The sequence below is a fragment of the Adlercreutzia sp. DFI.6.23 genome, from assembly GCF_024462535.1.
Taxonomy (GTDB): Bacteria; Actinomycetota; Coriobacteriia; order Coriobacteriales; family Eggerthellaceae; genus Adlercreutzia; species Adlercreutzia rubneri.
This window is the reverse complement of the sequence record NZ_JANGBP010000007.1, coordinates 114,862-172,532: the sequence shown is the minus strand read 5'-3', so window position 1 is coordinate 172,532 and position 57,671 is coordinate 114,862. Positions and strand designations below refer to the sequence as shown.

The following is a 57,671-nucleotide window of genomic DNA, read 5'->3' as shown; positions in this document are numbered from 1 at the left end:
TGCACCGGATCGTCCCCCGTCAACGTGACGATGTGCGCACCCATCTCCTCCGCAAGGGCGATCGAGCGGGCAAGGGCCGCATCGCCTTTCGATCGCCCCTCCACGCCCTCGCCGCCCGATTCGACCACAAGCGCCGTGCACGAGCCGCCAAACGCCTCGGCCATACCCGCTGCCGCGCGAATAACTCGCGGCGCCGCCGCATCGGCGGTCACCAGCACCAAAACGTCTTCGCCGCCAGCCGCATGCGGCACCGTAGCCGCAGAGGCGCGCGTGAGGCGGTCGGCAGCGCGACGCAGGGCAATTTCGCGCAGCGCCGCCAAATTCGATCGCGAGAAAAAGTGCGAAAGCGCCGACCCGATCCGCTCGGGCGCGTAGATTTTGCCCGAGCGCAGGCGCTTGATGAGGTCAGCAGGCTCCAAATCGACGACTTCGACCGAATCGGCCGCGTCGAAAACGCGGTCGGGGATCCGCTCGGAGGGCGCCACAGCCGTCACGGAGGCAATCTTGTCGTTAAGCCCCTCGAGATGCTGCACATTCACCGTCGTGTACACATCGATACCCGCACGGAGCAGCTCTTCGACATCTTGATAGCGCTTGCGATGGCGGCACCCCGGCGCATTGGTATGCGCCAGCTCGTCTACCAGCACAACTTGGGGACGGCGCTTCAGGGCGGCGTCGAGGTCGAATTCGCGCAAAGCGACGTTTCGGTGCTTCACCGATTTCACGGGCAGCACTTCCAGGCCATCGAGCAAGGCAAGGGTGTCGGCACGCGTGTGCGGCTCAACGTAGCCCACTACCACATCGACGCCCTCATCTTGGACATGATGAGCCTCGGTGAGCATGGCGAAGGTCTTTCCCACGCCGGCGGCGTACCCGAAGAACACTTTGAGCCGGCCGCGCCCCTCGAAGCGCTCCGCCTCACCCGCTTCCTCTTCCTCCCGGATTCGCTGCAGGATGGCATCGGGGTCGCCGCGGCCGCCGCCGATCTCCCATCTCTCTCGAACTTCCGCCACGTCACTTGCCCTTTCGCGTCGTCCCGACAGCGCCCCTGCATCCTAGCACGCCCCACCCCTCAGCCGCATCTCATTCGCTATCCGTTTCCCTCAGGTTTTCTCCAAGCGCGCCAAGCTCCACTTACTCCAGCACGCCGTCGAGCATGAGGTTCACCTTCAGCACATTCACCCGCGCTTCGCCGATAATGCCCAACAGGGGGTACTCGGTGCACTGAGCAATAATGGCACGCACCTCTCTCTCGGGCCGTCCCGTTGCCGCAGCGATACGTTCCACCTGGTAATCGGCAGCGGCCGGCGAGATATGCGGATCGAAGCCCGATCCCGACACCGTCACCAAATCACTTGGAACGGGCTGCGCGGCACGGTCGGGATGGGCCGCCCGCACCTGCTGTATGCGTTCGTCCACTCGCGCGGCAAACTCGTCGCTCGCGGGACTGAGGTTCTCGGGGCTGTACCACAAAAGCGGCTGCCCCTCCGCATCGGAGAAGGAGCCGGCGTCGACCACCGTGGGCCGACCCCACAAATGGGTGTCGCTCTTAAAGGGCTGTCCCACCAACTCGCTGCCGTACTTCACCCCGTCGACCTCGATAATAGAGCCTGTCGCCTGGTACGGGAACGCTATAGCCGACAGCCCCGTCACAGCCCAGGGGTAAACGATCCCGCACAGCACACTTGCCGCGATAAACAACGCCAGGGCACTCGCGAAGCACCGCGTCACCATCTTTCCACTCATAATGCGTTCTTCCTGTTCTCGAAAATTGCCTTCACAACGGTTCAAACGAAGGCCGCCGCCATGTTGCGGCCCGGATGCCTTTACGCAACGCCGACAAACACCATGAGCGCATCGAGCGCCTTGATGGCCGCAAAGGGAACGATCACGCCGCCCAAGCCGTACACTGCCAAATTGCGCGCGAGCAGACGGTGCGGCGACGCCTCGCGACACTTCACCCCGCGCAGCGCAAGCGGAATGAGCGCGACGATGATAAGAGCGTTGTATATGATGGCCGCAAGCATCGCCGAGGCGGGTGTGGCCAGATGCATGATGTTGAGCACCTCCAAACCCGGATAAAGGGGCACGAGCAGCGCCGGGATGACCGCGAAGTACTTTGCCAGGTCGTTGGCGATCGAAAACGTGGTGAGGCTGCCGCGGGTCATGAGCAGCTGCTTGCCGATACGCACGATTTCGATGAGCTTGGTGGGCGAGGAATCCAGGTCCACCATGTTGCCGGCCTCCTTGGCCGCCTGAGTGCCGGAGTTCATGGCCACGGCCACATCGGCTTGGGCCAGCGCCGGAGCGTCGTTGGTGCCGTCGCCTGTCATGGCGACCAGATGCCCCTCGGCCTGGTAGCGACGGATGGCCGCAAGCTTCGCTTCGGGCGTGGCCTCGGCAATAAAGTCGTCAAGCCCCGCCTCAGCGGCGATGGCAGCGGCCGTGAGAGGGTTATCGCCCGTGACCATCACTGTTTTAATGCCCATGGCGCGCAAGTCGGCGAAGTTGTCGCGAATGCCCGACTTGATGATGTCCTTCAAGTGAATGACGCCGAGCACGCGCGCATCGCGCGCCACCACCAAAGGCGTCCCGCCCGATCGAGACACCTCCTCGGCCACGGCGGCCACCTCCGCGCCAAAGACGCCCCCGCGCGCTTCCACGTAAGCCCGCACGGCGTCGGCCGCACCCTTGCGAATCTCGTGACCCTCGAAATCCACACCGCTCATGCGCGTTTGGGCCGTGAAGGGAACCACCGCAAAACCGGACTGCGCCAACTCGCGCTCGCGGATGCCGAAGCGCTCCTTGGCGAGCACCACCACACTGCGTCCCTCGGGCGTCTCGTCGGCCAGGCTTGCCAGCTGAGCCGCATCGGCAAGTTCGCGCTCGCTAACGCCGCCAACGGGCAGAAAGGCCGCAGCCTGACGGTTGCCGAGCGTGATAGTGCCCGTTTTGTCGAGCAGGAGCACATCTACATCACCCGCCGCCTCGACGGCACGTCCGCTGGTGGCCAGCACATTGGCTGCATTCAGTCGGCTCATGCCGGCAATGCCGATAGCGGACAGCAGCGCGCCGATGGTGGTAGGCGCCAGGCACACGAACAACGCCACCAACGAGGTGATTCCCAGAGGATTTCCCGCGCCGTGCTGCGCGGCGGTAAATGCTCCGAACAGGTACAAGGACAGCGACACCGCAAGAAACACCAACGTCAGCGCGATGAGCAGCAGCTCGAGAGCCTGCTCGTTGGGGGTCTTTTTGCGCGCGGCTGACTCGACCATGGCGATCATCTTATCGAGAAAGCTCTGACCCGCCTCAGCGGTCACCCGCGCTACCAGCCAATCGGAGAGCACCGTCGTGCCTCCGGTAATCGACGACCGATCGCCGCCGCTCTCGCGCACGACCGGCGCCGATTCGCCGGTAATCGCGCTTTCGTCCACACTTGCCGCCCCCATGATGACCTCGCCGTCGGCGGGCACCTGCTCGCCCGCGCGAACAAGGTACACCTGCCCCCGCTTCAACGTAGCCGATCCCACCGCGCGGCCTCGATCAGCAAGAAACGCCGACGGGTCTTCCATCGTGGCGGCATCAGCGAGGGCGGCGTTGTCTATGAGGCACGCCTCGACATCGCGTTTGGCGGAGCGCAGCGCATCGGCCTGCGCCTTGCCGCGACCCTCGGCGAGCGACTCGGCAAAGTTTCCGAACAGCACCGTCGCCCACAGCACCACGCAAATTGCCGCAATGTAGCCCCACGGAGCGTCAGATATGCCCGCGAGCGCCAACGCAAGCAGCACGGTGGTCAAACAGGCCGACAGATACACCATGAGCATAACCGGATTTTGAGCCTGGCTGCGAAAGGACAGCTTGGCAAAAGCGTCGCGAATCGCTCGTTTCGTTTCCTTTTTCATAGACCACACACCTTACCTAGAACGCACCCATGAACTGCTCGGCCAGAGGTCCCAGCGCAAAAGCCGGAAGAAGGGAGAGCGCGCCGATGAGCACGATGATGACCAACAGCAGCACGGCGAACAAAGCGCCGGAGGTGGAAAGCCCGACCGCTCCCGTCGCCTGAACCTTGAGCTGCGCCAAATTCCCGGCGAGCACCAGCGCCGCAGCGAGCGGAACCAGGCGGGCAAAGAGCATTTCCACCCCCAGCACCACATTGATCAGCGGCGTGTTCGAGCTCAGACCGGAAAGGCCGCTGCCATTGTTTCCGCCGGCCGAGGTGGCCGCATACAGCAACTCGGTAAAACCGAAGGGAGCCGGAGTTCCCACCGCCGCCGCGCTGGCGGGGCTCATCACAAGCACCGATGCGGCAAGCAGGATGGCTAGCGCCGGCGCCACCACGATAACGACCGCCATGCGCATCTCGGCCGGACCCAGCTTCTTTCCCAGGTATTCAGGAGAGCGTCCTATCATCAAGCTCGCAACGAACACCGCCAGCACCGCGAAGCCTAGCAGGCCCACCAACCCCGTGCCGACACCGCCGCCGACCACCTCGCCAAGTCCGATGAGCGCCAGCGGCACCAGCGTTCCGATAGGAGTCATGGCCTCGATTGATGCGTTGGCCGAACCGTTGGAAGTAGCGCTCGTGAGCGCCGTCCACGCCGCCGATTCTCCGACGCCGATACGACATTCCTTTCCCTCCATATTGCCAGCCGACTGATCCAAGGCGCCCAGATACACTGCCCCATCGGCTGAAAGCTGGGGCGTGGCCGCCGTCTCGGCGGCGATAACGGAAAACAGGCCCGCCGCGAGAATCGCGAGGACAACCGTCATGAGCGCGCGACTCTGCCGACGGTCGCCCACCATGCGCCCGAAAGCAAATACCAGAGCGAAGGGGATGAGCGGCATCGCCGCGCATTGGAGGAGATTCGTAAGCGGCGTGGGGTTCTCCAAAGCCGAGGCGGAATTCGCGCCGTTGAAACCGCCGCCGTTTGTTCCCAGCTGCTTGATAGCCACCTGAGACGATTGCGGACCGAGCGGTACGACCGCCTCGGTCACCTCCTGCACCGCCGTCGGATCATCGGCATCGACGAGAGCCCCCTCGGCATCAACGCTCACCGGCTCCAAAAGCTGCACCATCTCATAGCCCTGAAACGTCTGGGGAGATCCCTGCCATACTCCCACCAAAGCGAGCACCAGCGACAGGGGCAGCAGCACGTAGAGCACCGCGCGCACGACATCGACGAAGAAGTTCCCGAGCTTGCCGCCGTCCGAAGATGCCAGGCCCCTCAGCAACGCGAATGCCACCGCGATGCCGACGGCCGGCGAAAGGAAGTTCTGCACCGCCAGACCAACCGCCTGCGAGAAGTAGCTCAGATTCGTCTCACCGGCGATAGGCTGCCAATTGGTGTTCGTCACAAAGCTCGCCGTCATATTGAAGGCCGTATCGAGCGCAAGCCCCGGAAAGCCCTCGGGGTTCCAAGGCAGTGCGCCTTGGCAGATCAGCAGGGTGAAGAGGCCAATAAAGCTTACCGCCGTAAAGGCGAGCGCACTGGCGAGAAAACGCCTCCAATCCATACCATCATCCTCGCGCGCGCCCACAAGACGGCACGCAGAGCGCTCGAGCGGGCCAAGCGCACGCCGAATGAGAAGGGGCCGACCTTCCATCACGTCAACCAAATACCCCGAAAGCGGGAGGGCGCAGGCCACGACGAGCGCCACCAGCACGCCCGCCTGCAGAAACTCCGACCCCGCGATCGCGCTCATCGCTGCTCACCGCCCCGCAGCAGCAAAACTGCCAAATACGCCATCGCGACGAGCGCCAACACGCCCACGATAGGTGTCACCACGAACATGATCTTGCCCTTGTCTCTCAAGATCCCGCAGGACCGCTTGCCAACATCCGGGAGGCAACGCGCTTCGCGCGCAAGAGCACCACCCGATGAATGTCAGCATAATCAGCAAGGGCTAAAGACGCCGTTAAGGTTCATGCGCCCGCATTAAGACGGTATTAAGATTGCAGTCCGGCAGCTCGTCTCCGCGTCTGCGTCGCATCCGCCCCGCTATTCAGCTTTCAACGGATACAGCGCGAGCGAGCTAGAAGCAACGGCGCCTCGAACGCTGGTGCACCGGACGCCACTTCGGAGGTCGTCGCCGATTTTCAACGCATGTTTGACGCAGTTCAAGCTATAATTCGCCCTGAAAGACACGTATGACTTGCCCGAGCAAAGGGCAAGTCGCAACAGCAAAGGAGCATTCGCATGAAGATCGCCATCCCCAGCGAAACCGACGCCGGCCTCGAGAGCATCCGCAGCGGGCACTTCGGCCACGCCGCGTACATGACCGTCGTCGAGTTCGATGACGACATGAACATCGTGGGCGTCGAGTCGGTGAAGAACGCCGATCACGATGCCGTGGGTTGCGGCGGCGTGATCGACTTCGTCTCCGGCATCGGCGTCGACGGCATTCTCACCGTGGGCATGGGCATGCCGCCGTTCACTCGCTTCACCAACGCCGGCATCAAGGTTTACTCCGACACCACCGAGCCCAACGTCGGTAACGTGGCCCGCCTGTTCGCGGAGGGCAAGGTCGCGCTCATGGATCCCGCCAACGCCTGCCGCCACTAGAGAAGGCCTCGGCCCGCAAAGGCCACGGGGCACCTGCCCCATCGCTCGCCCAGCCCGAAGAGCCGCCGACTCTTCGGGCTTTTGTTTTGGGCTCAACGCTCCGGGCCGCTAAGGGCAATCGGAAACGCCCGAACCCTGACGCCCGGAGCCGCTAGTACGGCACCTCCAAGTCGCCATGGGCCAAAGCGTCGGTGCTAAGCGGCGAGAACGCCCCGGCCCGATAGCGGTCGAGCGCCACTTCGGCGATCATGCCGGCGTTGTCGCCGCAGGAGGCGAGCGGCGGCATCACGAGGCGCACGCCCTCCTCGGCGCACATCTGCTCGTAGGCGGCGCGCAAGGTCGGATTGGCCGCCACGCCGCCGCCGAGGCAGAAGGTGGGCGCCCCCGTCTCGCGCAGGGCCGCGCGGGCTTTGGCCACCTGCACGTCCACAACGGCCGCCGTGAAGCTCGCGCAGATGTCGGGCACATTGAGCTCGCGCCCGGCGGCGCGCTCGTTGTTGATGTAGGTGACCACGGCGGTCTTCAGGCCCGAGAGCGAGAAGCGCAAATCACCCGAATGCAGCATGGCCCGGGGGAACGGAATGGCATCCGGGTCGCCCTCGGCGGCGAACTTCGAGACGACCGGGCCGCCGGGGTAGCCCAGGCCCAGCGCCTTGGCCACCTTGTCGAAGGCCTCGCCCACCGCATCGTCGATCGTCGCGCCGAGCACGCGATAGTCGCCCCAGTCGGCCATATGCACGAGCAGAGTGTTGCCCCCGGACACGAGCGAGACCACCGCCGGCGGCGCGAAATCCTCCAGCCCGATCTTGTTGGCGTACAGGTGCCCTTCCAAATGATTCACCACGATAAAAGGAATGTCGGCGCCCCAGGCCGCGCCCTTGGCGAAGGCCACGCCCACCACGAGTGCGCCCACGAGTCCCGGCGCGTAGGTGACGGCCACGGCATCGAGGTCGCGCCAGCGGAGGCTCGATCGCCCCAGGCTCGCCGCAGCGACGTCGAGCGCCTCGTCGCACACGCCGCAGATGGCCTCGATGTGCTTGCGGCTGGCAATTTCGGGGACGACGCCGCCGAAGCGGGCGTGGAAATCCACCTGGGTCGCCACCACGTCCGAGCGCAAAACTCCCCCGCCGTCGATGACGGCGGCGGCCGTCTCGTCGCAGGAAGACTCGATGGCCAGAATGAGAGGATGATTTGTCGCGATCACATCGCTCTCCCCGTAGGGGGCGACCTCGGTCGCCCCTGGATACGAAGCATGGCCGGGCTGCGCGTTAGCCGCTCCATCCTCGCGGCCGAGGGCGGCGCAAGCGGCGCCCCTGCGGGATTCGTCCGCGACGCTCTCGCCGTTCGGAACCGCTGCCAGGGTGATGGTGGGCAGAGGGCCCTGCATGATGAGGGCGTCCTCGCCGTCGGAGTAGTAGCGCGGGCGGCGGCCCAGCACCTCGTAGCCGAGGGCCGCATACAGCGCTTGGGCCCCGGCGTTTGCGGCACGTACTTCCAGCGAGCTCGTGCGCGCCCCCAGGTTGCGGGCGTCGTCGGCCACGCGGGCGAGCAGCACCCGAGCGATGCCGTGACGGCGCCACGCGGGATCCACCCCCACCTTCAGAATCTGCAGATCGCCATCGACCACCCAGCCGCCGGCATAGCCCACCAGCGGCGCCTCGGCGGAAAGCGGCATCTTCGGGTCCGCGGCGTAGGCGGCCCACCATACCCGGTCGGCGCGGCCCAGCTCGTCGGCCACGAGCGTCTCGTTCCACGCATCGGTTCCCATCACGGCCGCCTCCAGGGCCGCCACATCGGCCACATGACACGCATCGAGCGGCTTGTAGGCGATGCCCTCGCCGTTGGCCCGGGCGTTGGCGATGGCCGTGTCGTTCATGGTCACGTGCTTCGAGCCCCGCTTGCCCGCCAGGGCGCCGTCGGCCCGGGCCAGGCGCTGCCGCTCATTCTCCTCGGCGTCCGACAGGCGCGTGTACACGGGCAGGGCGAAGGCCGGATCGTGGCGCTCGGCGTCGAAGGGATCGCACTCCCCCGCGCGCCATGAGGCCCGAAGCGCCATCAAGAGGCCCGCGCCCGTCGGCGTCCACAGCGCCTCGGGCAGAAGGATGCCCGCGCCTTCGAAAAGCTCCACGTACTTGCGCAGGGCATCGCCCGCGATCAGGCGATCGGAGGCACTTGTCGCGCCGAGCTCTTCGGCGAAGGCATCCGCCTTGATCACGCGGTCGGCGGTCACGCGCTCCGCCCCCGCGTCGCTCAGGCGGTATTCCACGGGATACACCTCGCGGCGCATGGCGTCGGCCACGACGAGCAATGACCCGCGCTCGCTCGCCTTCCACGCGCCCCAGGCCACCGCGTCCAGCGACGAGACGCCCACAAGGCCCACCTCTAACGCGGACGCGATGCCCTTGGCACAGGCCAGGGCGATGCGCACCCCGGTGAACGATCCCGGTCCGCGCCCCACGGCCACGCAGGCGATCTCGCCGCGGCCCACGCCGGCCTGGGCGCACAGCTCATCGATACGCGGCAGTAGCTGGGTGTTCGACGCCCGCCGCGCCTCCACTTCCACGCTCGCCACGCACTCGATCGACTGCGTGGCGGCATCAAGCTTTCCCAGCCCAATGGCAATGACCTCGTTGGCCGTGTCGAAGGCAAGTACGAAAGAACGCTGTGTATTCAAAGGGAGAACCTTCCCGAAAACGACAAATCAGTGCGGCCTATTGTACCCCACTGCCCGCGCGCCGCAAGATAGCGAACCCAAGATAGCGAACTGCCCGAGGTCTCTCTACAGCTGGCACTTTCCCAAGCGCGATTTGGAATCGTTGGCCCAGACGCACAGAAGCTGGCGCGAGCGGGAGCCGAAGGAGTGCGCGACGATGCGCCGTGCGCCGTCGCCGTCGGCTGTGATGGCGATCTCCAGATAGTCGTAGGGCATGTCCTCGGGGAACTTCTCGGCCCATTCCACGAAGGCCGCTCCGTCTCCGTCGCCGTCGATGGCGCTGTAGTAGTCGATGTCCTCCAGCTGCCAGCGCGCATCCAGCCGGTACAGGTCGTAGTGGTACAGCGGCAGGCGCCCGTCGTGGTACTCCAAAAGGATGTTGAAGGTGGGGCTTGTCACCGCCGCCCGCACGCCGAGGGCTGCGGCCACTCCTTGCACGAACTGGGTCTTCCCCGCCCCCAAATCGCCGGTCAGAACGATGGTGTCGCCCGCATGCAGATAGGGCGCGAGCGTCGCCGCCAGCTGCTTGGTAGCCTCGGGGGTCGTAGTGGTGCGCTGATATGTCAGTCCGTTCGCCATGCTCCCATCATAGGCCGTCGGCCGCGCTTCGCAAGAGCACCCGCAGGGAAGCCGCAAAACCTGACCGAATTACCCACATTCCTGAAGAATTCGGCAGATTCTTCTACGCCCTCTTCGTGCCATGGCAGGCGTACATGACCAGCCCCACGGCCACGCCGCCAACGATGTTGCCCAAGGTCACGGGAATGAGGTTCGCGAAGATGAAGTCGCCGAAGGTGAGCAGGGCGGTGTTGATGCCCGCCGCATCGATGAGCCCCGTGTAGGCCGGATTCAGGTAGGCGAAGATGCCCGCGGGCACGTAGTACATGTCAGCGACGCAGTGCTCGAAGCCGGCCAGCACGAAGCCCATGATGGGGAAGAAGATGGCGAGCACCTTGCCGGCGGTGTCCTGGGCGGTGTTGGCCTGGTACACGGCGATGCACACCATGAGGTTGCAGAAGATGCCCAGCACGAAGGCGTTCATCCACGGCAGCGCGTTCTTCGCGGCAGCCACCTTGGCCGTGTACACCGCCAAGTCTCCCCCGCCGATGTTCAGCTGGCCGAAGAACGCCATGCAGGCGGCCAAGGCCACGGCCCCCACGAGGTTGCCGAGAAACACGATGCCCCAGTTGCGGAAGAGCCGCCCCCAGGTGATCTGGCCGTCGATGGCGGCGGTCACCATAAGGGCGTTGCCCGTGAACAGCTCGGTGCCCATGAGGATGACCATCATGAGGCCGACGGGGAAGATGAGCCCCGACATGAGCCGCACGAGCCCGGCGTTCTCCAGGCCGTGGGCGGCCGTGGACGAGGTGACCGCGCCGAGCCCGATGAGCACGCCGGCGGCCACCGCCAGCAGGAACAGCCGCCATGCCGGCGAGGCGGCCTTGCCCACGGAGGCCCTCATGTAGTTGTCGGTGATCTCGGTGGGGCTGAAGATGGCCATGGTTGCTCCTCTTCGGTCAATCGTCGCGCATCGGTACGCCTCCCATCATTCCACGAGAAGCCGCGCCCGACCCCCGCGGGCCCGCCCCAATCGGGCAGCGGCGTCGCGGGCCGCCGAAGGCGGACGGAAGCGACCGGCGGACGGCCGCCGGCGGCCACAGCGGGGATGGCGGCCCAAAAGGTGCCGCTCATACAGTCATATCACCATTTTATGGGAAAGGGCGCGACACATTACCCCCCTTTCCATGGGAAGCGCGAAAGCGGCAAGAGGGGCAGTATGGGCACCGAGGCGGCACAAGCCGCCCCGGGCGCGGAGAAGCGCCCACGTGCAACGACCCCAAGGAGGGAAACATGGAGAACATGGATCGACGGACGTTCCTCAAGGGCGGGGCCGGCCTGGCGGCGGGCGCCGCACTTCTGGGCGCCGCCGGCTGCGCCCCGTCGACTCCGGCAGCCAACGACGCGCTCGCCAGCACGGCGGCCGGCGAGCTGCCGGCCGACCTCAAGGAGAGCGACTTCGAGTTCAGCATCGTGGAACGCGAGCCCATTACGGAATTTGCCGCCGAGGAAACCTACGACATCGTCGTAGTAGGCGCGGGCTGTGCCGGCGTGCCCGCCGTGCTCACCGCCGTGGAGGAGGGCGCGAAGGTGGCCTGCCTCCAGAAGGAGGCCACGGTCTCGGCCAACGGCAACGGCTGCTCCTTCGTCGTAAAGGCCCACTCGAACCCCGCCGGCATCGTGCGGTGGCGCAGCGACTGGGCCCGCCTCAACGACTGGCGCATCAACAACGAGCTGTTCAACTACTATGTGGAATATGCCGAGGAGGCCGTGCCCTGGGTTATCAGCCAGGGACGCTCGGTCGGCATCGAGCCCATCGAGTTCCTCACCGACAGCTCCATCCGCTACGACGATGGCGGCGTCGTCGCCGTGTGCGATGCCACCCAGGCCTCGAACCAGGATCTTATGGTGGCCCTGGCCCAGAAGGCGGCCGAGGGCGGCGCCACGTTCTACTACGAGACCCCCTGCGTGCAGCTGGTCCAGGAGGAGGACGGCACCGTAACGGGCGCCATCGGCAAGCAAAAGGACGGCAGCTACGTCAAGCTCAACGCCACCAAGGGCGTCGTGCTGGCCGCCGGCGACTACATGAACAACGAGTCCATGGTGGACCGCAATTTGCGCGACGCCGCCATGTTCCCCCTGTGCCTGGTGAACCACACCGGCGACGGCCACATCCTCGGTATTCTGGCGGGCGGCCGCATGGCGCCCCTCGGCCATGCGCGGCAGATCCACACCAACTACATCGGCCCCTTTATGTTCTACCCCTTCCTGGCCCTCGATGTCCACGGCAAGCGCTTCTGCAACGAGACCATCCCCATGAGCAGCCTGAACATCTCCATGTCCGCCACTTACAAGCCCGAGGACCGCGGCATCCACTTCCGCATTTTCGACTCTAAGACCGAGGGCGCCGTGGAGGGCATTCCCGGCGTGCCGCCGGTGGCCCTCGTGGGCGAGGGAAGCGCCTGGATGGATCCGGAAACGGTGGTATCGGGCAACACCCTGGAGGAGCTCTGCGAGGCGGCGGGCATTCCCGTGGCCGACGGCGTCGCCAGCATCGAGCGCTACAACGAGCTGTGCGCCAAGGGCTGCGACGACGACTTCGGCGTCGCCGGATCCGATATGGCGGCCATCGACACTCCCCCCTTCTTCTGCATCAAGGGCGATGTGGGCATGTCGGGCATCAACGCCGGCGTCATGGTGGACAACCGCTACCGGGTGATCGACACCGAGGGCGCCCCCATCCCGGGCCTGTACGCCGCCGGCATCCAGGCGGGCAACCCCTGCGGCGGCATCAACTGGAGCATGCCGGGCGGTTTCTCGAACTCGCACATCTTCACCGCCGGGCGCTACACGGTCATCCACGCGCTGACCGGCGACATGACGCCCGCCCACCCGGCGAGCTTCGAGGACCTCGCCGACTCCTTCGTCGGTGAAGACGGCGGCTACGCCTGGGACAGCCCCCTCTGCGCCACGGCTATTACCGTCTGGTAAGCCAAGAACCCCTCGTCCCTCCCTTTGCGACCGGGCCCCTCAGCGGGCCCGGTCGTTTCCATTCGCGGCCTCGTTAACCATGTCGATCAGCTCCTGGCGCGAGTGCACGCCGAGCTTCCGATAGAGGCTCTTCGCGTAGGTCTGCACGCTGCTCACCGAAAGGAACAGGCGCTCGGCGATCTTTTTCTGGGTGTTGCCGCGATAGAGCAGCCCGAGCACCTCCCCCTCCCGCTCGCTCAGCCCATGGGCATCGGCCATGGCGGCGAGAATCTCCGATACATCGGCGGCGCCTGCAGCGCATTCGGAGCTTGCGGGCTCGGCACCGTCAGGGCGCAGGCGCACGAACCAGAGCATCCCCAGCGTCATGGCGAAGGCCGTGACGAGCATGACGGCGTTGACCACCGAGTCCATCTGTCCGGGAGAGAGCCCGATAAGCCCGACGGTATGGATGGCGCAGTCGACGGCCACGATGAGCATGGGCGCAGCGACCGCAGCCAGCCACCAAGGGAGGTCCCGCGCTCCCATGCCCTCTTGAACCGCCACCCACAGCAGCGTGATGGCCATGGGGCGACTTGACAGGATCAAGGCCCGGCACAGCACAGCCAACGGCGAGTAGAGCAGGGCGGTGCAGTAGAGACAGGCGATGCAGAGGATGAAGAAGCCGAGCCACGGAAAGGCCGCGCGCCGCTGCCGCCATGCGGCGAGGGTGAAGAGGCAGAAGGCCGGATAGAGCACGAGGGCGAAGGCACAGTGAATCCATCCATCGGAAAACCAGGTCTCGCCCCGAGCCACCGACGAGAGGCTCATGAACGCCCCGCTTCCCAGTAGGTAGCAAAGCAGAATGGCCGTCGCGGGCACGGCGGCGCGCCCCGAAAGGGACGGCGCGAGGCGGGACGGAAGCGGTGCTTTGGGGGCATCGCAGCCAATGTGGCCGAGAATCACCAGGAAGATACTGCTCAGGGCGAACATGAGAGGGTTTGAGATGTCGCCGGTGGGCAGGGGATCCGTAAGCGCCACGATGGCCTCGCCGATTAGGAACGACAGGAGCAGGGAAAGGGCGAGCACGACGGCGTTGTCCCGAGGGGTCAAGCGCCGCGATGCCGCCGCGAGGGCCAGGGCAATCACTACGCCGTAAAGCGCCATGATGGCGGGGTAGGCAGCCATCATCCAACGCGGGACCGCTCCGGCATCGGCGCTGGCAACGAGCGCGGCCGCGCAGGCGAGCAGCAAGGCGCCGGACCCGACGATGGCCGCCGTGCTGCCGGCCACCCGTTCGGCCAGGCTGTCGCGAAACACCACGAGCACCCCACCCATAAGGGCCATGGTGACGAGCGTGATGAGGTTGCTGGCGAAGACGGGGCCTGCAACGTAGGAGGCATGGGACTCGGGCAGCACGTTCGCCGGGTAGGGGAACAGCACGAACAGCGACCAAAAGCAGGCGTAGGCCAGCGCGAGCAATGCGATGCGGTGCTTCTCCAACCCTCCCCCTCCTTGGAAACGACGCTATTGGCGGAAACGGCCGCGATGGGCCGCCTCCATTATACCCGTTGCCGGACGAGCCCGCGGGGGCGGCCGCGGAATCGATGAGCGGCTAGCGTCGCAGCGCGACCTCGGCGGCGCGCACGACGTGGGCCATGGTGACGCTCGTGGTCACCCCGCCGAGGCCCCGGGGCACCGGTGTGATGGCACCGTCCTCGCCGAGCACGGAAGCGACGGCGTTGAAGTCGACGTCGCCGCACAGGTTCCCTGCTTCGTCGAAGTTGATGCCGACGTCGAGAACCGTCTGGCCCGGCGAGAAGTACTCGGCCCCATACGCCCGCGCACGCCCCGTGGCGCACACGACGATGTCGGCCTCGCGGGTATGGGCGGCCACGTCCGCCGTGCGGGAATGGGCCAGCGTCACCGTGGCGTGGCGCGCGAGCAGCATCATAGCCACCGGTCGGCCGATCACGAGGCTGCGCCCGAGCACCACCACGCGCTTGCCCGCAACGGGAATGTCGTAGAAATCGAGCGTTTCCAGACACGCCTGGGCCGTAGCGGGCGGGAAGCCCTCGCCCGTGTCGGCGAACACGCCGGCGAGAGACGCCGACCCGATGCCGTCGATATCTTTGGCCGGGGACAGGCGATCGCACACGGCGCGCTCGTCCATCTGCGGCGGAAGCGGACGGAACATAAGGCAGCCGTGGATGCGCGGATCGGCGTTCACGGCATCGATGACCGCTTCCAGCTCAGCCTGCGTCGCCTCCGTTGGCAGCACGAAGCGGCGCACGGCAATGCCATGGAGATCGGCTTGGCGGGCGCAGGTGCGCTCGTAGGACAAATCGTCGGGCCGCTCCCCCACGCGCACAATGGCGAGCGTCGGCGCCACGCCGTGCGCCCGCAAGCGGTCGATGCGAGGCAGCAGGCGCTCCCATAGGGCCGAGGATACTTCCTTGCCGTACAGAATCCTCGCCATCAGCTAAGCCTCTTCACGACATCGGCGTACACCTCATCGGCCATGGCGCCCCCTGCGGCGAGAAGGTCCTCCATCTGATTGCGGTAGCCGTCGGCCCGCTCGACATCATCCATGGAGCCGATGTTGATGACCACGTTCAGGCTCGCCGCCATAAGCGCTGCTTTGGCGAGCACGGCGGCCGCCCCGGCATCCGAGAGAGCCAGCACCGAGCCGTGCCGGGCCACGAACACGCAGGACTCGATGACCTGCAGGCAGCAGGCCATGATCTCAAGCGGCACCTCGCAAGCGCCCACAAGCGCCTGCTGCAGCGCCGCGCTCTGGGCCGCGCGCTCAGCATCGGTGTCCTTGGGCATCCCGTAAGCGGCAGCGAGGGGTTCGAAGGCGCGAGCGTCCTCGTCGATGAGCGACAGCAGGTGCGCCCGCGTGTCGTCCAGCTCGACGAGCTCGGCCCGCATCCGCTCCTCGACATCGGCGTACTTCTTCTTGCCCACGGTGAGGTTGCCCACCATGGAAGCCAGCGCCGACGCAAGCGCCCCCGCATAGGCCGAGGCCCCGCCTCCACCGGGAGTCGGGGCCTTTGAAGCCAGCGCCTCCACAAACTCGGTATCGACCACGCAAACCCTTCTTTCCGAAAAAGCAGGGCTCGGACTCGGTGCGGTGGTGCCGCGCGCAGTTCATTGAAGTGCACGAAGCACGTCCGGAGCAGAACTCCGACGGTGCACTTCAATGTTGTTTGAGCACGGCACTTCCGCTCCGAGTCCGAGCCCGGACAACTACGTAAATGCTAGAACAACCCCGTGATCGTGCCGTCTTCCATCACATCGATCTTATGGGCGGCGGGGGCCTTCCCCAAGCCAGGCATGGTCATGATGGAGCCGGTGAGCGCCACGATGAAGCCGGCGCCAGCGGACACCTTCACCTGGCGCACCGTGATCTGGAAATCGCGGGGAGCGCCCAGCTTGGTGGCGTCGTCCGAGAACGAGTACTGGGTCTTGGCCATGCACACGGGCATCTCTCCGAAGCCCAGGGCCTCCAGCTGCGCGATCTCCTTCTGCGCCGCGGGCTCGAACACCACGCCGTCGGCATGGTAGACGCGCTTGGCGATGGCCTCGATCTTCTCAGCGATAGAGAGGTCGTCCTCGTAGGAGAACGTGAAGGTCTCCGCAGAGCGACCGGCCTCATCCCCGTTCTCACACAAGGCCACCACCTCATCGGCCAGGGCCAGGCCGCCCTCGCCACCGCGCGCCCACACCTCGGACAAAGCCACGTTCACGCCCAGCTCGCGGCACTTCGCCTCCACGAGGTCGAGCTCGGCCTTCGTGTCGGTCGGGAAGGCGTTGATGGCCACCACGCAGGGCAGGTTGTACACGTTGGTGATGTTCTCCACGTGCTGCAGCAAATTCGGCAGGCCCGCCTCCAGCGCCTCCAGGTTCTCCTCGTTGAGATCGGCCTTGGCCACGCCGCCGTGGTTCTTCAGCGCGCGCACCGTGGCGACGACCACCACCGCATCGGGCTTAAGGCCGGCGAGGCGGCACTTGATGTCGAGGAACTTCTCCGCGCCCAGATCGGCGCCAAAACCAGCCTCGGTGACGCAGTAGTCGCCGAGCGCCATGGCCATGCGCGTGGCCATGATGGAGTTGCAGCCGTGGGCGATGTTGGCGAAGGGACCGCCGTGGACGAAGGCCGGGGTACCCTCCAGCGTCTGCACGAGGTTCGGCTTCAGGGCGTCCTTCAGCAGCGCGGCCATGGCGCCTTCGGCCTTCAGATCGTGGGCCGTGACCGGTTTGTCGTCGTAGGTGTAGCCCACCACGATGCGGCCCAGGCGCTCCTTCAGGTCGGTGATGGAGGTGGCCAGACAGAAGATGGCCATGACCTCCGAGGCCACGGTGATGTCGAAGCCGTCCTCGCGGGGCACGCCGTGGGCTTTGCCGCCGAGGCCGTCCACGATGTGGCGCAGCTGGCGGTCGTTCATGTCGACCACGCGTTTCCAGGTGATCTTGCGCACATCGATGCCGAGCTCGTTGCCGTTCTGGATGTGCGCGTCGAGAAGCGCCGCGAGAAGGTTGTTGGCTGCGCCGATGGCGTGGAAGTCGCCGGTGAAATGCAGGTTGATGTCTTCCATGGGAATAACCTGGGCGTAGCCGCCACCGGCCGCACCGCCCTTGATACCGAACACCGGGCCGAGCGACGGCTCGCGCAGCGCCACGACCACGTTCTTGCCGCGCAGCGAAAGCGCATCGGCCAGGCCCACCGTCGTGGTGGTCTTGCCCTCTCCGGCCGGCGTGGGATTGATTGCGGTCACCAGGATGAGCTTGCCCGGGGCGTGCTCATCCTCGCGCAGCAGGTTGTAATCGACCTTCGCCTTGTAGTTTCCGTACAGCTCAAGGTACTTTTCGTCGACGCCGGCAATGGCAGCGATCTCGCCAATAGGTTTCGGTTCGGTCGCCTGGGCAATTTCAATGTCGGTCAACACGTCGGGCCCTTCTTTCTCATGTCGCGGCGCGCAGGCGTACCTGGCAGCCTCATCGATAGATGGCGCAGCGCCGGCGGAAGGAATCGTCCTGCCGACCAAACGCTGACGCTCCCATTCTAGCGATGCGGCCGCGCCCCGTCGCCCCTCTATCCCCAAAGGGCGCAACTTCCCCTCATTGCGGGGATTCCCGAAGGCATCCGCGCCCAACAGCCCCTAGCGGTAGGCGCGATCGGCGATAAGGCGCAGGCCTTCCAGCGTCAGCTCGGTGTTCACCTCGTCGATGGTGCTCGAGTAGCGCTCGACGACCGGCGCCAAACCGCCCGTGGCGATGACCTTCGCCGAATAGCCCAGCTGGTCGAAGATGCGGCGCACCAGGCCGTCCACGCGATCGGCCTCCCCCAGCATGATGCCCGACTGGATGGCCTCCACCGTATTGGTGCCGATGACCGCCGGCGGTGCCACCAGCGCGATGTCCGGCAGCTGAGCGCCGTGAGTGAACAGCGCGTTGGCCGAAGTCTGCACGCCCGGCGCGATAACGCCACCGCGGAAGCGGCCGTCGCGATCGACGACCTCGATGTTGGTGGCGGTGCCGAAATCGACCACCACCACCGGCGCCCCGTAAAGCGCCCGGGCCGCCACCGCGTCGGCCACCCGGTCGGCACCGATCTCGCGGGGGTTGGGGTAATCGGCGTCGAAGAGCCCGGCGGCCGTCTCGGCGTTGCACACCAGCGAGAGCGCGCCGGTGGCATCCTTGATCGCCTGCATCCAGGCCTTGGTCAGCTGGGGCACCACCGAGGCGACCGCCGAGGCGCGCACCTGGGAAAGATCGAGGCCCTCGAGGGAAAACAACGTGGAGAAGACGATGCGCAGCTCGTCGGCCGCCGCCTTCCGATTGGTGGCGATTCGCCACATCGCGCGCAGAGAATCCCCCGCGTAGACCCCGATTACGGTATGGGTGTTACCGATGTCAATAGCAAGTAACATAATTATGACAATCTTCCTCAGTTTTCCGGCCCTGCGGGCTTATTTGCGTATAGTTAGCACATGAGAGATTATAGCAATGTCTCAACGATATGCCCCCGACGGGCATTCGTCGATATGACGAGAGAAAGGCAAGACCATGATAGAGACACCGAGCCGCATCCTTGTCGTTGACGACGAGCCTTCCATCACCGAATTCGTCAGCTACGCGTTGAAAAAGGAGGGCTACGAGACCGACGTCGTCGACAACGGCGAGGACGCCTTCGCGTTGGCAAGCGCCAACAACTATGATCTGTTTATCTTGGATATCATGCTGCCGGGCATGGACGGCTACGAGCTGTGCCGTCGGCTGCGTTCGAAGACCACGGCCCCCGTGCTGTTCCTTTCCGCCCGCGACACCGAGCTGGACAAAGTCGTCGGCTTGGAAATCGGCGGCGACGACTATCTCGCCAAGCCCTTCGGCGTGCGCGAGTTGATCGCCCGCGTCCGCGCGCTTCTGCGCCGCGGCCAGGGCGGCGAGTTCCCCGGCGCGAGCAATTCCATCACCGCTTCGGGCATCACGCTGGATGAGGACGCCCACACTGCCGCCGGCGACCACGGCGAGATCGACCTGACGCCCCGCGAGTTCGAGCTTCTGGCCTCGCTCATGAAGAACGCCGGCAAGGTGGTCTCCCGCGAGGATCTGCTTCGCGACGCCTGGGGCTGGGAGTACCTCACCGAGACCAAGACGGTGGACACCCACATCAAGCGTCTGCGTGACAAGATTCACGCCGCCGGCTACGATCCGGCCCTCGTGGAAACGGTACGCGGCTACGGCTACCGCTTCAAGGCGTAAGCCAACTCGCGAGAAATCTGCTCCCATGAAGGGAAGGCTCCCGAGCGGGAGCCTTCCCTTTTAGCGACGGGTTTCTACCGACCGTTTTCTAAGGGTAAATGCCAGTTCGGCCCCGTTATGGCGTGCTGCGATGCCCGTTAAGGGGTGAAATGGCAAGCAAATGCCAGTTCGGCCCCGTTATGGCAACACCCGGACGACCATTTCGGGGCCCAACTGGCATTTGCTCGAGGATTTAGCAGCGACGAGACGCCTACCGCACGGCGACGCGGACGGCGTCGGCGCAGATGACGGCGGCCACGATCTTGCAGAGGTCAACGACCATGAACGGCGCCACCGCCGTGAGGAACGCCGTGGCCAGATCTACGTGCCCCACCACCATGTACTGGGCGCACCCGCACACGTAAGCGATGACCGTGAAGATGATGCCGGCGATAATCTCTACCCCGAAGCTGCGCAGAAACGCACCCGCGCGCTGGAGCGGCGTCATGGCCGTCTTCTCCGCGCGAGTGAGCCGCGGCGCATTCTTGCCGCCGGCCATACCGAGCCTCGTGCGCACTGCGTGCAAAAACAGCGCGGCAGCCGCCACGCCGAAGAGGTATCCCCACAGAAAGCCGCCCGTCGGCCCGGCCAGAACACCGATTCCACCGCGCATGCCCGAGAACACGGGCACCCCCACCGCACCCAGCAGCAAGTAGCCCGTGATGGCCGCAATGGCCTCCTTGGGACTCAGCACCACTATGGCAAACGTGATGGCGAACATCTGCAGCGTGAAGGGAATGGGGCCCAAGGGCACGACCACCCAGGCCGATACCGCCATGATGGCGATGGTCAAGCCGACAAAGACCACCGACCGCGTTCGCTGGGTCGCCTCGCTGCGCGTCTTCGTTGATTCCATGCATCTCTCCTTCCACTCGAAGAATTTCATGGTAGGAGACGAGCGCGCCCCGCAGCCCTCGCGAAGCGCCTCAAGCGGTTAGCGGGCTGCCATGCCAATAAATTTGTGCAAGTGCTCAAAAACTAATCGTACATCGCGGCGAGCTTGCGGAGGCGCACCATTTCCCAGGCCACGAAGATGGCCGTGGTGAAGATGGAGAGGAAGTCAGCCACCGGTGCCGCGAAGTACAATGCGTCCAATCCGGTGAACTGCGGAAACAGCTGCGGCAGCACCACAGGCATCAGGTACAGCAAGGGCACGAGGAACAGAATCTGTCGCGTCAAGGTGAGGAACACCGACTTGGCCGGCTGGCCCGTGGCCTGGAAGTAGTTCGAGCTGACGATCTGGAAGCCCACGAAGGGCAGCATGAGGAACTGCACGCGGATGGCGAAAGCCGTGAAATCAACGAGGCCGTCGTGGGAGATGCCGAAGGCATGGGCGATGGGCACCGCGAACACCTCGACGATGATGAACATGAGCACGGAGATGGAGGATGCCGCCCCGATGCCGTACCACAGCGTCTTGCGAACGCGATTGACGTTGTGAGCGCCGTAGTTGAAGCCGAGCAGCGGCTGCAGGGCGATGGCGATGCCGATGAGCGGCATGACCGAGAACTGCCCGATGCGCTGTACCACGCCAATGGCCGCCAGCGCGTCGTCGGCGCCGATGGGCGTCAGGGCCCCGTATTTCACCAGCTGGAAGTTGATGACGAAGTTCACGATGGCCATGCCCGCCTGCACGCAGAAGCTCGGCAGCCCGAAGGCGAGAATGGTGCGATCCATGGAAAAGCTCAGGCGCATGGCGGGCAAGCGCAGCCGCATGGGAACGTCGCTGCGCAGGCAGAAGTACTGCAGCACCGCCAAACACGAACAGGCCCAGCCGAGCACCGTGGCCAGAGCGCTGCCCATAACCCCCCAGCCGAGCGCCAGAACGAACAGGGCGTTGAAGGCCACCGAGCCCACCAGACCGATGACCATGGTGCCGAGCGCCCGGTTAGGGGCGCCGCAGGTGCGGATGAAGTTGTTCACGCCAAGGCCGATGCACTGCAAGATGAAGCCGGCACAGAGAATCTGGATGAACGTCTGGGCGTAGGGGCGCACCTCCGGCGTGGCGCTCGCCAAATCGAGCACCCAGGAGACCAGCGCCGGATTCCACCCGATGACGAGCACAATGACGGCAGCAACGAGGCTCAAGGACACCACATTGCCCAGGGCGCGCTCGGCATCGTCGCGCTTGCCCTCGCCGAGGCGCAGGGCCGCCAGCGCGTTGCCGCCGTTGCCGATGAGCATGGCGATGGCCATGAACACGATCATGATGGGGTTGGCCACGGTCATGGCCGAAAGGCCGATCTCCCCTACCACGTGCCCCAGAAACACCGAGTCGATGATGGCGTAGGAGCCGTTGATGAGCATGCCCACTACCGAGGGAATAGCGAACTCCGTAATGAGCCGCGGAATGGAGGCCGTCCCCATCCGCAGCACCTTGTCGTCACCCGCCGACGAGGCGCGCAACCGCCCCCCGCGCGGATCTCCGGCTGCTTGGGCGTCCACGCCAAGCTCGCGCTCGCCCTGCGCAGCTGCGCCCTCTTTCAATTCCCCGTCAAGCTTCTTCTCGTCACTCATGCCTTCGCGCCTTTCTTCTCTTCGGCGCTATTGTAGCCCTTACGGCATCACCATGACGTGGGCCTCGCCGGAGGCGACGGGGACGGTGTCGTCGGCGGTGCGGACGAGAAGGCGGCCGCGCTCGTCGACGCCGGTGGCCGTGCCTTCCAAAGTAGCGGTGCCGGCGGCGTCCTCGATGCGCACCGCGCGACCGGTGAGGAAGGACGAGCCCTCGTAGCTGCCCAACGTCGGCATGAAGCCGAGCTCGCGCCAACGACCGTAGTTCACGAGGATGCGGGCGATGACCTCGCGCTGGATGTCGGTGATGACCTCCTCGCGACGAGCAGCCTGCTCGCGCTCCGGCAATGCCGCGATGGCCTGGGCCAGTGACACGAAATGCCCCGGGGCGGATTCAGGGGCCGGCATGATATCCGCCATGTACTCGGGAACGTTGCGACCCTGCACGGGACGGTCGACCTCGGGGCGGAACACGTTGATGCCGATACCCACGCACACGCCGCCCCCGCACGCCTCCAGCGAGATGCCGCAGAGCTTGCGGTACTCGTCGGCGCGCTGGCAGTCGGCGGGCATATAAATCACGTCGTTGGGCCATTTCACTTGGATGCCGTCCTCGAACTGCGGCGCCGCCACCTGGCCTAAGGCGCGCTGGACCGAAAGGCCCACGACCAGGCTCAAAGTGGCCAAGCCGCTACCGGCCACGTCGGGGCGCAGCAGGATGGACATGTACAGGCCGCCCTCGGGACTGTCCCATTCGCGGCCCTGGCGGCCGTAACCGCTCAGCTGGCGCCGAGCGCGCACGATGAGGCCCTCGGCCTTTCCCTCGCGCAACGCGTTCTTCACGACCTCGTTGGTAGAGGTCACCTCGTCAAGCACCGTCAGCTTCATGGCTAGATCCTCCTCGCCTTCCCGACGCGCTCGGCCTCGGGCACGCGCCCCACGGGAGTTCCATCCGCCAGCTCCCAGCCGGGCAGAATCTCCAGCACAGGCTTCACGACGAAATCGCGCTCCGTCACGCGCGGGTGCGGAAGCGTGAGCTCGTCGTCGGACGCAACGTACATCTGGTAGTCGAGAATATCGATATCGAGCGTGCGCGGGCCGTTCTCAATGGCGCGCACGCGGCCGAGGGAGTTCTCGATGCTGTGCAAATACCCCAAAAGCTCTTTGGGCGGAAGGCCGCTGCGCAGGAGCACGACGGCGTTCACGAAGGCATCCTGATCCTCGTAGTAGGCCGGCTCGCTCTCGTAGAACGAGGACATGTCCACGATCTGGGTGTCGGGCAGGCTGCACAGCTGGCCCACGGCGAGGTTCAGCTGGGCGATTTTGGCCTCGGTCTCCTCGCCGGGCTCGGCCACGAGCGCCACGTTCGACCCCAGGCCCAAGAGCACCGCCGGCCGTAAGTCCTTCAGCGCGGCGACCGTCATCTCCACATTGTGGGTGCGCACGACGCTCGCCCCCAGCTCGCAGGCGAGCAGCGCTTCGGCCGCCGAGGCCACGTCGCGGTCGTGAAGCTCCTCCACTTGGTAGGCCTCGCCCACGAAGCGCTTGCGCGAGACCGCCACCATGACCGGATAGCCCAGATGCACGATCTCGTGGAGGTTGCGCATAAGCTCGATGGTCTGCTTGGGAGTCTTGCCGAAGCCGGGGCCCGGATCGACGCAGATGCGGGAGCGATCGACGCCGGCCGCTTCCAAGGCAGCGGCCGCATCGCGCAGGTAGTCGCGCACTTCAGCAACCACGTCCTCGTAGACGGGGTCGTTCTGCATGGTGGCCGGCTCGCCCTTCATGTGCATGACCACACACCCGCAACCGCAGCGACGCACCGCTTCCACCATGGCGGGATCGCGGAAGCCAGACACGTCGTTGACGATGGAAGCGCCGGCATGCAGAGCGCGAGTCGCCACCTCGGCATGACGCGTGTCCACCGACACGCAGATGCCGGCCTCCACGAGGGCCGCGACGACATCCCCAATGCGATTCCACTCCTCTTCAGGCGTGACGGGCGTGGCGCCCGGACGCGTGGACTCGCCGCCTACATCCACGATGGCGGCCCCGGCGCGCACCATGTCAAGCCCGTGCTCCACGGCCGCTTCGGGATCGAGGTACGCCCCGCCGTCGGAGAAGGAATCGGGGGTCACGTTCAAAATACCCATGATGAGGGGCGTGCTGGTGTCGAAGTCGTATTGTCCGCAATGCCAGATCATGAATGCTGAAGCCTCGTCTTTCTCGGCGTTTCCTCCCTTTGATTCTTAGCCGATAAGTGTAACGGCGCAAAAGGCCCGTGTACACTGGTTTCTGATGAGTGTACCGTATTATCTCTTAGAGTGGGCTTCAAGATTGGTCGCGCGCACAAAAAAGAACGCCCGGAGGCGGCGCGCCGCTTTCAAGAACGCCGCGGCAAGGCGACCATGACAAAGCAGCCAAGGCAAGACAGCCATAGCAAGGCGACGCCAAAATAAGAGGCGCGATTTCCTGATTTTCACCTCGCAGCGGGCGCTGGAAGGTGGAAATCGGGAAATCGCGCCAATCTAAGGGCCATTCAGGTGGAAATCGGGAAATCGCGTCTCGCTCTCAGCCCCCCGGAGAAGCCGGCCGCTAATCCCTCTTGTCCGGGTCGGGAGCATCGGCGGAGGAATCCATGTCGTCCTCGCGGTCGATTTCCGCGTTCACCTCGGCCTGGGTGGGCATATCGGAGCGATCGGCATGCTCGGCGGGAGTGCGGAAGGGGGCGTTCGGATCCTGGTCGCCCGGCTCTACCGGCTCGTCTCTCCAATTCGGGTCGGCCAGCGTCTCGCCGGCGTCGGGATCGACCACAGCGCCCGAGCCACCCGCTGCGCCCGGCGTGCCGTTCGCGCCGTCGCCCTCTCCCTGAGCCGCCAGAAGCTCGGCGTCCTTGGCGCGGGCCGCGGCCTCTTCCGCTTCCTTGGCGGCGATGATGTCGTCCTCGCGCGCCAGGTACTCGTCCCACTTGTTGTCGAGCAGCGCCTCGCAGGCCTCGCCTTCCACGGTCTCGCGCTCGAGCAGCACGCTGGCCATGAGATCCATCTGATCGGCGTGGGAGGACAGAATCGCGTGGGCCCTATCGTGGGCCTCCTTCATGATCTTGGCCACCTCTTCATCGATGCGACGGGCCGTCTCCTCGGAGTAATCTTGGGTGTTGCCGTAGTCGCGGCCCAAGAACACCTCGTGGTTGGGCTGGCCGAACACCTGGGTGCCCAAAGGACTCATGCCGTACTGGGTGACGATGGCGCGGGCCATCTTGCTCGCGCGCTCAAGGTCGTTGGAGGCGCCGGTGGTGATGTCGTCGCAGAAGATCTCCTCGGCCACGCGGCCGCCCATGAACACCGCCAGCTCGTCTTTCATCTCGGAAAGCGAGTTTAAAACCTTGTCCTCGTCGGGAATGGAGAGGGTGTAGCCCAGCGCCCGGCCGCGCGAGATGATCGAGATCTTGTGCACCGGATCGGCATGGTCGAGCAAATGCCCCACGAGCGCGTGCCCACTCTCGTGGTAGGCGATAGTGTGCTTGGTCTTCTCGTTCATCACGCGGCCCTTGCGCTCCGGGCCGGCGATAACGCGCTCCATCGACTCGCTCACCTCGCGCATGGTGATGATCTTCTTGCCGCGCCGCGCCGTGAGCAGGGCCGACTCATTCATGAGGTTCGCCAGATCGGCGCCGGTGAAGCCCGGGGTGATCTTCGCGATCTTCGCCAGATCCACATCCGATCCGATGGGCTTGTCCTTGGAATGCACTTCCAGAATGCGCTGGCGGCCCTTCACGTCGGGGGTGTCCACGACGATTTGGCGATCGAAGCGGCCGGGGCGCAAAAGCGCCGGATCGAGCACATCGGCGCGGTTCGTGGCCGCGATGAGCACCACCGAATCATTGGACTCGAAGCCGTCCATTTCCACGAGCAGCTGGTTTAAGGTCTGCTCGCGCTCGTCGTGGCCGCCGCCGAGGCCCGTGCCGCGTTGGCGACCCACCGCATCAATCTCGTCGATGAAGATGATGGCGGGGGAAGCCTCTTTCGCGTCCTTGAACAAATCGCGCACGCGGCTCGCGCCCACGCCCACGAACATCTCGACGAAGTCTGAGCCCGAGATGCTGAAGAACGGCACGCCCGCCTCGCCGGCCACAGCGCGCGCGAGCAGGGTTTTGCCGGTGCCCGGAGGGCCCACGAGCAGGCAGCCTCGCGGAATCTTCGCGCCCATGGACTGGTACTTGGCGGGATTGGCCAGAAAGTCCTTGATCTCCTGCATCTCCTCCACGGCCTCATCGACGCCGGCCACATCGGCAAACGTCACATCGGGGCGCTCCTCCAGAGTCTTCTTCGCCTTGTTCTTCCCGAAGCTCATCTGGGAATTGTTGGCCTGCTGCATCTTGTAGAAGAAGAACATCAGAAGGCCGCCGATGATGAGGATGGGCAGAAGCGTGGCCAGAACCTCCAGGAAGGGGCTCGGCAGCGTCACCTGATAGGAGATGTCGGGATGTGCCGCCAGAAGCTCGCCGAGCGAATCGGAGCCCACGTAGGTGGAGGTGTAGTTGTGCTCTTTGCCCAGCGTGGCCGGATCGAGCGTCGTGGTGGCCACGCCGCCGAGCGCCTTGCCGTCATCGCCGTGCTCGGTCGCCATGAGGGCGTTCAGGGAATCGAAGGCCCCGTTGAAGGCGGCGGCGGCCTCGGAGCCGGCGGTGGCCGCCGGGAAGTAGGTGCCCGACACCGTGTAGTCGCCGGCGGAGTAGGTGACCGACTTCACGCGGCCCTGCTCCACCGCCTGGGTGAACTCGGAGGTGATGAGTTGATCGGTCACAGTGGTGCCCATGGCGCCGGTACGCATGAACTGGCTGCCCACGAAAAACGCCACGGCCAAGAGGATGATGACCATGACCATCGTGGTGCGCTGGGTCGACGCCGGCGGGATTGGTTTCTTGGGATTGTTGTCTGCCATAGTTGATTGCTGCCTTTACTGGTAGATCTCGGGCTTCAGAACGCCGATGTAGGGGAGGTTGCGGTAATGCTCGGCAAAGTCGAGGCCGTAACCGACGATGAACTCGTCGGGGCACTCGAAGCCGATATAGCGGCACGGGATGTCGGCCTGGGCCGGCGTGTTCTTGCGCATGAGCGCCGCCACCGTAAGCGACGCCGGCTCGCGGGACTGCAGGTTCTTCAGGAGGTACTTCAGCGTGAGCCCTGAATCGATGATGTCCTCGGCGATGACGACGTGGCGCCCCCGGATGTCGGTGCTGAGATCCTTCAGGATGCGCACCACACCGGAGCTCTTCGCGCCGTTGCCGTAGGAGGACACGGCCATGAAGTCCACTTCCAGCGGTAGATCGATGGCGCGGATGAGGTCGCAGGTGAACACCGCCCCACCGCGCAGGATGGACACGACCACAATGCCCGCATCCCCGGCAACGTCGGCATAGTCGCGAGTGATGGCCTCGCCCAGCTCGCGCACGCGTATCGCCAGGTCCTGCTCGGAGAAAAGTATCTCTGAGATGTCGTTATGCACGTGAACCACTTTCTCTTTGCCCGCAGCACGCGCTCCTCGCGCAAACGCCGCAGCGCTCTTTAATCGCAGTCCAGTTTACCAAAGACCTTTTCCCGAACAGCCGTAAGACAGCAACGCCACAAATTATGTGCGCTAATTGTCATCGAGCCGCTAAGGGCCGCATCGATACTGGCGGCATGCCAGAGCCCGGCGTCACGCAACCGCAAGACTCAGCCAACATTGATCGCTTAGCATTCTGCGGCCTCGGCGTTCACGAGGTCGGGGAATTCCTTGATGAGGCGTGTCGCAGGCAGGCCGATGATGGTGTCGAGGGAGCCGTCGTAGTGGTCCACCAGCGCGGCGCCCTCGCCCTGGATGGCATAGGCGCCGGCCTTGTCGAAGGACTCGCCCTTCCGCAGGTACTCGGTGATTTCCTCGTCGGTCAGGTCGCGGAAGGTCACATGGCTTATGTCGGCGAAGGTGCGGAAGCCTAGCGACACGTCCTCGGCATTAGGGGCGGCCACCATCCAGACGGACACGGCCGTGATGACCTCGTGGGTGCGGCCGGACAGCTGACGCAGCATGTGCTTGCCGTCGGAGGCGCTGCGGGGCTTGCCGAAGATCTTGCCGTCGAGAACCACCATGGTGTCGGCGCCGATGACGATGAGCATGCCGATGTAGTTCTCGGCCAGCACCTCCTGGATAACCGCGCCGGCCTTGCGCTCGGCGAGCTTCTTGGCGGCCTCTTCGGGGTCGGCGGCCAAATCGGGCTCCAGCGACTCGTCCACCGGGGTCGCCGGCGTGCGCACGGTGAACTTCACGCCGGCCGCATCCAGAAGCTCGCGGCGGCGCGGGCTGCTGGAGGCGAGAATCACCTCGAAGGTGGGCGCAGTCGCAGCTTCCGCTTCCGCTTCCTCTTCCACAGCCTGCTTCAGCTCGTCGGCGACCACCTTCGCGGCAACTTCGTTGGCAAGTTCGTCAGTTCTCTCAGTCATGCTTCTTCCTTCTTGCTCGGAAATAGGCCATGGGCTCCACGAGGACACCCCGCTTGTTCGCGCTCACGGCCAGATCATACTGGATATTGGTCACATACCCGCTGTTGGGCGCGCCGTTCGCGAAGCCAGCGAGCACGGCTTCCACGCTAGCGGCTTCCACCCGCGCATCCGGGCCGAGCATCGCTTCCAAAAGACGCAGCACCGCGCGACGCTGCAGCGGGCGCTCCGCTTTTCCAAAAGCGGGCAGAAGGCGGAAGCCCTCGGAGCGGTCGATGCCGAAGGTGTCGTCCTCGGCCACCCATTCCGCGGACTCCTCGGCCAGCTTCTCGGCCATGTTCTGCAGCATGTCGTCCTCGTCGGCGATGAGGTTCATCGAGCGGGTCAGCACCTCAGGCAGCGCACTGTTCCATTCCTTGGCCACCGGCACGATCTTGTGGCGCACATAGGCGCGGAAGCGGTCGGTGTGGGCGTTGGTGGCATCCTCGCGCCAGAGCGCGCCGGACTCGTCGCGGACCACCGTCTCCCCCGCTGACTCGCGGGCGGAAAGGTAGTCGCGCAACTCGTCGCGGGTGACGTCGAGCAGCGGCCGCACCACGGGCCCGTTGCGGTAGAGCATGCTGCGGAAGCCGCCCGGACCGGTGCCCACGATGGAGCGCATGTAGAAGTTCTCGATGCGGTCGTCGGCGGTATGGGCCGTGAAGATGCGCGCCTCGGAGAGGGGGCGTCCCTCGTGCTGGCACATCGAGCGCAGCGCCTCGTTGGCGGCCAGGTAGCGCTCGCGCCGGGCCACGGCTTCCACGTTCTCGCGGCTGCGCTCGGCTTCGGCAGCGATGTCGATGGAGCAGATGAACAGCGGGATGTCCAGCGCCTCGGCCAAAGCCGCCACGAAGCGCTCGTCGGCATCGGCGTCCTCGCCGCGCAACTGGTGGTTCACGTGCAGCATGGCCACCGGTCCCACATCGCCCGCCTCGCGCAGGGCAGCGCCCAAATACGCCAGCGCCGTGGAATCGGAGCCGCCGGACACCATGAGCAGCACAGCGGCATCGGGCGCCACCAGGTCGTGAGTTGCGATGGCGGCACGGGCCTTTTCGAGGGTTCCTTCAATCAAGTCAGTCATTTTCCCTTCCTTCTTCTTGCAACTCACCGGGGCCGGGGCGCGGGGTAATGCTCAGTCGCTCAAACAGTCCTCGCTCGGTGAGCACCACCCCGTGCCCCTCCGCGCCTGTCTTCCCGTTCCAGCATGACGATGGATTCTACGTGGTCGGTGTGGGGGAACATGTCCACCGGCCGGATGGCGCGCACCTCGTAGCCGCTCTTCACCAGCTGGCGCACGTCGCGGGCCTGGGTTGCGGGGTTGCACGAGATGTAGACGATGCGCTCGGGGGCAAGCGCCGCGGCGCCCGCGAGGAACTCGGGCGTGGAACCGGCCCGCGGCGGATCCATGAGCAGGACGAGGGGCTGCGGACGCTCCTCCGATGCTGCAAGCTCCTTCATGAAAGCGGTGGCGTCCTGCGCCACGAACTCGGCGTTTTCCACACCGTTGTGGCGGGCGTTGTTGGCGGCGTCGCGGATGGCCGCCTCCACGGAATCGACGCCGATAACGCGGGCCGCCCCACGGCTCGCGGCCACCAGCCCAATGGTGCCTGTGCCGCAATAGGCGTCGATAACCGTCTCGACGCCCGTAAGATTCGCCAAGCGGATGGCCTCGTCGTAAAGCACCTCGGTCTGCGTGGCGTTCACCTGGTAGAACGACTGCGACGAGATGCGGAACGTGAGTCCGCACAGCGTGTCCAAGATGAATCCGGGGCCGAAGAGCACGCGCTCCTTGTCGCCCAAGATGACATTGGTCTGGCGCGTGTTCACGTTCTGCACGATGGTGGTCACCTCGGGCACGCGGCGCACCAGCTCGCGGCAGAAAGCCTTCGACGCGGGAAACTCCTCGCCGTTGGTCACCACGGTCACGAGCACTTCTCCGCTCTTATGGCCCACGCGCACCACGGCGTGGCGCACGAAGCCGGCGCCGGTGTCTTCGTTGTAGGGCTCCATGCTCCAGCGGGCCATGATGTCGCGGATGGCGAGCGTCACCTTCTTGGCCGTCTCGTTTTCGATAGCGCACGTATCAGTGGGAATGAGCCGGTGGGTGCCGGTCTCGTACATGCCCGTGAGGATGTCGGCGCGGGCGAGTTTGGCATCCTTTCCCTTGCGCTTTGCGCCCTTGGCTGGGGCGTAAGGGGAGATCACCTTGTTGCGGTAATGGAAGGGATCGTTCATGCCCAGAATGGGCAGCAGGGCGTCGGCGGGGGCGATGCCTTCGAAAAGAGCGGCCACCTGTTGTTCCTTCGCGGACAGTTGGTCTTCGTAGGGCACGTCCAACCGGCTGCAGCCGCCGCAACGTCCGAAGGCGGGACACAGGGCGCACGACAAGCCCTTCCCCGCATCGCCGGTGGTCTGGGACAAGGGGCGACCAAGGTCGCCCCCTACGGGGGGCTTTGACGCTCGTCGCGCCCCCTTCCCCCTACGCGCCTGGGGCAGGGGGCGACCGAGGTTGCCCCCTGCGGGATCGGCCCCGGAGCGTTTAAGGCGCGGCAGGTTGGCCCGGAGCGCTTTGGGTTTGGCGGGGCGGTTACTGGTGCGTTTCGGGTTGTTGTCATGTTTTCTCGTCATGGCCTCATTTTGACATAATGGGGCCACAGGAAAAGGAGGCACTTATGAACTTCATCATTCGCTGGATCGTCACCGCCATCTCCGTCGCCGCCGCCGTGTGGCTCGTGCCGGGCATCGAGATCTTGAGCAACAGCGCATCCTGGGTGGGCATCGTGTTCTTCGCACTCATTCTGTCGCTCATCAACATGTCCATCAAGCCGATTCTGCAGATCCTCTCGCTGCCGGTGACCGTGCTCACCCTGGGCATCTTCTATCTCGTGGTGAACACGCTTCTGCTCTACATCGCCGCGTGGCTCGCCAACGGGCTGTTCGGCGCCGGCTTCTACATCGCCAGCTTCGGCAGCGCCTTTGTGGCCTCCATCGTCATCTCGCTGGTGTCCGCCCTCGTCAACGGCCTCATCGGCAACGACGCGTAGCCTCAGCTGCAGCCCCCAGCGCTTGCGGCAACCCGTAGCCAGAGAGGGCATTTTGCCAGGCACCCCAGCGTGTTCCGACATTTTCAGGCCTCGGGCTACGGGTCTTTTTCTGCGCCAAGCATACCAAAAGACGCTGACCAGGCGTTTCTCTGAGAAAGAAAAAGTTAAATGATGTTTACACCGTAGCCCGGGAGGGGATAATGCCAGACTTGTTGGAGAGAGCTGGCAAAATCCCCTCTCGGGCTACGTTTTCGAGACTCTTACCATCGGCGCAACCCCTTCGCGCGCCGCCTCATCGCATGCGTCGCCCTACTCCGAGCGCAGGGCCTCGACCGGGTCTTTGCGGGCGGCGGCCATGGCGGGGAACAGGCCGGCGACAAACGACAGGAACACGCTGATGGCCACGAGGATCGCTCCCGCCACCGGCGGCAGCATGGCGATGTCGGGCACGTCCAGAAGCCCGTACACAATGGCGTTGACCGGAATGCACACGAGCGCCACGACCCCCACGCCGATAAGGCCCGCCGTCAGGCCCTCGATGATGGTCTCGGCGTTGAACACCCGCGAGATGTCGCCCTTGCTCGCGCCGATGGCGCGCAGGATGCCGATCTCCTTCTTGCGCTCGAGCACCGAGATGTAGGTGATGATGCCGATCATGATGGACGACACCACGAGCGATATGGCCACGAACGCGATGAGCACGTAGCTGATCATGTCCACGATCGTTGTGACCGATTTCATGAGCGTGCCAACGAAATCGGTGTAGGAGACTTTCTTGTCGTCCTGCCCCGAGGCCACCATGCGGTCGTTGTAGTCGTCCAGAATGGCGATGACCTGCTGCTTGTCCTCGAAATTATCCGGATAAATGTCGATCTGCGAGGGCTTCGAGAGCTCCGCGTAGCCCAACTTGCTCAGGTTCGCATCGAAGGACCGCGTCCCATTGCTCATGAGCGACATGATGAGCTCGGTCAGCTCGTCCTCGGTCATCTTCATTTGGAAGGCGTCCTGGAAGGCGTTCGTGTCCACGGACATGGCCAGAGGAATGCTCGCCGCCATGTCGCCCATCACCTTCTGCACCGAGGCCTGGGTCTTGGCGGTGATCGTGGCCATGACCTGCTCCATGTAGGCTTTCATGGAAGATTCCAGGGCTGCGGAGATCTTCGTTGCCATCTCCTTCTGCAGGGCGTTGGCATCGACGATCTGCGCCGCGTACTGCCCCATAATGGCCTGCAGCTCGGGGCTTTGGGCGTAGGACTCCAGCGTCGACTGCGCCAGCGTCTGGAAGTCCGGCGGCGTGCCCGACGCCGCGGCCTGGGCATAGGCGGCGCCGAGGGCCTGGGTGTAGCCGGCCAACGCCGCGCCCATCATCTCGCCCATGGCGTCGCTGTTGAAGGCGGAGGTCACATCCAGGTTCAACGCACTTGCATCGAGCCCGGGCATCGCCGGCAGATCGCTCGCCGACATCCCCTCGCCCAGCGCGCTCGTGTCCATGTTCAGCTTCGACTCATCGAACTTGAAGGCGTTCTGCAGCGCCTCCTCGTCGATGCTGAACAGGTTCTCCATAGAGAAATCCGAGCCCGATTCCTCTTCCTCGGTGAACTCCTTGCCGTTGAACACGTCGATGGTCGGGTAATTCAGCTGCTCCTGCACGATGGCGGTCTCGGAGGCCGGCTCGATCAGATGGCGCGTCAGCTCGGGCGTGTAGTAGATGCCCATAGAAAGCGCCGTGGCCTTCGCGTCCGGTCGCGGCTGCACAATGCCGACGATCTTCAGCTCCTCGCCGGCGTCCACGAGCCCCTTCATGTACTCCTCGTCGCCGGTTTTGTCGACCCAGACCTTGTTCTCCTCGTCATAGGTGTAGAAGTCGGCGGCGGGCACCATCTTCAGCGACACGCCCATGATGTCGTCGTAGGTGAAGGTGAGGTCGTCGTCGGGGCTTTCCACGTCTTCCTCGTTCATAAATTGGTCGATCATATCCTCCAGCACCGCATGGTCGCGCAAGCCCAGCGCGTAGCTCACCAGATCGGGAACCGTGCCGTTCGCCGTCAGCACGACGACGCACTCGTTGTAGGCGGAAGGCCACCGGCCCGCCTTCACGTCGTACTGCTCTTCCACAATGGCGGTGTTGCCCATCATCTCGCTGAACACATCGGTGGAGTACATGGACGACATGAGCGCGTTGGACGAACCGGAGCCCATACCGAAGGCGGAGAACGTCGTGTCCGGATTGATCTGGCGCACCCCGTCCTCGGTGTTGCCGTCGAAGATCTGGGGCACCACGTTGTAGGAGTACTCGATGGAGTTCACGTAGCTGTTGATGTCGCCGCCGTTCTCGTCGAGGAACAGCTTGAGCGAGGCGAGGTCGTTGTTCTCCAGGCTTGCGAACATATCGGTGACCATGCGCGTCTCGGGCACGTTGCCGTCGGCGGCCGGGTCGTTCTCGTCCCCGTTCTTGCCACCTTGAAGGCCCATTTCCGCAAGCGGGTCGTCGCCGGTGCCCTCGCCCGTCGCATCTCCCCCGTCGCCCGTGCTCCCATCGGCGGCCATGCCCATGAGCGCCGTCATGTCGAAGCCCGTGGACATGATCTGCAGCGGGTACACCGACAGCGTCTCCTCCTCGGTGCGCTCGATGTAGTTGTCCACGCCGTTGGCGAGCGCGAGTATGGCCGCAATGCCGATGATGCCGATGGAGCCGGCGAAGGCCGTCATGATGGTGCGGCCCTTCTTGGTCATAAGGTTGTTCGCCGACAGCGCGAGCGCCGTGGGAAAGCTCATCGAGGTCTTGCGGATGGGCTTGCGCGAGGCGTGCATCTCCTCTTCCGTGGGGAAGTAGGGATCGGTATCCGAGCGGATGACGCCGTCGGCGAGGTTCACCGTGCGCGTGGCGTACTCGGCCGCCAGCTCCGGGTTGTGGGTGACCATGATGACCAGGCGATCCTTGGCGATCTGCGTGAGCAGGTCCATGATCTGCACGGAAGTATGGGAATCCAGGGCGCCGGTGGGCTCGTCGGCCAGCACGATCTCCGGGTCGTTGATGAGCGCGCGGGCAATGGCCACCCGCTGCATCTGGCCGCCCGAGAGCTGGCTCGGCTTCTTGTTCAAGTGCTCGGTCAGGCCCACGGATGCCAGGGCCTCCTTGGCGCGGCGCGTGCGCTCGGCCTTCCCCACGCCCGAGAGCGTCAGCGCCAGCTCCACGTTCTGCAGGATGGTCTGGTGCGGAATGAGATTGTAGCTTTGGAACACGAACCCGATGCGGTTGTTGCGGAAGGTGTCCCAGTCGCGATCCTTGTAGCGGTGGGTGGAGATGCCGTCGACGATCATGTCGCCGGAGTCGTAGTGATCCAGGCCGCCCATCACGTTCAAAAGCGTCGTCTTGCCCGAGCCCGACGGGCCCAGAATCGCCACGAACTCGTTGTCGCGGAACGAGATGGAGACGTCGTTCAAGGCCACCTGGGTGAAGTCGCCCGTCGTGTAGGACTTGCAGATATTCTTGAGCTGCAGCATGCGCGCATTCCCTTTCCTTCAATTCTCGGGAGCCATTATGAAGGTGCGGCGGTGCGCGCCGCCTGGCGCTTTCGTTAAAAGCGGGTTATTTGCATAGATTTGCCACGAAGATTAAGGGTTTTCGCGGTATCCTGTCTTGCGGTTCACCAAGAAGCGTCGGCGTTCCCCGCCGGCTGCGCGGGTGCGGGCCCCACGCCCAACGCCCCGTTGCGCCAGGCGGCATCGCGCCGACCAACGAGAAAGGATTTTCATGGACGCCAAGGTCTACGAGCTCATCAACGACCAGATCAACAAGGAGCTGTACTCCGCCTACCTGTACCTCTCCTTCGCCGACTACTACGAGGAGGAGGGCCTGTCCGGCTACGCTAACTACTTCGAGATCCAGGCTCAGGAAGAGCGCGATCACGCGATGATCTTCCGCAACTACCTGCATGAGAACGGCGAGGCCGTGAAGCTTCTGGCCATCGACATGCCCGACAAGACCTTCGCGAACTTCCTGGAGCCGCTCGAGGCCGCCATGGAGCACGAGAAGTACGTGACCTCGCTCATCAACGACATCTACGCCGCGGCGCTCGAGGCCCACGACTACCGCGCCCAGAAGTTCCTCGGCTGGTTCATCGACGAGCAGCTGGAGGAAGAGGACAACGCCGACACCATGATCACCAACATGAAGCTGTTCGGCGGCGACCCGAAGGGCCTGTACGACCTGGATCAGGCCTGCGCCGCCCGCATCTACACCGTGCCGAGCCCCCTGGCCGGCAAGTAGGCCGCCGAGCTTGCCACCCTTGGAACGCATCCTGTTACATGCTTGCTGCGGACCGTGCTCCTTGGAGCCGGTCCGCATTTTGCGCTCGGAAGGGGTGGAACCCGTCGTGTTCTACGCGAACTCGAACATCCACCCTGCCGAGGAATACGCCCGCCGCCTGGCTACCCTGCGCGAATGGGCCGCGGACGCCGACGTGGAAGTCGTGGAAGGCGCCTACGACCCCGAGGCTTGGGAGGCCACTGCCGGCCGCATAGGCGACGCTGCCGAAGCCAAGTTCGGCGTCATCGCCAACGAAGAAGGCGATCTTGAGGAGGAAGCCCTCTTTGGGGCAAATCCCGTAGGGGGCGACCTTGGTCGCCCCTCATCAAGCAAGTCAACCGTGCTCGATGAGGGCGGCGCAAGCCCCGCCCCTACGGAAGGGCGTACGACAGCGCGTCGGGCCCGCGAGGCCCGCTGCCGGGCTTGCTACCGCCTGCGCTTTGAAGAAGCCGCGCACTACGCCCGCGAGCACGGCTTCGCTGCCCTTGGCACCACGCTTTCGGTGAGCCCCTACCAGTACACCCGCATCATCCGCGAAGAGCTGGAGCGCGCCTGCGCCCGCGAGGGCATCAAGGCCTGCTTCGCAGACTACCGCCCCTTCTACGACGAGGCCACCCGGCGCTCGCGCGAGGGCGGCATGTACCGCCAGAACTACTGCGGCTGCCGCTTCTCCGACGCCGAGGCCGCCGCCGAGCGCGAAGAGCGTCGCGCCGCCCGACGAGCCGCCCGCGAAGCGGAGCTTGCAGCCCATGCCGACAAGCGCGCTGCCGCCGAAGCCGAACGCGCCCGCACCCGCGCCGAGAAGCAGGCCTACGCCGACAAGCAGGCCAAAAAGCGCGCCATTCTCAAAGCCCTGCGCGAGCAGCAGTAGCCGCATCTCTCGTGGCGTCTTGCCGTGATTTGCCTTTCTCCTACGGTTTGCCTATCGTTGTCTGGGAAGCCTGACCAATGGTCTATGATGCGGTGATCTATCCGCACGCGAAGGAGGAGCGATGCCCAACATTCGCCTAACCCATCCCGAGCTCTCCCCCAACGCCGCTGCGGCGGCGGCCAAGGTGTCGCCCGAAATTCGGGAACTCATCAAGCGCTCCGGCAAAAAGCCCGTGCGCGAGTACACCTTGGGCGAGGAGATCTTCAACGCCGTCACCCATGGCGTAGGGGCGGGCCTGGCCGTGGCGGCCCTCGTGCTTCTCATCGTGAAGTCGGTGGCCGATGGCGGCGGCATCCTTTTAGCAGCGGCCCTCGTGTACGGCATCGCGCAGTTGCTGGAGTACCTTATGTCCACGCTGTACCACGCGCTGGCAGCAGAACGCGCCAAACGCGTGTTCAAAGTGCTCGACCATTCCGGCATCTACCTGCTCATCGCCGGTACCTACACCCCTTACTGCCTCATCACCTTGGGACATGTGGGCGGCATCTGGCTCGCCGCCTTCGTCTGGGCCGTCTCACTTGTCGGCATCGCCTTTGAAGCCTTCTGGACCTACCGTCCCCGTTGGATATCGGCCGTGCTTTACGTGGCGCTCGGCTGGTCCATCGTGTTCTTCATCCCGACGCTGTTCGCCGAGCTGGCCCCCGCAGGCTTCTGGCTCTTGGTTGCCGGCGGCATCAGCTATACCGTGGGCGCCGTGTTCTACATCTTCAAAAAGGTGCGTTACATGCACTCGATTTTTCACCTGTTCGTGCTGGCCGCCAGCTGCCTGCAGTTCTTCAGCGTGTATTTCTTCGTGATTTAGCGCTGCAGCTACTCGGTGTGCGCGGCGCGCAGGGCGGCGATTTCGCGGCCCCAGCCGGAAAGATCGTCCTGAGGCGTTTCCAGGAAGAAGGGCAGATCGCGTAGGGCCGGGTGGTTCGTCACGGCAGCGAGCGCGTCAAAGCCGATGCAGCCCTCGCCGATGGGGGCGTGGCGGTCCTTGTGGGCGCCGAGCGGGTTCTTCGAGTCGTTCAAGTGGATGGCGCGCAGGCGGTCGAGCCCGATCACGCGATCGAACTCCTCCAACACGCCGTCCAGATCGCCGGCGATGTTGTAGCCGCCGTCCCACACGTGGCAGGTGTCCAGGCACACGCCCACTTTCTCGTCCAATTCCACGGCGTCGATGATGGCGGCCAGCTCTTCAAAACGGCCGCCGACCTCCGTGCCCTTGCCTGCCATGGTTTCAAGCAGCAGCGTGGTGGACTGCTCGGGCGTGAGCACCTGGTTCAGCGCGTCGGCGATGAGCGCGATGCCCGCCTCGGCGCCCTGGCCCACGTGGCAGCCCGGGTGCATGTTGTACAGCTGGCCGGGGGTGTTTTCCATACGCATGAGGTCGTCGGTTAAGAGCTCGATGGCAAAGGCGCGCGTCTCGGGCTTGGCCGCTGCCGGGTTCATGGTGTAGGGCGCATGGGCCAGAAACGTCGTGATCCCGTGGGCGCCCGCGAACTCGTGGAACGCAGCCACATCGGCCGGATCGATGGCCTTGGCCTTGCCGCCGCGCGGGTTGCGCGTGAAGAACTGGAACGTGTTCCCATCGATGGAGGCCGCATCCTGGGCCATCTTCAGATACCCCTTGGCGCTGGACAAATGACAACCGATGGTGAACACGGACTCATCCTTTCGACGAAGCTAACGCAGCGCTGGCCAGTATACGCCAACGAGCCGCATCGTCGCGCGCTTTCCAGAAAACCCGTAGCCTCTACAACGCGGGGACGCGATGTCGGAACCGCAATGCGCGTCGCGATATTCTCGCCCTCGCCTGCGAGGCAATCCGAAGTCCGAATTTGGGCAAGAATTTCGAGTTGTTAGACATTTCGATTCATCCAGCACCTGCCAGTAGCGCCGAAAACACCGAAAGAAGCCGCATCCGATGCCTGAAGAGACCTAAATCGTTCCATAAATCCATTTGCCGCACCCCTGAAAGTCTAACAACTCGATTTTTTTGCCACAATCTGTCCTGCAAATTGCTCGAGAAGACCGACGAGGGTCGCAAAGGATCGAGCGAGCGTTCCGCAATCGGAGAAAGAGAGCTTCGCCCCATGACCGAGGGCATGATAGGCATATTCAAGGAGATCATCACGCTGTTCGTCATCGTGGGAGTGGGCTACGCCGCGAAGAGGCTGCGCTTCATGAACGACGAGTTCGACCGCATGCTCTCGAAGCTGGTCATCAACATTGCGTTGCCGGGCATGATCTTGGGCTCGGTGCTCACGGCCACTGAGCTGCCCACACAAGCGGAAGTGTGGTTGTGCCTGGGGCTTTCCGTGGCGAGTACTTTTGTCATGTTCGCCGTGGCCTACGGGTTCACGCTGCTTCTGCGCATTCCCGACGGGCGCCGGGGCGTGTACCGGTTCATGCTCTGCTTCGGCAATGTCGGGTTCATCGGGTATCCGGTGCTCTCGGCCATCTTCGGCCCCGATGCGCTCGTGTACGCCGCCGTGTTCAACCTGCCCTTCAACTTCTTCGTGTTCACCGTGGGCGCATGGTTTCTCACCCAGGATATTGATGGCGACGTAAAGGTGCAAACCAGCTGGCGCACTTTCGTCACACCGGTCATGCTGTCATGCGTGGCGGCGGTGGTTCTCACGCTTGCCGGCATTCACCATGCGCCGATTCTGGGGGAGGCGCTGAACACGCTCGGCTCCATCACCACGCCGGCGGCGCTGCTCATCATCGGCTCGTCGCTCGCGAACCTGCCAGTGCGCGACCTCATCGGCGGTCCGCGCCTGTGGACCTGCTCGGTGTTCCGGCTGATCGTGATGCCGGCCATCATCTGGGCGGTCTTCCACGCATTCGTGCCGGCGGGGCTCATGTTCTCAGTGGCGGTGGTGCTGGCGGGCATGCCGGTGGCCACCAACGGCACCATGCTCTGCTACCAGTACGGCGGCAACTCCCGGGTCATGGCCCAGGGCACCTTCGTCACCACCGTGCTGGCAATAGCGAGCATCCCCATACTGGCAGGGTTCGTGGGAGTGGTTATGTAGGAAGACTACCCCTCGAAGTGCTCGACGGCTTCGGCGAGGTGGTCGATGATGCCGATGGACTGGGGGCACATAGCCTCGCAGGTGCCGCACTGGATGCACTTGGACGCGGGGCCCTCGGCGGCCTGCCAAGAGTAGAGACCCTTGACGAACTCGTTGTCCTCGCAGGTCTTCTCCAGATTCAACAGGTTCATGGCGATGGGGATCTTCACACCCTCGGGGCAGTCCTTCACGCAGTAGCCGCAGTTCGTGCATGGGATGAGATCCACGCTGCGCAGGGCCGCGATGGCGCCGTCGATGGCACCGCGCTCCGCCTCGGTCAGCGGCGCGTGGCTTTGGAAGGTGGCCATGTTGTCCCGCATCTGATCGAGCGTGGAGGCGCCGGCGAGCACCGTGAGCACGCCCGGCAGATCGAGGCAGAAGCGGTAGGCCCAGCTCGCCTGGCTCGCATCGGGATCGGCAGCGGCCAGCACCTCGGCGCCACGCTCGGGCAAGTTCGCCAAACGGCCGCCGCGCACCGGTTCCATGATGATGACGGGCACGCCGTGGGCCGCGGCCACTTCCATGCAGCGGGCAGACTGGGTGACCGGGTCGTCCCAATCCAGGTAGTTTACCTGCAGCTGCACGAAGTCCACCTCGGGATGCGCCGTCAGAATCTCCTCCAGCGTCTCGGGGCCGTCGTGCATGGAGAAGCCGACGTGGCGCACGAGCCCGTCGGCCTTCGCCTTCGCCACGTAGTTCCACATGTCGTACTCGTCGAACTTGGCCGTGCGCGCGCCGCCTAGGTTGTGCAGCAGGTAATAGTCGATGTAGTCGACCCCCAGCCGCTCAAGAGAAGTGGGCAGGCACGCCTGGGCCTCCTCCTTCGTGGGGCACGCCCAGGCCAGACACTTTGTGGCGAGGGTGTAGGCGTCCCGCGGGTAGCGTTCCACGAGCGCCTCGCGCAGAGCCGTCTCAGAGGCGCCGTTGTGGTAGACAAACGCGGTGTCCACGTAGGTACCGCCCTTCGCGATGAACTCGTCCATCATGGCCTTCAGCTGCTCGATGTCGATGGCGGTCACGTCGTCGGGGTCTGCGAGCGGAAGGCGCATGGCACCGAAGCCGAGCTTCGCCACGCCCTCGTAAGATGCGGTCATGAATTCTCCTCTCAATCATTGATGAGGAGAATGATAAAGGTTGGAGTCGGCTCCAAGTCAAGCGATTAAGCAACAAGCGCAAGCAAACGCTCTTCGGTCTGCTCGCCCACCAGGGTTTCGGCGAGCTGGCCGTTCACGAACAAGGCGAAGGACGGAAAGCCGTTGGGCGCGTAGGTTTGAGCAAGGTCGGGTGACTTGTCGACATCAACCTGGTAGACCACGGCCTGGCCCTGGACGCGATCGGCCACCTCGTTGATGATGGGCATCATGCGCTGGCAGTGAGGGCACCAGGTGGCGAAGAATTCGACGAGCACATTGCCGCTCGATTGCAGGACTTTCTCGTCGAAGTTGCCCTCGTTCAGAATCTCGATCATGATAGCTCTCCTTTGCTGGGGATGAGTCCACAGTCAGATGCGTCCCCTATTGTGGTTTCGGAATGCATCGAGACCAGCGACGCGACTGTTCTGTTATCTCCGCGCGCCCGATTGTTGCCTGTTTGTTGGAAGACGGCGAATACAATCCCGTGACGCTTTGGCGGTTCGGTGGGGAATACGGATGCGGTGGGTCATCATGAATGCAAATCCACTGTCACGGGAAGATCCGCGCGAATGCCCGCGCCCGCGCCCGCGCCGGCATTCGCTCCCCACGCGCTCCTCCAAAAGAAAGGTGATCCCATGGCCCTGCTCGCTGCCTACGCCGTTCCCCATCCGCCGCTCATCGTGCCCGCCGTCGGGCACGGCCAGGAGGCGGCCATCGCCGACACCATCGCCGCCTACCGCGAGGTCGCCCGACGCGTGGCCGCCCACCGACCCGACCTTATCGTCATCACCTCGCCTCACGCGCCGCTGTACCGTGACGGGTTCTTCATCGCCGACACGCCGGAGGAAACTGGCTCGCTGGCCGCCTTCGGGCAGCCGGACGAGCGCGTGACGACCCGCACCGACCTTCCCTTCGCCGAGGACGTGGCCGCGCGCCTGCACCGCCGAAGCATCCCCTCGGCCGGCGCCCCGGCGTCCATGGCCGACATCGACCACGGCACCTTCGTGCCGCTCCATTTCCTGGAAGAGACTATCAATCTTGATTCCGTGACGGTGGTGCGGATGGGGCTCTCGGGACTTTCCGAGGCCGACCACCGCTTTCTGGGCCGGGCCATCACCGAAGCCGCTCGCGCCCTGGGGCGCCGCTGCGTGCTCGTCGCAAGCGGGGATATGTCCCACAAGCTGAAGGAGGACGGCCCCTACGGATTCGCCCCGGAAGGACCTAAGTTCGACCGCACGGTAGCCGAGATGTTCGCCCACGGGAATTTGGAAGGCCTGTTCGGCCTGGACGCCGCCCTCTGCGACGGCGCCGCCGAGTGCGGGCTGCGCTCCTTCCAGATCATGGCCGGCGCCCTAGAGGCGACCGGCGAGCCCTTCGCTTCCGAGCTCTTAAGCTACGAGGGGCCCTTCGGCGTGGGCTACGCCGTGGCCGCCTTCGAAATCGAGGACGCGCCCGAGAGCACCGAAGAGGAGGCGGCGGCCGAAATCGTGCGGGAAGAGGATCGCGAGATCGGCGGGGCTCGCGGCGGTTCGCCGGCGTGGCCGCCGCACCCCGGAGACGACCCGATTGTGGCCCTCGCCCGGGCGAGCGTGGAGTCCATCGTCGCTCAGGGCACCGTCTTACCCCTTCCCACCGACGCACCCGAGGAGCTGACCGGCCGGCGCGCCGGGGCCTTCGTGAGCCTGCACAAGCACGGGCAGCTGCGCGGCTGCATCGGCACCATTGCGCCGGTGCGCAAAAGCCTTGCCGAGGAGGTCATTCGCAACGGCGTGGCGGCAGCCACCGAGGACCCGCGCTTCGCTCCCGTGCGCCCCGAGGAACTTCCCTTCCTCGAGTATTCCGTGGACGTGCTCGGCGAACCGGAGCCCGTCGACAACCTGGAAGAGCTCGATCCGACGCGCTACGGCGTCATCGTGACTCGCGGGCATCGGCGAGGCCTGCTGCTTCCCGATTTGGAAGGGGTCGACACCGTCTTCGACCAGATCGCCATCGCCAAGCAGAAGGCGGGCATCCGGCCAGACGAGCAGGTGCACCTCGAGCGCTTCGAGGTCGTCCGCCACACCGCCGGCGGCGAGCCGCGACGCTCCTAGATAGTCGCGAGGAAAGTCTCCCAGCCGCGGCGGCCGGCGGGGTCGTCCTTGAAGACGCCTGTGGCCATGAGGATCTCGTAGAAGGCGCGGCTGCACTCGTCCTTGATAGCAGGCAGTTCGGCTGCCAGGCGCGCGGGGAGGATGGCGCGGCCCATAATCTCGATGAGGCCGATGTTCTCCTTCTTGATGTGGAAGAGCCGCTCGGGCACATGGAAAAGCCCGAAGGGGCGCTCCGGCGTCGTGCGGTTGTTGCGCAGCACGATATCCATCACGTAGTTGTCGTCCTCGCGCCACAGGATGGGATTCGCCGTGTTGTGCTGCACGAAGCGCGCGGGAGCGCCCTCGACACCCGAGGAACCCGGAGCACTTCCCCGGCACGCCCCGCCGGGCGCCGCGGCATCGCAATCGAGGGCGGCCGTCAGAAGAACCGAGAAGGCCTTAATGCCGCACTCCTCGAAGGTGAAGGGGCGCCAGGCGTCCAGGATGCGGCAAGCTGCCTCAGTGAGGGTCGAGCGGTTGCGGCTGCGCAGGCGCACCACGGAGGCGGGCCAGCGCACGATGCCCGCCTCCACGCCTTCCAAACCTTCAATGGGAAACGCTCGCGCAATGGGCGCGTTCATCAGGGGGAAGCGGTGGCCGCCGCCTTGGAAGTGGTCGTGGCCCAGAAGGGAGCCGCCGACGATGGGCAAATCGGCGTTGGAGCCGATGAACCACTGCGGATAGGCGTCCGAGAAATCGAGCAGCCGCGCGATGGTGTCGTGGCCGATGGCCATGGGGCGGTGCTCGTGGGACGCCACGATGAGATGCTCGGGGAAGTAGCCGTAGGGCGAGAACCACCAGGCCCACGGCTCGTCGCCAAGGAAAACCTCGGTCACGGGCGCGCCCGAGCGCCCCAAACGCGCGAGGCCGTCCTTCCCCGACGGTTCCCAGCACAGGTCGCAGGTCGTCGGGGCGGCGAAAGACCCCTCTCTCGCGTCGCCCTCCACCGAGGTCACCGCAGCCTCGCCTTCTCCAGCAGGGACCGCCGCAAGCGCCGTACCACCGAGGGTTGCCCCCGCCGCAGCGGCGATGTCCCGCGGATCCTTCTCGGGCTTGGCCAGGTTGATGGTGATCTCCAAGGGCCCTGTCGGAGAATCGTACGTCCAGAAAGGATTGCCGCGCTCGTCCACGGCACCTTCCGTGCCTCTTGCGGCCCCGCTCATGGCAGCCGCCTCGCCAGCACGCCGGGGCCGCCCACGACCACCTCACGGCAGGCCCGGTAGCCGAGCAGGCCGTCCATCGCTTCCATGAAGCCGGAAACCTCGCCGACGGGCACGAGCGCCAGCACCGATCCGCCAAAACCGCCGCCGTGGATGCGCCAGGCGCCCTCTTCGCTGAGCAGGTGCGCGCACAGCCCCTGAATGAGCATGGCCGGCTGGCGCTCCCCGCAGCCGTCGCCGTGCGGGGACACGTTCTGCAGAAACTGAGCGGAGGAGGCCCCCGACAGACGCACGCACTTCAAAAACAGCGGGAAATCCCCCTCTTCCAAAGCCTGACGCTGCCGATCGACCCGGGCCACCTCGTCGAAGTAGTGCAGGGCCCGCATGACGCGCCCGTCGCCCAAGGCCGCGCGGATGTCCTGTAGGCTCGCGAACAGCGCATCGACGTCTGCGTCACCCAGGCGCGCGGCGCCCAGATGATTGGCCACCATGCGCATGTCGGCCGGGACGGAGGCGAACTCCTCGGTGTGCACCGAGTGATCCTGGCGCGAGTCGACGAGCACCACCGCATAGCCGACGCACGTCGCGTCGAAGGCAAGCGGGGTCACCGTGGGTACTTTCGGCCCGAAATCGAGAAGCACCGTGCCTCCGCAGGCGCTGGCCAGCTGATCCTGGGCGCCGCAGGGCTTGCCGAAGTAGCGCTGCTCGGCGGTCACGCCCGCCAGAGCCAAGGCCACGGGATCAAGGGGAACGAAGCCGCCTTCTCCCCCTTCCGCGGCGACCTGGCCCGGTGCCGGTTCCGGCGTGCCCGCGAAAGGGCCGGGGCCGAACAGCGCCTCCAGAACGGCGCCCACCATCACCTCGAAGGCCGCCGAGGAGGACAAACCGCAGCCGGCGGGCACCTCCGAGCAGGTGGCCAGATCGAAGCCGCGCAACGGGCCGCCCGCCTCGTCGTAGGCGGCCAGCATGCCGCGCAGAAGGGCGCCGGAGGACTGGGTCTCCACGCCGTGGGGCCTCCGCCAATCCGCATCGTTCAGGTCGATCGCATCGGTGCCGAAGCCCTCCATGGACACCCGCACCAGATGCTTTCCGTTTTCGGCCGCAAGCCCCCAGACGCGCTCGCCGATGGCCGAGGAAATGACGCGGCCGCCCTGGTGGTCCACGTGGTTGCCCGCCACCTCCAACCGGCCCGGCGCCGAGGCGAGCACGAAGGTGCCATGGGCCGCCACGGGTGCGAACGGGGCGACCGCATCGACGTCTCCGCCGGCACCGTCGTCGGCGTCCCTGTCGACGTCCCTGCCGACACCCTCATCGGCCGCCCTCACGGGGAACGCCTCGGCGAACCGTTCCCGCAGATGCGCCAACTTGCGCTCGGCATCGGCGTCACATCTCAGCGCTACCGCACTCATCGCCGTCCTCCTTCAGCTTGTTCACCCGCCGGTCGTAGGTGAGGATGCCATTGCACTCTTCTTCCACGTCCGACAGCTGCGTGTACACGTAGGCGGAAAGCCCCGCCCCCTCCAAGGCCCCCGCGGTATCCAGGGTTCGGCGCACCTCCGCGCGCCATTCGGCCGGCGTGTCGGTGGCCCCGTAGCCGTAGGTGCCCGCGAAGGCGCTGTGACCCGCCACGGCGTGCACTACCCCGCCGAATTCCGAGATCGCAAAGGCGCGGCCGCCGGCCAGCCGCGCGTAACCCGCCAGGTCGCGCCGGTCGCGGTAGACCGCAAGCGGACGGAAATAGTTGTGCACGCTCTGGAAGTCGCCCGCGCCCTGGTCGTACCAGCCGCTCACGGCGTCGATGGGCCGCGTCGGATCCAGCAGATGGATCTCCTCGGCGCAGGCCAGCGTGTCGAATTGCCCCCAGCCCTCGTTGAACAGCACCCAGGTGACCACCGAGGGGTGCGCGCGCAAATGGGCCACCGTGCCGCGGCACTCCCGCATCCACTGGCGCTGATAGGCGACATCATCGGCGCCGAGCCTCCGCTGATGGGACGCCGAAGTATCGCTGTAATCGCCCCAGCTCCCGCGCCACAGCGTCGGCTTGTAGCTGGTTTCCCAACCGTCGTAGGTGCCCCCGCCCGACACCATGTCCTGCCACACCAGCATGCCAAGCCGATCGCAATGGTAGTACCAGCGGTCGGCCTCCACCTTCAGGTGCTTGCGCACCATGTTGAAACCGGCGTCCCTCATGGCCTGAATGTCGAAGGCAAGCGCAGCATCGGAGGGCGCCGTCATAAGGCCGTCGGACCAGTAGCCCTGGTCGAGCACCCCGCGCAAAAGCAGCGGCTCGCCGTTCAGGAAGAAGCGGAAGCGTCCCGCCCCATCTGGCGCCACCTTCACCGTGCGGAAGGCGGTGTAGCTGCGCACGACATCGGTGCCGAAGCGCACGGTGATGTCGTAAAGACACGGGTCGTCGGGGCTCCAGCGGCGCACCTCGCCGAGATCGAGCCGCAGGCGTACGCGGCGGGCCGGCCCCGCCTGTTCAGAAGACGCCTCGCCCACCGGCACCGAGCCCTCTTCGGCGAAAGCGGCGCCGGCGGCCACCTGGCGGCCCGTCGGGTCGCACACGTAGATGCGCACCAGACCCGCGTCCCCGCTCACATCGACATCCGCCGTCAGAGTGCCGGCATCGGCGTCGGGATGCAACGCCAGGGCCAGCACGCGACGAGCGGGAACGACCTCCATCCACACCGGCTGCCAAATGCCACTTTGGGCCGTGTACCAGATGCCGCCCGACTTGAGCCGCTGCTTGCCCCGCGGCTGGGTACCCGCATCGCTCGGATCGCGAACGCACAGGGCGACCACGAACTCCCGCGGCGGCGCCGGAGCCAGGTCGGCCGCCTCTTCGAGATCGTCCTTTCCCTCCCCACAGGCTCCGCCTTTCGCGTCTCCGATACCTTCAACCGCCACGTCCTCAATCGCTGCTTCCGCGCCCTGGAAACGCGCTTCCGTACTCCCCTCGCCGGCTGCCTTCTCTGCCCGCAGCGCCTCGGTGATGTCGAAGGAAAACGGCAGATACCCTCCCTCGTGAGTGCCCACGACCTGGCCGTTCACGCAGCAGGCGCAGGCGAAATCCACGGCCTCGAAATGCAGCAGGCAGCGCTCGCCCTCGCCCAGGGCGGGAACGGGCACGCGGCGCACGTACCACAGAAGCTCGTCGGGCTGAAGCTGGCGCCCCACCCCCGACAGCAGGGACTCGGGCGAGAAGGGCACGAGGATGCGCCCATCGAACGCATCGGGCGGCCGTACGGTACGATGAGCTCCCATGGGAACGAAAGCGTAGTCCCACCAACCGTTGAGGGATATAAAGCGGTCGCGGGCGAACTGCGGGCGCGGATGCTCGCTGCGCACGGAGTCGGGATCGAGCGCCTCGCCCCAGCGCGTGAGCAGCGGACGGGCAGCGCCCGGGTCGTGGTCGCGAGGCGCGCTCGCCAGCACTCGTTTGATGTCCATGGCCCCTCCTTCCCGCAATCGCGCACGGGCCCGCCGCTTGCGCGGGCGGGCCCGTTGACTTACGAGTAAGATGATAGCCGATAGGCGGCGCGGCGCGCAGATCGTAACCGATTCGCCATACCGCCGCGCAACGCCGGCGCGACGCAGAATCCGGCCGCGGAGAGCGCCAGAGCAGCTCGGCAAGATCGCCGACCTTCCAACCAGAAGCAGTGCGGAGCCCCGAATTAAGCGAGCTCGCGGGCCTCCTCGGCCTGCTGGATGTTGAGCATGCGGGTGACCACATCGATGAGCACCTCGTCCTCCACATCCGGGTGCGAGCGCAGATAGCTCACCAGTCCCACGATGAGCACGTAGAACGTCTCGTACAGATGGTCGGACTGCTCGCCGTACTTCGTCTGCTCCACCATGGGGTGCGTCACCATGAACTCGGCGCCCTGGGCGGCGAAGCGGTTGAGGAAATCCAGGTACAGCGCCGCATTCTCCTGGGTGGAAAGGGCCATGCGGAAGGTGTTCTTCTCGAACAGCACCATGCGCATGATCTTCACCATGGAGTGCAGCGACTCATCGGTGGCCAGCGCCGTCTGGCTCTCGTGCCAGTGCTGCATGGCCTCCAGAAAATCGGTGATGTACTGGTCGAGCACGGCGCTCGTCACTTCTTCCTTGTTCTGGAAGTAGTGGTAGAACAGCGAGCGCGTCACGCCCACGTGGTTGGTGATGTCCTGGATGGAGGTGCGGGCCAGGCCCTTCTCCTCGTACAGCTCGCGCGCGGCGACAACGATCTCCGCCGAGCGCTTGGCCGTGTCGTTGCTGCGGAGTACCTCGCGCGTCGCTACACCTCGAGTGCTCTTCTTGTTCGACTGCATGAGGGACCTCCTGTCTCTTAAGCGCACCCGGGCGACAAACCCGCAAGAATGGGTGCCATAGGGGAATGCTTGCTGCCTGTGCAATCCGATGGAGCGTACCTTATAGCTTCCTCTAGCTTGTCGCTGTCGCGTCAGGTCTCTGTTACCTCCCTGTCATTATCTGGATACAGAGTGTTCAGATTCAAATCCAATGGTGAGTTTTTAGTCATCTAATGCGACTGCCTAACGATAGGGTTAAGCTACGGTATTTCACAATGGCCCGTGTATCGCCGTGAAGTACAATGATCCAGATGGATTTCTCTCTCGTCGAAGGAGCCTTTGTGGCCAAACGCATAATTACGATTCTGCTCGCGTTGCTCGGCGCGCTTCTGGCTGCGGCCCTCGCCTACGTCGCCTACGTCATGATCACCTACGAGCGACTCCCCGACAATCTGGCGCTCGCCGTGGACGCTCCTTTGGCCGCCGACGAGGCTGCGCCGGTCGTTTCCGCTGATGAGGAGTTCACCGTGGTGACGGCCAACCTCGGCTTCGGCGCCTACAACCGCGACTTCGACTTCTTCATGGACGGCGGAGGCGGATCGGTGGCCGAAAGCCCCGAGGTGGTGCGCGAGGACATTCTCGGCTCGGCCGAGGCCCTGCGCGCACTCTCGCCGGATTTCGTCCTCTTCCAAGAAGTGGATATAGACGGCACCCGCAGCCACCACATCGACGAGTACGAGCTTCTGCGCACCCAGTTTCCGAGCGACTGGTCGGTGTTCTGCCAGAACTACGACTCGGCCTTCCTCGCCTGGCCCCTCTACGCACCTCACGGCGCCAACCGCGCGGGTCTGGCCACGTTCTCGCGCCTGCCCGTGAGCGACCCGGTGCGCAAGAGCCTCCCCATTTCAGACAGTTTTAGCAAGTTCCTCGACCTGGATCGCTGCTACTCCATCGTGCGGGTGCCGGCAGGCGACGCGGAGCTGGTGCTCTTCAACGTGCATCTGTCCGCCTACGGAGCCGATGCCTCTATCATGGCGGCCCAGCGCGAGAAGCTCTACGAGGACATGACGGCCGAGCGGGCGGCGGGCAACTACGTCATCGCCGGCGGCGACTACAACCACGACATGATCGGCGTCTCCGGCGAGGTGTACGGCAATGCAACCCAGGTTGTGGAAAGCTGGGCGAAGCCCTACGACTTCGCTGGCGTGCCAGAGGGCTTCACGGTGGCCGCCAAGGCGAAGCTCAATGAGACGGGCACCGCCGCCTTCCCCGACGCCGCCACCTGCCGCGACGCCGGGCGCCCCTACGACGGCACCAACGACCGCTGGGTCATGGACACGTTCATCTACTCCGACAACGTGGAATGCCTCGACTGCTCCACCGTGGATCTGGACTTCGCCTACTCCGACCACAACCCCGTCGCCATGACCTTCAAGCTGCGATAGCCTTCGCGTCATTCGCGTTACAATGAGGAGGATTGGAAAGGGAGGGCCGTGAAGGAACGCTTCGCGATATGGCTGGCGCCGCAGAACGGCGAGCGCCGAGAGGTCGCGCCGCTGCGGCAGTTGGGGTGGGCGTTTCTGCTCGCCTGGGTGTTCTGCGTGTTCTACACCAACGCCGCCGGCGTGCTGAGCGGGGATGCGATCCCGGATGCGGGCGAAGCTGCAGCTGGCGCGTCCTCCGGAGCCTCCTCGATGGGCGCCGCGCTCTTCTACGCCGTGCTCCCCTTGGCCGCATCCGTGGCGACGCTGGCGGCCATCGTGCTCGCCGAGCCGCGCATCGGCTCGCCCACAAGCCATCGCCCCCTCTTCGTCGTCGCCCCCGCCCTTACGGCCGCGAGCACTCCTTTCATGTTCGTCTCCGTCGCCGATCCGGGGCTTAACGCTGCGCTCTTCGGCATCGGCGCCGTGGCCACGGGCATCGGAAGCGCACTTCTGTGGGCGATGTGGGGCGAGTACTACGCCGTCATCCCCCGAGATCGAGCGGAATGGCTCGCGCCGGTTTCCGCGGTATCCGCCGCCGTCATCGTGCTTCTGGTATCCGCCATGGACGGTTGGGTGCCCGTTGCCGTCGCCGCGGCGCTGCCGCTTTTGTCCGGCCTCTGTTTCCATCTCGCGTGGACGCCAGAAGCCGCCCGCACCGAAGAGGCGCTCGCAACCGCCCATCGCTTCGCAACCGAGCAGCGCTCCCCCTTGGCGGGGCTCGGGCGCACGGGGTTCGGCATCCTCGTCGTGTTCTCCATCGTGAGCATCGCGGGCATGATGAGCGCCGAGCGGGTGGAGGGCATCCCCCTTCAAGCCATCCTGCTGTTCAGCGCGCTCATGATGGCCGTGGTGGCGGCCATGGCCATTTCGGGACCGCGCCGCATATCCCTGTTCTTCCTCTACCGCTGGATGTGCCCCACCCTGGTCATCGGATTTGCGGCCGTCATCCTGCTCGGGCAGGCCGGCGCCCTTGTTGCCGTGGCCGCATCGCTCGGAGGCCGTTTCACCTTCTGCCTGATCGCCCAGATCTACTTCGCCAACTACGCCGCCGCCGGCCGCGCGACCCCCGCCCAGGCCTCAAGCTTGGGATGGCTGTTCGTGCATGCGGGCGACCTTCTCGGCCTCGTTTTGTGGATCGTTCTCGAACCGCTGATGTTGGCGCAGCCGACGGGGCTCACCGCGGTGAGCGTGGGGTGCATCGTCGTTCTCGTGACGGTCACTATGGCCGTTATGGGCGAGACCTCCACATTCCTGCGCATCCCCGAGACCGCAAAGGATCAGCCCCACGCGCATGGGAAGGGCCTCGTGACCGAATCGCCGGATGCCCACGATGCCATGGACCAGCCCGGTGAGCCTCAGCCGGATGCACCGGCGCCCACTACCGCACCAACCGCCGACGCATCTGGCGAGGTGCACGGCGCGGCGCGCATCGACGAGCTCGCCCGCGTCGGCGGCCTCACGCCGCGCGAGACCGAGGTGCTCGCGTTGCTCGCCCAGGGCCGTTCCATCCCCTACATCCGCGACGAGCTCATCATCAGCCGCGAGACGGCGGCCACCCACGCCAAGCATATCTACGCAAAACTGGGCGTCCACTCCCGCCAAGAGCTCATCGACCTCGTGCGACAGTGATTTTGGCCAAAACGCAAAAATGGGCTCCCTCGAAGGGGAGCCCTGAAAAACGCCTGCTGAAGGGAGGGTTGGCAGGCTCGGGAAAAGCGAGCGGTCGCCCTATTCCACGCCCAAGGCGTGCTTGGCGGCGATGCGGGCGAAGGTGGCCGTGCGGCCGGCGTTGATGCCCGTGAAGTTGCTCGGGTAGTTGTGCGGATAGAAGCCGCCCTGGTCGTTGCCGCAGACGTACAGGCCCTCGATGGGCGTGCCGTCGTTCTTGAGCGGCTGGGAGTTCACGTCCGTGATGACGCCGTGAATGGTCACCAGAAGCTCGCCGCCGATGCGCGCCGCAAAGAAGGGCGCGGTCTCCACGTCGGAGAGGCGATAGGCCGGCTTGCCGAAGTCGGTGTCCTCGCCTGCGGCCACCAGGCCGTTGTAGCGCTCCACCGTGGCCAGGAACGTGGCCTTCTGGTCGGCGTCGAACTCCATCATGTCGGCGAGCGCCTCTAAGGTGTCGGCCTTCTTCAGCGTGCCGGCCTCCAGGCGCGGATTCAGCCAGAACTCGTCCAGGTGCTCCTTGGACATGGCCTCGCAGTCGTACACATCAGCGTTGAAGGCGGTGCCGGAGGGCGCCGGGTACAAGCGAGAGCAGCCGCAGGTGTCGAACTGGGCGATGTCGTCCCAGTAGTTGCCGTCCCAGACGATCCAGCTGTAGTGCTTCGGCTGGTTCGCGCCGGCGGCGTAGCTCATGGGATAGCACTGATCCTCGTTCATGAAGCGCTCGCCGTTCACGTTCACGTGCAGGAAGGGCTGGCTGCCGGGCAGGAAGATGTCGCCGCCCATGCGGTCCTCGTTGAACTCGAAGCCGTCGGGCAGAATGGCGCGGTTCCAGATCATGCAGGCGCCGCCGGCCTCAAGCTCGGCGCCGGCCCACAGCGCCATGCGGATGCCGTCGCCGGTCTCGGTCACCGAATCGCGCAGGGCGCACCAGGCCGAGTTGCCGGGAGCCAGATCGGCCAGCATCTCGTTGTTGGCGCCGTAGCCGCCGGTGCAGATGATGACGCCCTTGGCGGCGTTCACCTGGACAAAGCCCTCCTTGCCCTCGGCCACCACGCCGGTCACGCGGCCGGCCTCGTCGATGAGGAGCTGCTGTGCGGGCGTTTCGAAGCGGATCTCGCCGCCGAGATCGGTGGTGAACACATCGGCCATGACTTCGAGGTGCGTGTAGGAAGTGTAGTTCGGGCCGTCCGGATTGTACTCATCGAGGCAGGGGTTGTAGCACATGGCCGGATAGTAGGCATGCGGGTCGTCGGGGCAGTGCCACTCGAAGGGGAAGAGCATGCCCTTGGGGCCCAGCGTGTCGGCCATCCACTCGATCATCTCACCGGACTTCTCGGCCCAGGTCTTGTACATGAGCATGTTCGCGTCGCCGGCCTGGGTCTGGTTGGCGTGGTTCAAAAGCGTCGGCACGTCTTCCTGATGGTCGGGGGCCAGTTTGGAATTCAGAGCGCCGATGGCCTCGCGGGCGGCGGCGATGGCGCCGGCCTTCTCCAGCACGACCACCTTCGCGCCGTTCTGGGCGGCGGTGGTGGCGGCCACAAGGCCCCCGTTGCCCGCGCCCACAACCACGATGTCGGCGTCAACGGTTTCCACGAATTCCGTGGGCATCTCCGGCTTGTCGCGCCAGCTTGTCGCGGCCGCAGCACCGGTGTCGGCGGTCTTCGTGCCGCCCTCGGCCGCGGGGGTCGGCGCGCAGCCCGCAAGGCCCATGGCGGCCAGGGCACCGGCCGCGGCGGCACCGGTCAGAAATCCACGACGGGAAAGATTGGTTTCCATTGCATCCTCCTAAAGACGGTTCGCGCCCGGCCCTCCCTTACGTGAACCGGTACGCATCCGGCCCTCCCATAAGCGAACCGAACGGGACGTATCTTAAACAGGATGCAGCAGGCCGCACATCGCCCGCATTCGGGTATTCACCCACTGACTACCTGGGAAAATGCGAAATATACCCGAGAATGGGTGAGAAGGTTTCGACTCGAAACGCACGACGGGCGAAGGGGTTGCGCTTCCTGCGCCGCCCCTTCGCCCGTTGCTACGCGACCCTCGTCGCGCAATGGCAATGCGATGGTTATTTCAGCAGCATCCCCGAAGCCACTTCATCGGCAACCTTGTCGCCTTCAAGCGAACGCAAAATTTGGATGCCGAAGGACAGCGCCGTGCCGGGGCCCGTGGCAGTGATAAGGTTTCCATCGACGAAGACGTCCTTGCCCGCCTGGTAGATGTCGGCCGGCCAGCCTTCCTCGCAGCCCGGGTAGCACACGGCCTTGCGCCCGGTGAGCAGCCCCGCGTTGGCGAGCACCATGGGCCCGGCGCAGATGGCGGCCACGTACTCGCCGGCTTCCATGCGGCGCGTGAGCTCGGCCACGACACGTTGGCTCTTGCCCAGGTTGTCAACGCCCACCGAGCCGCCGGGCACGATGGCAATATCGAACTGCGTCAGATCGAGGGTGGAAAGCGGCGCATCGGCCTGAAGCGTCACCGCTTGGGCCGCCCGCACGGTCAGATCGTCGGACACGGCAGCGAGCACCACGTCCACCCCGCCGCGCCGAAGCGCGTCCACCGGGGCCACCACCTCCACGGGCTCGCACCCGTTCGCCACAAACACCACTGCCGATTTCGCCATAATTTGTCCTTTCAAGAGAGCCTTCCAGCACCCCGCAATGAGCGCCTCTGTCCAGCGCCCCATTGTAGTTCAACCCGCAAGCCCTCGACAACATCGAGACCTACCTTACCGCAAAAGGGTATTCGCTATGCTAGCTTTGAAAGACGATCTCACCCTCTACCACGGCAGTTACGCTTCCATCGAATGCCTTACGTTCGAGGGGAGCGAGCCCTATGGGATTTGACGAAGAGGCCGTGACCGACGAGCAGCGCGAAGCGTGCGCCGTTGTGGTGATGCGAACCATGCTGGAAGACTGGTGCGACGACACCGGCGTTCCCTTCGATGATGCACTGGACGCCTTCGCCTCATCGCGCACCTATGAGCTGCTCTTCGACTTCTCCTCCCGCCAATGGGCAGAAGGCCCCGACAACCTTCGCTTCGTGTGGGAGCAGGAGCGGAGGAACGGCTAGCTGATCTGCTCGGCCTCGCCCGGGGCCTCTCTCGCCGAGACGGATGGAGCACCATGGCAATATCTCCCATTACGTCCTGATTTGTGTGGGTTTTGACACTTTTACGTCCTTGTTTTTGTATACTTGTAACGTGCACTGAGCAAGGAGGCTGCCAATGGAACGTTTTCTCATGCGTGATCTCGAAGCATGGCGCGAGAATCCTTGCAGGAAGCCCCTTATCATCAACGGGGCTCGCCAGGTGGGAAAGACGTGGCTCATCAAAGAATTCGGAAGGCGCCATTACAAGAGCGTCGCTTATGTGAATATGGACAACAACTCAGCCATGCGCGAGCTGTTCGACACCGGGTACGACATCGACGTTCTCATCGCCGGCCTCCAGCTGCAAACCGGCGTCACCATCGAGCCCGACTCGACCCTCATCGTGTTCGACAAAGTCCAGGAAAACCCCAAGGCGCTCACGGCCCTCAAGTACTTCGATGAGGATCCGCGTGGTTTCTCGGTCGTAGCCGCTGGCTCTTTGCTGGGAATCCTTCTCCAAAGCGGGACGGGCTTTCCCGTGGGGAAGGTGGAAGCACTCGACCTCTACCCCCTTTCCTTCGAAGAGTTCGCCTTAGCGGCCGAAGGAGAGCAGTTCCTGGCCTCATTGCAGAACCCGAACCCGGCGCTCATCCAGGCCTTCAAATCACGGGCGATCGCCCTTTTGAAAACCTACTATTTCGTCGGGGGGATGCCCGAGGCAGTCAGCGCGTTTCTCGACAGCAGGAGCTACGATGACGCACGGGCCGTTCAGAAGCGGATCCTCGCCGACTACGAGCGCGACTTCTCCAAGCACATCGCCCCCCGCGAGGCCGAACGGGTCTTCGCCGTGTGGGACTCCGTCGTCGCTCACCTATCCCAAGAGAACAAGAAGTTCATCTTCGGCCGCCTCGCGAAGGGCGCCCGGGCGAAGGAGTTCGAGAGCGCCCTCACGTGGCTGAGGCAAGCCGGCCTTATCTACCAGGTGCCGCGCGTATCCAAACCAGGCATCCCCCTCAAGGCCTATCGAGATCCGAGCGCTTTTAAGGTGTTCCTGCTAGACGTGGGCCTGCTCGGCGCTATGAGTGAACTGGACAGCAAGAGCATCATCGAAGGCAACACCCTTTTCGAGGAATTCAAAGGGGCGCTCACCGAGCAGTACGCGTGCCAAGAGCTTATAGCAAGCTGTGGGCTTGTCCCCTATTACTGGTCCGCCGAGAACTCCCGGGGAGAAGTGGACTTCCTCGTGCAGTCGGCCGGTGCCGTCTACGCCATCGAGGTGAAAGCCGAGGAGAACCTGCGCGCCAAGAGCCTGCGCAGCTTCAAGGAGAAGTACCCGGAAATTCAGGCCCGGCGCTTCTCGCTTTCCGACTACCGCGAGCAAGACTGGCTCACCAACGTCCCTCTCTACCTGATGGGGAACACGGGGCTTTGGCTGTAGCGACGAGGCTGCTCTTTAGACCGATATACTCACCAGCTCGTGGTCTTCGATGCCGAAGGGGCGCAGGCGGGCAAGGGCTGCCAGGGCGTCGGAGACCTCGGCGAAGGCGGCGGCTTCGGGGCTGCCCGGAAGAGCGCCGAGACCCCCGGGGATCGTCTCGCCGCAGGCATCGCGCGCCTCCTCGGCCCAGCAGGCGGCCTCGGAGAGCAGCACGGCATCGTTGCGAACGAAGGCGGCCAGGGCCTCGATCATCTGCGGATAGAGCACCGCCGTCTTCGAGCGGCGCGCGCAGCGGGCGAAATCGTCCACCCAGGTGAGCATATGGCCGCGCGCGAAGGCCTCCTCATCGCGCAGGGACGCGGCCAGATCGCCCACGTTCCCCGCGCGCAGCTCCGCCAGGGAGCGCTCGGCCTCATGGGCCATAAAGCCGCACATGGTGGCGATATGGTCATCGGGGATGCGCATGAGGCGCGTAAGTTGAAGCCCGCGCTCGCGAAAGATGGCACGCACGGCCAGAGTGTTCTCCTGGAAGACGGCGGCGTCCTTCGTGCGGTAGGGCGATTCCATCGGCTGGCAGGGCACTTCACCCGGACCGATGAACAGGCGCGTGTACTCGTCGCGGGCCTGCTCGGTCAGCACCGCGCCATCGACGCACTCGCCGAGGTTCTCCAAAAAGCGCCCGAGGCCCTTCATGGAGGGGTCGTCGCCGGCGTACTCCTCCACCACGTCACGCGTGGTCTCCGACAGCACGCATGCCACCATGGCCGCATCCGGCGTACCGCCGAACAGCTTGTGGAACAGCATGTACAGGTAGGCGCGCGACAGAAGCAGCGCCTCCAGGTCGATGGACTCGCGACGCATGTTGACGACATCGGTCATGATGGCTCCCTCCTCTAGCAAAAGGGGCGGCCGCACCGACCGCCCCAGCAGCATTCGCGTTTACAGAACGACCGGGTTGAAGTCCTCGAGCAGGGCCCCGCGGCTGGCGCCGATGAGGATGTTGGGGGTCGTCGTGGCGGCCGGCTCCGTGCAGGGCAGCTCGCTCACCGCATCGGGATGGGCGGCGCGCAAATCGTCCATTTCGCCAAACTCGATGGCGCGCATGGGGCAGGCCTCGACGCACACCGGCGCATGGCCGGCCTCGCGCAGAGCACGGCAGGTATCGCACTTCTGGACGATCTTGTCCTCCTCAATAAACTGAGGCGCGCCGTAGGGGCAGCTGTTCACGCAGGTCTGGCAGCCGATGCAGGCCTCGTCATCGTGCTGCACGGTGCCGTCGTCG

The 57,671-nt window shown here is 65.0% G+C and carries 46 protein-coding genes (2 of these 46 only partly in view); 13 read left to right on the top strand and 33 right to left on the bottom strand.

Translation table 11 applies throughout. The annotated features are described in order from the left end of the window. The 4 genes from NE591_RS08615 to kdpA all read right to left on the bottom strand — a co-directional run. On the bottom strand, positions 1-1,013 hold the beginning of the coding sequence (locus NE591_RS08615) for a sensor histidine kinase KdpD (protein WP_227070351.1). It extends 1,819 nt beyond the left edge of the window; the window shows 1,013 of its 2,832 coding nt (coding positions 1-1,013); the start codon lies at positions 1,011-1,013; its stop codon lies off the left edge, out of view. 121 nt (positions 1,014-1,134) lie between these two features. After that, on the bottom strand, positions 1,135-1,746 hold the full coding sequence (kdpC, locus tag NE591_RS08610; RefSeq protein WP_114548796.1) for a potassium-transporting ATPase subunit KdpC: 612 nt from the start codon (positions 1,744-1,746) through the stop codon (positions 1,135-1,137). Positions 1,747-1,826: 80 nt separating this feature from the next. Continuing rightward, a complete protein-coding gene (gene kdpB / locus NE591_RS08605; RefSeq protein ID WP_114548797.1) occupies positions 1,827-3,905 on the bottom strand; it encodes a potassium-transporting ATPase subunit KdpB in 2,079 nt (692 codons plus the stop codon). A gap of 16 nt (positions 3,906-3,921) precedes the next feature. Further along, positions 3,922-5,709, bottom strand: a complete 1,788-nt coding sequence (kdpA, locus tag NE591_RS08600; protein ID WP_227070349.1) for a potassium-transporting ATPase subunit KdpA — start codon at positions 5,707-5,709, stop codon at positions 3,922-3,924. Positions 5,710-6,203: 494 nt separating this feature from the next. Between kdpA and NE591_RS08595 the strand changes: the two genes are divergently transcribed. Then, positions 6,204-6,569, top strand: coding sequence for a NifB/NifX family molybdenum-iron cluster-binding protein (locus tag NE591_RS08595; protein WP_022740458.1), 366 nt, complete (start codon positions 6,204-6,206; stop codon positions 6,567-6,569). 151 nt (positions 6,570-6,720) lie between these two features. On the opposite strand, the gene tsaD is transcribed toward NE591_RS08595, so the two are convergent. The 3 genes from tsaD to NE591_RS08580 all read right to left on the bottom strand — a co-directional run bounded on the left by tsaD (position 6,721) and on the right by NE591_RS08580 (position 10,783). Then, positions 6,721-9,243 (bottom strand): tRNA (adenosine(37)-N6)-threonylcarbamoyltransferase complex transferase subunit TsaD, encoded by a 2,523-nt coding sequence (gene tsaD, locus NE591_RS08590; protein ID WP_256156585.1) that lies wholly within the window; start codon positions 9,241-9,243, stop codon positions 6,721-6,723. A gap of 105 nt (positions 9,244-9,348) precedes the next feature. Beyond that, positions 9,349-9,861: a tRNA (adenosine(37)-N6)-threonylcarbamoyltransferase complex ATPase subunit type 1 TsaE gene (gene tsaE / locus NE591_RS08585; protein WP_114539610.1), complete on the bottom strand. Its 513-nt coding sequence runs from the start codon at positions 9,859-9,861 to the stop codon at positions 9,349-9,351. 103 nt (positions 9,862-9,964) lie between these two features. Then, a complete protein-coding gene (locus tag NE591_RS08580) occupies positions 9,965-10,783 on the bottom strand; it encodes a formate/nitrite transporter family protein (protein WP_114539609.1) in 819 nt (272 codons plus the stop codon). 350 nt (positions 10,784-11,133) lie between these two features. Here NE591_RS08580 and NE591_RS08575 point away from each other — a divergent pair, with 350 nt between their 5' ends. Continuing rightward, positions 11,134-12,831 (top strand): FAD-dependent oxidoreductase, encoded by a 1,698-nt coding sequence (locus NE591_RS08575; protein WP_114539608.1) that lies wholly within the window; start codon positions 11,134-11,136, stop codon positions 12,829-12,831. A gap of 39 nt (positions 12,832-12,870) precedes the next feature. Here the strand turns inward: NE591_RS08575 and NE591_RS08570 are convergent, their stop codons facing one another. The 5 genes from NE591_RS08570 to NE591_RS08550 form a co-directional block, all read right to left on the bottom strand. Further along, on the bottom strand, positions 12,871-14,310 hold the full coding sequence (locus tag NE591_RS08570) for a LuxR C-terminal-related transcriptional regulator (protein WP_256156584.1): 1,440 nt from the start codon (positions 14,308-14,310) through the stop codon (positions 12,871-12,873). A 112-nt stretch (positions 14,311-14,422) separates the two neighbouring features. Beyond that, a complete protein-coding gene (locus NE591_RS08565; RefSeq protein WP_173112162.1) occupies positions 14,423-15,286 on the bottom strand; it encodes a bifunctional 5,10-methylenetetrahydrofolate dehydrogenase/5,10-methenyltetrahydrofolate cyclohydrolase in 864 nt (287 codons plus the stop codon). Further along, complete coding sequence (locus NE591_RS08560; RefSeq protein ID WP_173112160.1) at positions 15,286-15,900, bottom strand: cyclodeaminase/cyclohydrolase family protein; 615 nt, start codon at positions 15,898-15,900, stop codon at positions 15,286-15,288. The genes NE591_RS08565 and NE591_RS08560 overlap by 1 nt, the downstream gene beginning before the upstream one ends. 170 nt (positions 15,901-16,070) lie before the next feature. Then, positions 16,071-17,759, bottom strand: a complete 1,689-nt coding sequence (locus NE591_RS08555) for a formate--tetrahydrofolate ligase (protein ID WP_173112157.1) — start codon at positions 17,757-17,759, stop codon at positions 16,071-16,073. Between the two features lie 213 nt (positions 17,760-17,972). Next, a complete protein-coding gene (locus NE591_RS08550; protein WP_173112154.1) occupies positions 17,973-18,743 on the bottom strand; it encodes a type III pantothenate kinase in 771 nt (256 codons plus the stop codon). Between the two features lie 136 nt (positions 18,744-18,879). Between NE591_RS08550 and NE591_RS08545 the strand changes: the two genes are divergently transcribed. After that, positions 18,880-19,575 (top strand): response regulator transcription factor, encoded by a 696-nt coding sequence (locus NE591_RS08545; protein ID WP_022740466.1) that lies wholly within the window; start codon positions 18,880-18,882, stop codon positions 19,573-19,575. A gap of 250 nt (positions 19,576-19,825) precedes the next feature. On the opposite strand, the gene NE591_RS08540 is transcribed toward NE591_RS08545, so the two are convergent. From NE591_RS08540 to rlmD, 9 genes are all read right to left on the bottom strand, one after another. Continuing rightward, positions 19,826-20,470 (bottom strand): biotin transporter BioY, encoded by a 645-nt coding sequence (locus NE591_RS08540; protein WP_173112151.1) that lies wholly within the window; start codon positions 20,468-20,470, stop codon positions 19,826-19,828. Between the two features lie 122 nt (positions 20,471-20,592). Beyond that, positions 20,593-22,131, bottom strand: coding sequence for an MATE family efflux transporter (locus NE591_RS08535; RefSeq protein ID WP_231699586.1), 1,539 nt, complete (start codon positions 22,129-22,131; stop codon positions 20,593-20,595). Positions 22,132-22,170: 39 nt separating this feature from the next. Continuing rightward, a complete protein-coding gene (locus NE591_RS08530) occupies positions 22,171-23,016 on the bottom strand; it encodes a biotin--[acetyl-CoA-carboxylase] ligase (protein WP_157012007.1) in 846 nt (281 codons plus the stop codon). Between the two features lie 2 nt (positions 23,017-23,018). Then, the gene (gene folP, locus NE591_RS08525) at positions 23,019-24,332 is read right to left on the bottom strand and encodes a dihydropteroate synthase (protein WP_114539600.1); all 1,314 of its coding nucleotides are present in this window, start codon (positions 24,330-24,332) and stop codon (positions 23,019-23,021) included. Between the two features lie 391 nt (positions 24,333-24,723). Then, positions 24,724-27,072 carry an ATP-dependent zinc metalloprotease FtsH gene (gene ftsH / locus NE591_RS08520; RefSeq protein WP_256156583.1) on the bottom strand — a complete coding sequence of 783 codons (2,349 nt, stop codon included), beginning with the start codon at positions 27,070-27,072 and terminating at the stop codon, positions 24,724-24,726. Between the two features lie 15 nt (positions 27,073-27,087). Then, positions 27,088-27,636 carry a hypoxanthine phosphoribosyltransferase gene (hpt, locus tag NE591_RS08515; RefSeq protein ID WP_256156582.1) on the bottom strand — a complete coding sequence of 183 codons (549 nt, stop codon included), beginning with the start codon at positions 27,634-27,636 and terminating at the stop codon, positions 27,088-27,090. 227 nt (positions 27,637-27,863) lie between these two features. Further along, positions 27,864-28,610 carry a nucleoside triphosphate pyrophosphatase gene (locus NE591_RS08510; protein ID WP_256156581.1) on the bottom strand — a complete coding sequence of 249 codons (747 nt, stop codon included), beginning with the start codon at positions 28,608-28,610 and terminating at the stop codon, positions 27,864-27,866. Continuing rightward, on the bottom strand, positions 28,603-29,727 hold the full coding sequence (gene tilS / locus NE591_RS08505) for a tRNA lysidine(34) synthetase TilS (RefSeq protein WP_256156580.1): 1,125 nt from the start codon (positions 29,725-29,727) through the stop codon (positions 28,603-28,605). The genes NE591_RS08510 and tilS overlap by 8 nt, the downstream gene beginning before the upstream one ends. A 59-nt stretch (positions 29,728-29,786) precedes the next feature. After that, positions 29,787-31,034, bottom strand: a complete 1,248-nt coding sequence (gene rlmD, locus NE591_RS08500; RefSeq protein ID WP_371130578.1) for a 23S rRNA (uracil(1939)-C(5))-methyltransferase RlmD — start codon at positions 31,032-31,034, stop codon at positions 29,787-29,789. Positions 31,035-31,318: 284 nt separating this feature from the next. Here rlmD and NE591_RS08495 point away from each other — a divergent pair, with 284 nt between their 5' ends. Beyond that, on the top strand, positions 31,319-31,690 hold the full coding sequence (locus tag NE591_RS08495; RefSeq protein WP_022740483.1) for a phage holin family protein: 372 nt from the start codon (positions 31,319-31,321) through the stop codon (positions 31,688-31,690). Between the two features lie 309 nt (positions 31,691-31,999). Here NE591_RS08495 and NE591_RS08490 read toward each other — a convergent pair whose 3' ends face one another. Further along, positions 32,000-35,194 carry an ABC transporter ATP-binding protein/permease gene (locus NE591_RS08490; protein WP_256156578.1) on the bottom strand — a complete coding sequence of 1,065 codons (3,195 nt, stop codon included), beginning with the start codon at positions 35,192-35,194 and terminating at the stop codon, positions 32,000-32,002. Positions 35,195-35,444: 250 nt separating this feature from the next. On the opposite strand from NE591_RS08490, the gene NE591_RS08485 reads away from it, so the two are divergent. The 3 genes from NE591_RS08485 (at position 35,445) to NE591_RS08475 (ending at position 37,732) form a co-directional block, all read left to right on the top strand. Further along, complete coding sequence (locus tag NE591_RS08485) at positions 35,445-35,960, top strand: ferritin (protein ID WP_114539592.1); 516 nt, start codon at positions 35,445-35,447, stop codon at positions 35,958-35,960. A gap of 10 nt (positions 35,961-35,970) precedes the next feature. Beyond that, positions 35,971-36,870, top strand: coding sequence for an epoxyqueuosine reductase QueH (locus NE591_RS08480; protein WP_321203148.1), 900 nt, complete (start codon positions 35,971-35,973; stop codon positions 36,868-36,870). 121 nt (positions 36,871-36,991) lie between these two features. Next, positions 36,992-37,732, top strand: a complete 741-nt coding sequence (locus NE591_RS08475; protein ID WP_114539590.1) for a hemolysin III family protein — start codon at positions 36,992-36,994, stop codon at positions 37,730-37,732. An 8-nt stretch (positions 37,733-37,740) separates the two neighbouring features. On the opposite strand, the gene NE591_RS08470 is transcribed toward NE591_RS08475, so the two are convergent. Then, complete coding sequence (locus NE591_RS08470; RefSeq protein WP_114539589.1) at positions 37,741-38,577, bottom strand: deoxyribonuclease IV; 837 nt, start codon at positions 38,575-38,577, stop codon at positions 37,741-37,743. Positions 38,578-39,008: 431 nt separating this feature from the next. Between NE591_RS08470 and NE591_RS08465 the strand changes: the two genes are divergently transcribed. Then, the gene (locus tag NE591_RS08465) at positions 39,009-39,953 is read left to right on the top strand and encodes an AEC family transporter (protein ID WP_114539588.1); all 945 of its coding nucleotides are present in this window, start codon (positions 39,009-39,011) and stop codon (positions 39,951-39,953) included. Between the two features lie 5 nt (positions 39,954-39,958). On the opposite strand, the gene NE591_RS08460 is transcribed toward NE591_RS08465, so the two are convergent. Both NE591_RS08460 and NE591_RS08455 read right to left on the bottom strand, forming a co-directional pair. Then, a complete protein-coding gene (locus tag NE591_RS08460) occupies positions 39,959-41,086 on the bottom strand; it encodes an aldo/keto reductase (protein ID WP_157012017.1) in 1,128 nt (375 codons plus the stop codon). Positions 41,087-41,151: 65 nt separating this feature from the next. Further along, positions 41,152-41,460 carry a co-chaperone YbbN gene (locus NE591_RS08455; RefSeq protein WP_114539586.1) on the bottom strand — a complete coding sequence of 103 codons (309 nt, stop codon included), beginning with the start codon at positions 41,458-41,460 and terminating at the stop codon, positions 41,152-41,154. A gap of 300 nt (positions 41,461-41,760) precedes the next feature. On the opposite strand from NE591_RS08455, the gene amrA reads away from it, so the two are divergent. Then, entirely contained in the window at positions 41,761-43,215 is a 1,455-nt protein-coding gene (gene amrA, locus NE591_RS08450; RefSeq protein ID WP_114539585.1) for an AmmeMemoRadiSam system protein A, read from the top strand. Here amrA and NE591_RS08445 read toward each other — a convergent pair. From NE591_RS08445 to NE591_RS08430, 4 genes are all read right to left on the bottom strand, one after another. Beyond that, positions 43,212-44,417 carry a hypothetical protein gene (locus NE591_RS08445; protein WP_114539584.1) on the bottom strand — a complete coding sequence of 402 codons (1,206 nt, stop codon included), beginning with the start codon at positions 44,415-44,417 and terminating at the stop codon, positions 43,212-43,214. The two genes, amrA and NE591_RS08445, sit on opposite strands and share 4 nt — an antisense overlap. Beyond that, a complete protein-coding gene (locus NE591_RS08440; RefSeq protein WP_256156577.1) occupies positions 44,414-45,823 on the bottom strand; it encodes a galactokinase family protein in 1,410 nt (469 codons plus the stop codon). Before NE591_RS08440 ends, NE591_RS08445 begins: the two co-directional genes overlap by 4 nt. Next, positions 45,798-47,867 (bottom strand): glycoside hydrolase family 2 protein, encoded by a 2,070-nt coding sequence (locus tag NE591_RS08435; RefSeq protein WP_114539582.1) that lies wholly within the window; start codon positions 47,865-47,867, stop codon positions 45,798-45,800. The genes NE591_RS08440 and NE591_RS08435 overlap by 26 nt, the downstream gene beginning before the upstream one ends. A 224-nt stretch (positions 47,868-48,091) precedes the next feature. After that, positions 48,092-48,730 (bottom strand): TetR/AcrR family transcriptional regulator, encoded by a 639-nt coding sequence (locus NE591_RS08430; RefSeq protein WP_114539581.1) that lies wholly within the window; start codon positions 48,728-48,730, stop codon positions 48,092-48,094. Positions 48,731-49,050: 320 nt separating this feature from the next. Between NE591_RS08430 and NE591_RS08425 the strand changes: the two genes are divergently transcribed. Together NE591_RS08425 and NE591_RS16275 are read left to right on the top strand one after the other, a co-directional pair. Continuing rightward, a complete protein-coding gene (locus tag NE591_RS08425; protein WP_173112136.1) occupies positions 49,051-50,154 on the top strand; it encodes an endonuclease/exonuclease/phosphatase family protein in 1,104 nt (367 codons plus the stop codon). A gap of 48 nt (positions 50,155-50,202) precedes the next feature. Next, positions 50,203-51,822, top strand: coding sequence for a response regulator transcription factor (locus tag NE591_RS16275; protein WP_114539579.1), 1,620 nt, complete (start codon positions 50,203-50,205; stop codon positions 51,820-51,822). Positions 51,823-51,921: 99 nt separating this feature from the next. On the opposite strand, the gene NE591_RS08415 is transcribed toward NE591_RS16275, so the two are convergent. Continuing rightward, entirely contained in the window at positions 51,922-53,637 is a 1,716-nt protein-coding gene (locus tag NE591_RS08415; protein ID WP_114539578.1) for an FAD-binding protein, read from the bottom strand. Positions 53,638-53,929: 292 nt separating this feature from the next. Continuing rightward, complete coding sequence (locus NE591_RS08410) at positions 53,930-54,484, bottom strand: DJ-1 family glyoxalase III (RefSeq protein ID WP_173112133.1); 555 nt, start codon at positions 54,482-54,484, stop codon at positions 53,930-53,932. Positions 54,485-54,696: 212 nt separating this feature from the next. Between NE591_RS08410 and NE591_RS08405 the strand changes: the two genes are divergently transcribed. Next, complete coding sequence (locus NE591_RS08405; protein WP_114539576.1) at positions 54,697-54,933, top strand: hypothetical protein; 237 nt, start codon at positions 54,697-54,699, stop codon at positions 54,931-54,933. A gap of 154 nt (positions 54,934-55,087) precedes the next feature. Further along, on the top strand, positions 55,088-56,389 hold the full coding sequence (locus NE591_RS08400) for an ATP-binding protein (protein ID WP_157012021.1): 1,302 nt from the start codon (positions 55,088-55,090) through the stop codon (positions 56,387-56,389). A gap of 15 nt (positions 56,390-56,404) precedes the next feature. Here the strand turns inward: NE591_RS08400 and NE591_RS08395 are convergent, their stop codons facing one another. After that, entirely contained in the window at positions 56,405-57,268 is an 864-nt protein-coding gene (locus NE591_RS08395) for a molecular chaperone (protein ID WP_157012023.1), read from the bottom strand. A 60-nt stretch (positions 57,269-57,328) separates the two neighbouring features. Then, positions 57,329-57,671 carry the 3' portion of a 4Fe-4S dicluster domain-containing protein gene (locus tag NE591_RS08390; protein ID WP_256156576.1) on the bottom strand. 233 nt of this gene lie beyond the right edge of the window, so 343 of the gene's 576 nt are visible here — the last part of the coding sequence; its start codon lies beyond the right edge, outside the window; it ends in the stop codon at positions 57,329-57,331.

Coding starts and splice junctions, on each gene's coding strand:
- kdpC (WP_114548796.1), bottom strand. CDS start 1,746: ATGAGTGGAAAGATGGTGACGCGGTGCTTCGCGAGTGCCCTGGCGTTG.
- kdpB (WP_114548797.1), bottom strand. CDS start 3,905: ATGAAAAAGGAAACGAAACGAGCGATTCGCGACGCTTTTGCCAAGCTG.
- kdpA (WP_227070349.1), bottom strand. CDS start 5,709: ATGAGCGCGATCGCGGGGTCGGAGTTTCTGCAGGCGGGCGTGCTGGTG.
- NE591_RS08595 (WP_022740458.1), top strand. CDS start 6,204: ATGAAGATCGCCATCCCCAGCGAAACCGACGCCGGCCTCGAGAGCATC.
- tsaE (WP_114539610.1), bottom strand. CDS start 9,861: ATGGCGAACGGACTGACATATCAGCGCACCACTACGACCCCCGAGGCT.
- NE591_RS08580 (WP_114539609.1), bottom strand. CDS start 10,783: ATGGCCATCTTCAGCCCCACCGAGATCACCGACAACTACATGAGGGCC.
- NE591_RS08575 (WP_114539608.1), top strand. CDS start 11,134: ATGGAGAACATGGATCGACGGACGTTCCTCAAGGGCGGGGCCGGCCTG.
- NE591_RS08565 (WP_173112162.1), bottom strand. CDS start 15,286: ATGGCGAGGATTCTGTACGGCAAGGAAGTATCCTCGGCCCTATGGGAG.
- NE591_RS08550 (WP_173112154.1), bottom strand. CDS start 18,743: ATGTTACTTGCTATTGACATCGGTAACACCCATACCGTAATCGGGGTC.
- NE591_RS08545 (WP_022740466.1), top strand. CDS start 18,880: ATGATAGAGACACCGAGCCGCATCCTTGTCGTTGACGACGAGCCTTCC.
- NE591_RS08540 (WP_173112151.1), bottom strand. CDS start 20,470: ATGGAATCAACGAAGACGCGCAGCGAGGCGACCCAGCGAACGCGGTCG.
- NE591_RS08535 (WP_231699586.1), bottom strand. CDS start 22,131: ATGAGTGACGAGAAGAAGCTTGACGGGGAATTGAAAGAGGGCGCAGCT.
- NE591_RS08530 (WP_157012007.1), bottom strand. CDS start 23,016: ATGAAGCTGACGGTGCTTGACGAGGTGACCTCTACCAACGAGGTCGTG.
- folP (WP_114539600.1), bottom strand. CDS start 24,332: ATGATCTGGCATTGCGGACAATACGACTTCGACACCAGCACGCCCCTC.
- ftsH (WP_256156583.1), bottom strand. CDS start 27,072: ATGGCAGACAACAATCCCAAGAAACCAATCCCGCCGGCGTCGACCCAG.
- NE591_RS08510 (WP_256156581.1), bottom strand. CDS start 28,610: ATGACTGAGAGAACTGACGAACTTGCCAACGAAGTTGCCGCGAAGGTG.
- tilS (WP_256156580.1), bottom strand. CDS start 29,727: ATGACTGACTTGATTGAAGGAACCCTCGAAAAGGCCCGTGCCGCCATC.
- NE591_RS08495 (WP_022740483.1), top strand. CDS start 31,319: ATGAACTTCATCATTCGCTGGATCGTCACCGCCATCTCCGTCGCCGCC.
- NE591_RS08490 (WP_256156578.1), bottom strand. CDS start 35,194: ATGCTGCAGCTCAAGAATATCTGCAAGTCCTACACGACGGGCGACTTC.
- NE591_RS08485 (WP_114539592.1), top strand. CDS start 35,445: ATGGACGCCAAGGTCTACGAGCTCATCAACGACCAGATCAACAAGGAG.
- NE591_RS08475 (WP_114539590.1), top strand. CDS start 36,992: ATGCCCAACATTCGCCTAACCCATCCCGAGCTCTCCCCCAACGCCGCT.
- NE591_RS08465 (WP_114539588.1), top strand. CDS start 39,009: ATGACCGAGGGCATGATAGGCATATTCAAGGAGATCATCACGCTGTTC.
- NE591_RS08460 (WP_157012017.1), bottom strand. CDS start 41,086: ATGACCGCATCTTACGAGGGCGTGGCGAAGCTCGGCTTCGGTGCCATG.
- NE591_RS08455 (WP_114539586.1), bottom strand. CDS start 41,460: ATGATCGAGATTCTGAACGAGGGCAACTTCGACGAGAAAGTCCTGCAA.
- amrA (WP_114539585.1), top strand. CDS start 41,761: ATGGCCCTGCTCGCTGCCTACGCCGTTCCCCATCCGCCGCTCATCGTG.
- NE591_RS08445 (WP_114539584.1), bottom strand. CDS start 44,417: ATGAGCGGGGCCGCAAGAGGCACGGAAGGTGCCGTGGACGAGCGCGGC.
- NE591_RS08440 (WP_256156577.1), bottom strand. CDS start 45,823: ATGAGTGCGGTAGCGCTGAGATGTGACGCCGATGCCGAGCGCAAGTTG.
- NE591_RS08435 (WP_114539582.1), bottom strand. CDS start 47,867: ATGGACATCAAACGAGTGCTGGCGAGCGCGCCTCGCGACCACGACCCG.
- NE591_RS08430 (WP_114539581.1), bottom strand. CDS start 48,730: ATGCAGTCGAACAAGAAGAGCACTCGAGGTGTAGCGACGCGCGAGGTA.
- NE591_RS08415 (WP_114539578.1), bottom strand. CDS start 53,637: ATGGAAACCAATCTTTCCCGTCGTGGATTTCTGACCGGTGCCGCCGCG.
- NE591_RS08410 (WP_173112133.1), bottom strand. CDS start 54,484: ATGGCGAAATCGGCAGTGGTGTTTGTGGCGAACGGGTGCGAGCCCGTG.
- NE591_RS08405 (WP_114539576.1), top strand. CDS start 54,697: ATGGGATTTGACGAAGAGGCCGTGACCGACGAGCAGCGCGAAGCGTGC.
- NE591_RS08400 (WP_157012021.1), top strand. CDS start 55,088: ATGGAACGTTTTCTCATGCGTGATCTCGAAGCATGGCGCGAGAATCCT.
- NE591_RS08395 (WP_157012023.1), bottom strand. CDS start 57,268: ATGACCGATGTCGTCAACATGCGTCGCGAGTCCATCGACCTGGAGGCG.